At 61.1% G+C, this 57671-nt stretch carries 52 protein-coding genes (1 of these 52 running past the window's edge); 39 read left to right on the top strand and 13 right to left on the bottom strand.

Features of this window, described 5'->3' with window-relative positions:
* On the bottom strand, positions 1–476 hold the start of the coding sequence (locus tag ABAC460_RS28175) for a helix-turn-helix domain-containing protein (protein WP_023451942.1). 934 nt of this gene lie to the left of the window's left edge; 476 of the gene's 1410 nt are visible here — the first part of the coding sequence; it begins with the start codon at positions 474–476; its stop codon lies beyond the left edge, outside the window.
* A 148-nt stretch (positions 477–624) separates the two neighbouring features.
* Between ABAC460_RS28175 and ABAC460_RS49525 the strand changes: the two genes are divergently transcribed.
* From ABAC460_RS49525 to ABAC460_RS28165, 3 genes are read left to right on the top strand one after another with little or no spacing between them, the layout of a single operon-like run.
* Complete coding sequence (locus ABAC460_RS49525; RefSeq protein ID WP_023451941.1) at positions 625–765, top strand: hypothetical protein; 141 nt, start codon at positions 625–627, stop codon at positions 763–765.
* Between the two features lie 5 nt (positions 766–770).
* Complete coding sequence (gene aceA / locus ABAC460_RS28170; RefSeq protein WP_023451940.1) at positions 771–2051, top strand: isocitrate lyase; 1281 nt, start codon at positions 771–773, stop codon at positions 2049–2051.
* A 26-nt stretch (positions 2052–2077) separates the two neighbouring features.
* A complete protein-coding gene (locus tag ABAC460_RS28165; RefSeq protein ID WP_023451939.1) occupies positions 2078–2287 on the top strand; it encodes a hypothetical protein in 210 nt (69 codons plus the stop codon).
* Positions 2288–2455: 168 nt separating this feature from the next.
* Here the strand turns inward: ABAC460_RS28165 and ABAC460_RS28160 are convergent, their stop codons facing one another.
* Positions 2456–3727, bottom strand: coding sequence for an MFS transporter (locus ABAC460_RS28160; protein ID WP_023451938.1), 1272 nt, complete (start codon positions 3725–3727; stop codon positions 2456–2458).
* Positions 3728–3830: 103 nt separating this feature from the next.
* Here ABAC460_RS28160 and ABAC460_RS28155 point away from each other — a divergent pair, with 103 nt between their 5' ends.
* The 9 genes from ABAC460_RS28155 to ABAC460_RS28115 all read left to right on the top strand — a co-directional run bounded on the left by ABAC460_RS28155 (position 3831) and on the right by ABAC460_RS28115 (position 13893).
* Positions 3831–4046: a zinc-finger domain-containing protein gene (locus ABAC460_RS28155; protein ID WP_023451937.1), complete on the top strand. Its 216-nt coding sequence runs from the start codon at positions 3831–3833 to the stop codon at positions 4044–4046.
* Between the two features lie 3 nt (positions 4047–4049).
* Positions 4050–4514, top strand: coding sequence for a lactoylglutathione lyase (locus ABAC460_RS28150; RefSeq protein WP_023451936.1), 465 nt, complete (start codon positions 4050–4052; stop codon positions 4512–4514).
* A gap of 81 nt (positions 4515–4595) precedes the next feature.
* The gene (locus tag ABAC460_RS28145) at positions 4596–4961 is read left to right on the top strand and encodes an endonuclease domain-containing protein (RefSeq protein WP_023451935.1); all 366 of its coding nucleotides are present in this window, start codon (positions 4596–4598) and stop codon (positions 4959–4961) included.
* A gap of 161 nt (positions 4962–5122) precedes the next feature.
* Positions 5123–8005, top strand: coding sequence for a DNA polymerase I (polA, locus tag ABAC460_RS28140; protein WP_023451934.1), 2883 nt, complete (start codon positions 5123–5125; stop codon positions 8003–8005).
* 188 nt (positions 8006–8193) lie between these two features.
* Entirely contained in the window at positions 8194–8589 is a 396-nt protein-coding gene (locus ABAC460_RS28135) for a VOC family protein (RefSeq protein ID WP_023451933.1), read from the top strand.
* A 37-nt stretch (positions 8590–8626) separates the two neighbouring features.
* Positions 8627–9145 (top strand): RNA polymerase sigma factor, encoded by a 519-nt coding sequence (locus ABAC460_RS28130; protein WP_023451932.1) that lies wholly within the window; start codon positions 8627–8629, stop codon positions 9143–9145.
* Positions 9142–9714: a hypothetical protein gene (locus tag ABAC460_RS48070; RefSeq protein ID WP_023451931.1), complete on the top strand. Its 573-nt coding sequence runs from the start codon at positions 9142–9144 to the stop codon at positions 9712–9714. The genes ABAC460_RS28130 and ABAC460_RS48070 overlap by 4 nt, the downstream gene beginning before the upstream one ends.
* Positions 9715–9928: 214 nt before the next feature.
* Positions 9929–12640 carry a TonB-dependent receptor gene (locus tag ABAC460_RS28120; protein WP_023451930.1) on the top strand — a complete coding sequence of 904 codons (2712 nt, stop codon included), beginning with the start codon at positions 9929–9931 and terminating at the stop codon, positions 12638–12640.
* 356 nt (positions 12641–12996) lie between these two features.
* Positions 12997–13893, top strand: a complete 897-nt coding sequence (locus tag ABAC460_RS28115) for a LysR substrate-binding domain-containing protein (RefSeq protein ID WP_023451929.1) — start codon at positions 12997–12999, stop codon at positions 13891–13893.
* Here ABAC460_RS28115 and ABAC460_RS28110 read toward each other — a convergent pair.
* A complete protein-coding gene (locus ABAC460_RS28110) occupies positions 13890–14246 on the bottom strand; it encodes a nuclear transport factor 2 family protein (RefSeq protein ID WP_023451928.1) in 357 nt (118 codons plus the stop codon). The genes ABAC460_RS28115 and ABAC460_RS28110 overlap by 4 nt on opposite strands.
* A gap of 313 nt (positions 14247–14559) precedes the next feature.
* Here ABAC460_RS28110 and bchE point away from each other — a divergent pair, with 313 nt between their 5' ends.
* The gene (bchE, locus tag ABAC460_RS28105; protein WP_023451927.1) at positions 14560–16113 is read left to right on the top strand and encodes a magnesium-protoporphyrin IX monomethyl ester anaerobic oxidative cyclase; all 1554 of its coding nucleotides are present in this window, start codon (positions 14560–14562) and stop codon (positions 16111–16113) included.
* On the opposite strand, the gene ABAC460_RS28100 is transcribed toward bchE, so the two are convergent.
* From ABAC460_RS28100 to ABAC460_RS28090, 3 genes are all read right to left on the bottom strand, one after another.
* Positions 16067–16483: a hypothetical protein gene (locus ABAC460_RS28100; RefSeq protein ID WP_023451926.1), complete on the bottom strand. Its 417-nt coding sequence runs from the start codon at positions 16481–16483 to the stop codon at positions 16067–16069. The two genes, bchE and ABAC460_RS28100, sit on opposite strands and share 47 nt — an antisense overlap.
* Positions 16484–16587: 104 nt before the next feature.
* Positions 16588–17616 carry a CBASS cGAMP-activated phospholipase gene (locus ABAC460_RS28095; protein WP_023451925.1) on the bottom strand — a complete coding sequence of 343 codons (1029 nt, stop codon included), beginning with the start codon at positions 17614–17616 and terminating at the stop codon, positions 16588–16590.
* Between the two features lie 417 nt (positions 17617–18033).
* Entirely contained in the window at positions 18034–19272 is a 1239-nt protein-coding gene (locus tag ABAC460_RS28090) for a nucleotidyltransferase domain-containing protein (protein ID WP_023451924.1), read from the bottom strand.
* Positions 19273–19453: 181 nt separating this feature from the next.
* On the opposite strand from ABAC460_RS28090, the gene ABAC460_RS28085 reads away from it, so the two are divergent.
* The 10 genes from ABAC460_RS28085 to ABAC460_RS28045 all read left to right on the top strand — a co-directional run bounded on the left by ABAC460_RS28085 (position 19454) and on the right by ABAC460_RS28045 (position 31683).
* Positions 19454–19786 (top strand): helix-turn-helix domain-containing protein, encoded by a 333-nt coding sequence (locus ABAC460_RS28085; RefSeq protein WP_235075751.1) that lies wholly within the window; start codon positions 19454–19456, stop codon positions 19784–19786.
* The gene (locus ABAC460_RS48815) at positions 19770–20618 is read left to right on the top strand and encodes an ImmA/IrrE family metallo-endopeptidase (RefSeq protein WP_081716425.1); all 849 of its coding nucleotides are present in this window, start codon (positions 19770–19772) and stop codon (positions 20616–20618) included. Before ABAC460_RS28085 ends, ABAC460_RS48815 begins: the two co-directional genes overlap by 17 nt.
* Before the next feature lie 295 nt (positions 20619–20913).
* Positions 20914–23214, top strand: a complete 2301-nt coding sequence (locus ABAC460_RS28080; RefSeq protein WP_031236348.1) for a TonB-dependent receptor — start codon at positions 20914–20916, stop codon at positions 23212–23214.
* A 2-nt stretch (positions 23215–23216) separates the two neighbouring features.
* Positions 23217–24509: a spinster family MFS transporter gene (locus ABAC460_RS28075; protein ID WP_023451920.1), complete on the top strand. Its 1293-nt coding sequence runs from the start codon at positions 23217–23219 to the stop codon at positions 24507–24509.
* The gene (locus ABAC460_RS28070) at positions 24506–26137 is read left to right on the top strand and encodes a carboxylesterase/lipase family protein (RefSeq protein WP_023451919.1); all 1632 of its coding nucleotides are present in this window, start codon (positions 24506–24508) and stop codon (positions 26135–26137) included. The genes ABAC460_RS28075 and ABAC460_RS28070 overlap by 4 nt, the downstream gene beginning before the upstream one ends.
* Complete coding sequence (locus tag ABAC460_RS28065) at positions 26137–27708, top strand: AMP-binding protein (protein ID WP_031236347.1); 1572 nt, start codon at positions 26137–26139, stop codon at positions 27706–27708. Before ABAC460_RS28070 ends, ABAC460_RS28065 begins: the two co-directional genes overlap by 1 nt.
* Positions 27709–27957: 249 nt before the next feature.
* Positions 27958–28578, top strand: a complete 621-nt coding sequence (locus ABAC460_RS28060) for a TetR/AcrR family transcriptional regulator (protein WP_369794071.1) — start codon at positions 27958–27960, stop codon at positions 28576–28578.
* Positions 28579–28853: 275 nt separating this feature from the next.
* Positions 28854–29747 (top strand): SDR family NAD(P)-dependent oxidoreductase, encoded by an 894-nt coding sequence (locus ABAC460_RS28055; RefSeq protein WP_023451916.1) that lies wholly within the window; start codon positions 28854–28856, stop codon positions 29745–29747.
* Positions 29744–30922, top strand: coding sequence for an acetyl-CoA C-acyltransferase (locus tag ABAC460_RS28050; RefSeq protein WP_023451915.1), 1179 nt, complete (start codon positions 29744–29746; stop codon positions 30920–30922). The genes ABAC460_RS28055 and ABAC460_RS28050 overlap by 4 nt, the downstream gene beginning before the upstream one ends.
* Complete coding sequence (locus ABAC460_RS28045; protein ID WP_023451914.1) at positions 30919–31683, top strand: SDR family NAD(P)-dependent oxidoreductase; 765 nt, start codon at positions 30919–30921, stop codon at positions 31681–31683. Before ABAC460_RS28050 ends, ABAC460_RS28045 begins: the two co-directional genes overlap by 4 nt.
* A 98-nt stretch (positions 31684–31781) precedes the next feature.
* Here the strand turns inward: ABAC460_RS28045 and ABAC460_RS28040 are convergent, their stop codons facing one another.
* A complete protein-coding gene (locus tag ABAC460_RS28040) occupies positions 31782–32999 on the bottom strand; it encodes a citrate/2-methylcitrate synthase (protein WP_023451913.1) in 1218 nt (405 codons plus the stop codon).
* A gap of 209 nt (positions 33000–33208) precedes the next feature.
* On the opposite strand from ABAC460_RS28040, the gene ABAC460_RS28035 reads away from it, so the two are divergent.
* The 10 genes from ABAC460_RS28035 to ABAC460_RS27990 all read left to right on the top strand — a co-directional run bounded on the left by ABAC460_RS28035 (position 33209) and on the right by ABAC460_RS27990 (position 45539).
* A complete protein-coding gene (locus tag ABAC460_RS28035; protein WP_235075750.1) occupies positions 33209–34141 on the top strand; it encodes a cation diffusion facilitator family transporter in 933 nt (310 codons plus the stop codon).
* Complete coding sequence (gene fzlA / locus ABAC460_RS28030) at positions 34138–34839, top strand: FtsZ-binding protein FzlA (RefSeq protein ID WP_023451911.1); 702 nt, start codon at positions 34138–34140, stop codon at positions 34837–34839. The genes ABAC460_RS28035 and fzlA overlap by 4 nt, the downstream gene beginning before the upstream one ends.
* Before the next feature lie 5 nt (positions 34840–34844).
* Positions 34845–35969: a tRNA epoxyqueuosine(34) reductase QueG gene (gene queG / locus ABAC460_RS28025; RefSeq protein WP_023451910.1), complete on the top strand. Its 1125-nt coding sequence runs from the start codon at positions 34845–34847 to the stop codon at positions 35967–35969.
* Positions 35929–36933, top strand: a complete 1005-nt coding sequence (locus tag ABAC460_RS28020) for a glycosyltransferase family 2 protein (RefSeq protein ID WP_369794070.1) — start codon at positions 35929–35931, stop codon at positions 36931–36933. Before queG ends, ABAC460_RS28020 begins: the two co-directional genes overlap by 41 nt.
* Positions 36930–38540 (top strand): glucose-6-phosphate isomerase, encoded by a 1611-nt coding sequence (pgi, locus tag ABAC460_RS28015; protein ID WP_023451908.1) that lies wholly within the window; start codon positions 36930–36932, stop codon positions 38538–38540. Before ABAC460_RS28020 ends, pgi begins: the two co-directional genes overlap by 4 nt.
* A 210-nt stretch (positions 38541–38750) precedes the next feature.
* Positions 38751–40157: a serine hydrolase domain-containing protein gene (locus tag ABAC460_RS28010; RefSeq protein ID WP_023451907.1), complete on the top strand. Its 1407-nt coding sequence runs from the start codon at positions 38751–38753 to the stop codon at positions 40155–40157.
* Between the two features lie 34 nt (positions 40158–40191).
* Positions 40192–41109, top strand: a complete 918-nt coding sequence (locus tag ABAC460_RS28005) for an alpha/beta hydrolase (RefSeq protein ID WP_023451906.1) — start codon at positions 40192–40194, stop codon at positions 41107–41109.
* Positions 41110–41291: 182 nt separating this feature from the next.
* Positions 41292–43454, top strand: coding sequence for an FdhF/YdeP family oxidoreductase (locus ABAC460_RS28000; RefSeq protein ID WP_023451905.1), 2163 nt, complete (start codon positions 41292–41294; stop codon positions 43452–43454).
* A 5-nt stretch (positions 43455–43459) separates the two neighbouring features.
* Complete coding sequence (locus ABAC460_RS27995) at positions 43460–44410, top strand: alpha/beta hydrolase (protein ID WP_031236343.1); 951 nt, start codon at positions 43460–43462, stop codon at positions 44408–44410.
* A gap of 106 nt (positions 44411–44516) precedes the next feature.
* Entirely contained in the window at positions 44517–45539 is a 1023-nt protein-coding gene (locus ABAC460_RS27990) for a nucleotidyltransferase family protein (RefSeq protein ID WP_023451903.1), read from the top strand.
* Positions 45540–45756: 217 nt separating this feature from the next.
* Here the strand turns inward: ABAC460_RS27990 and ABAC460_RS51010 are convergent, their stop codons facing one another.
* Positions 45757–45891, bottom strand: a complete 135-nt coding sequence (locus tag ABAC460_RS51010; RefSeq protein WP_023451902.1) for a hypothetical protein — start codon at positions 45889–45891, stop codon at positions 45757–45759.
* A 502-nt stretch (positions 45892–46393) separates the two neighbouring features.
* Here ABAC460_RS51010 and ABAC460_RS49520 point away from each other — a divergent pair.
* From ABAC460_RS49520 to ABAC460_RS27980, 4 genes are all read left to right on the top strand, one after another.
* Positions 46394–47140 (top strand): hypothetical protein, encoded by a 747-nt coding sequence (locus ABAC460_RS49520; protein ID WP_155914562.1) that lies wholly within the window; start codon positions 46394–46396, stop codon positions 47138–47140.
* 37 nt (positions 47141–47177) lie between these two features.
* Complete coding sequence (locus tag ABAC460_RS49515) at positions 47178–48692, top strand: ApeA N-terminal domain 1-containing protein (RefSeq protein ID WP_155914561.1); 1515 nt, start codon at positions 47178–47180, stop codon at positions 48690–48692.
* 158 nt (positions 48693–48850) lie between these two features.
* On the top strand, positions 48851–50479 hold the full coding sequence (gene abc-f, locus ABAC460_RS27985; protein WP_023451900.1) for a ribosomal protection-like ABC-F family protein: 1629 nt from the start codon (positions 48851–48853) through the stop codon (positions 50477–50479).
* 164 nt (positions 50480–50643) lie between these two features.
* Complete coding sequence (locus tag ABAC460_RS27980; RefSeq protein WP_023451899.1) at positions 50644–51072, top strand: SRPBCC family protein; 429 nt, start codon at positions 50644–50646, stop codon at positions 51070–51072.
* On the opposite strand, the gene ABAC460_RS27975 is transcribed toward ABAC460_RS27980, so the two are convergent.
* From ABAC460_RS27975 to ABAC460_RS27965, 3 genes are read right to left on the bottom strand one after another with little or no spacing between them, the layout of a single operon-like run.
* Positions 51038–51646, bottom strand: a complete 609-nt coding sequence (locus ABAC460_RS27975) for an FKBP-type peptidyl-prolyl cis-trans isomerase (protein ID WP_369794069.1) — start codon at positions 51644–51646, stop codon at positions 51038–51040. The two genes, ABAC460_RS27980 and ABAC460_RS27975, sit on opposite strands and share 35 nt — an antisense overlap.
* A gap of 44 nt (positions 51647–51690) precedes the next feature.
* Positions 51691–52170: an FKBP-type peptidyl-prolyl cis-trans isomerase gene (locus ABAC460_RS27970; protein ID WP_023451897.1), complete on the bottom strand. Its 480-nt coding sequence runs from the start codon at positions 52168–52170 to the stop codon at positions 51691–51693.
* Positions 52151–53353: a threonine ammonia-lyase gene (locus ABAC460_RS27965; protein ID WP_023451896.1), complete on the bottom strand. Its 1203-nt coding sequence runs from the start codon at positions 53351–53353 to the stop codon at positions 52151–52153. Before ABAC460_RS27965 ends, ABAC460_RS27970 begins: the two co-directional genes overlap by 20 nt.
* 285 nt (positions 53354–53638) lie before the next feature.
* Here ABAC460_RS27965 and ABAC460_RS27960 point away from each other — a divergent pair, with 285 nt between their 5' ends.
* Complete coding sequence (locus tag ABAC460_RS27960) at positions 53639–55603, top strand: NAD(+) synthase (protein ID WP_023451895.1); 1965 nt, start codon at positions 53639–53641, stop codon at positions 55601–55603.
* A gap of 108 nt (positions 55604–55711) precedes the next feature.
* Here ABAC460_RS27960 and ABAC460_RS27955 read toward each other — a convergent pair whose 3' ends face one another.
* Both ABAC460_RS27955 and ABAC460_RS27950 read right to left on the bottom strand, forming a co-directional pair.
* Entirely contained in the window at positions 55712–56116 is a 405-nt protein-coding gene (locus ABAC460_RS27955) for a hypothetical protein (RefSeq protein WP_023451894.1), read from the bottom strand.
* On the bottom strand, positions 56113–57024 hold the full coding sequence (locus tag ABAC460_RS27950; RefSeq protein WP_031236341.1) for a hydrogen peroxide-inducible genes activator: 912 nt from the start codon (positions 57022–57024) through the stop codon (positions 56113–56115). The genes ABAC460_RS27955 and ABAC460_RS27950 overlap by 4 nt, the downstream gene beginning before the upstream one ends.
* Before the next feature lie 92 nt (positions 57025–57116).
* Here ABAC460_RS27950 and ABAC460_RS27945 point away from each other — a divergent pair, with 92 nt between their 5' ends.
* On the top strand, positions 57117–57635 hold the full coding sequence (locus tag ABAC460_RS27945; protein ID WP_023451892.1) for a carboxymuconolactone decarboxylase family protein: 519 nt from the start codon (positions 57117–57119) through the stop codon (positions 57633–57635).
* Positions 57636–57671 lie beyond the last annotated feature (36 nt).

Below are 57671 nucleotides of genomic sequence, written 5' to 3'. Positions count from 1 at the left end.
AGTTCCGGAAAGAAGTTGTGATGGCTCTGGATCTGGTCGCGCACCCAGTCGGATGGCGACTGGTCGACGGAATCTTCCTCTGCGATGGCAACGACATCGCGCTTCTTGCGTTCGGTATAGGCGCGATAGAGCCGCGTCACCGCTTCGGCGGCCATGGGGGAAGAGGCCACCAGTTCGGAGATTTCCCGCCGCGGCAGGCGCAGGTCCTTGAATAACGGATCGGCGAAGATCTCGACCAGGTCGGCCTCGCCGGAGGGTTCCGAGTCGTCGGTAAAGGTGCGCAGGTCCAGATCGTAGGCCGTGGCCAGCTTCAGCAGTACTTGCGCGGTCACCGGGCGTTGGTTGCGTTCCAGGTGGTTGAGATAGGACGGTGACACGCCCAGGTCCTCGGCCATCTGCGTCTGGCTGAGGTTCAGGTCATAGCGCAGCCGCTTCAGCCGGCCGCCCAGGAAGAGTTTACGTTCGATGTTGGCCATTTTGTAGGTCACAAATTTACAAAGTATAGTCTGTCATAAATTTCCAAATGACGCAAATGGCAGGCTTCGTGATCTTCTCTTCCTTTTAAATGTGGGTTTCTATGCTGTCATGACGCGGCGGAAAACCCGCCCCGAAAGGAGACAGATTATGACACCGCAATTCCCCATTCCCAACCCCTTCGATATGGCCGCGGTCTACGCCGCCTCCCTCGGATTGTTCGCCTCGGGCACCCTGATGGCCGCGCGCCTGAGTGCCCAAACCGCCGCCTCCCCCAAGACCAAGGACTGAAGAAGATGACCACGTTTAAGGATCTGGTTCCCAATGCCCCGCCGGGCCGTTTCGACGGCATCGAGCGGCCCTATACCCCCGAAGAAGTCCTGCGCCTGCGCGGCTCCTTCCCGATCGCCAACACCCTGGCTGAACGCGGCGCCAACCGCCTGTGGGACCTGCTGCACACCGAGCCCTTCATCAACAGCCTGGGCGCCATGACCGGCAACCAGGCCATGCAGATGGTCCGCGCCGGGCTGAAGGCCATTTATCTTTCGGGCTGGCAGGTCGCCGCCGACAGCAACACGGCCTCCAGCATGTATCCGGACCAGTCGTTGTATCCGGCCAATGCGGCGCCGGAACTGTGCCGGCGCATCAACCGCACGCTTCAGCGCGCCGACCAGATCGAGCATTCCGAAGGCGGCGCCAAGCGCGACTGGTTCGCTCCGATCGTCGCCGATGCCGAGGCCGGCTTCGGCGGCCCACTGAACAGTTTCGAGATCATGAAGGCGTTTATCGAGGCGGGCGCCGCCGGCGTCCACTTCGAGGACCAGCTGGCCAGCGAGAAGAAGTGCGGTCACCTGGGCGGCAAGGTGCTGATACCGACCCAGGCGCATGAACGTAACCTGATCGCGGCGCGCCTGGCGGCCGATGTCATGGGCGTTCCGACCCTGACGGTCGCCCGCACCGACGCCGAGTCGGCGCAGCTGATCACTTCGGATGTCGACGAGCGCGACCATCCGTTTATCGAGCGCGACGACCGCACGGTCGAAGGCTTTTATCGCCTGAAGCCAGGTTCGGGCCTGGACCACTGCATCGCCCGCGGCCTGTCCTATGCCAAGTACGCCGATCTGTTGTGGTGGGAGACTTCGCATCCGGATCTCGACGACGCCCGCCGCTTTGCCGAGGCCGTCCACAAGGAGCATCCGGGCAAGCTGCTGGCCTATAACTGCTCGCCGTCCTTCAACTGGAAGGCCAAGCTGGACGACGTCACCATTGCGCGGTTCCAGCGTGAGCTGGGCGCCATGGGCTACAAGTACCAGTTCGTGACCCTGGCCGGGTTCCACGCCTTGAACAATTCCATGTTCGAGCTGGCCGACGGCTATCGCGACCACGGCATGGCGGCGTATTCGGAGCTGCAACAGCGCGAATTCGCCAACGAGTCGCGTGGCTATACGGCGACGCGTCACCAGCGCGAGGTCGGCACGGGCTACTTCGACCGCGTGGCCGAAACCATCACCTCCGGCCGGTCATCGACGACGGCCATGAAGGAATCGACTGAGACGGCGCAATTCGCCGCCGAGTAACTGGGGCGCTGAAAAGGAGTAAGACTATGGAACCCATGATCCGGCCTCAGGCCATTATCGACTACTGCCTGGCCCCGTTGGACCTCAATCCGATGAACGCGGCGGCCGAGGAAACCCGCCGCCGTCTGGAACACGTCATCAAGACCTTCCAGATGCGTCTGCCGCAACCGGTGGCGGTCGACTTTTCTGCCATGCCGACCCTGGTCATCAACGAGGCGGCGCACGGCTACGAATAGGCCTTCACAATAAGAGAAAAAGGGAAGGTTTATGAACCCTCTCCGCGATCACCCCCCGCGGAGAGGGTTTTGTTTTTGACCACGAACCACACGAACCGACACGAACTTCAGGGAGCAGGCAAACCCACAGAGTTCGTGTCGGTTCGTGTGGTTCGTGGTCAAAAATCCTTACTTTTCTTCATGGAAGCTGGACGTTTTCTTCGTATCGGCCGTGAACAGATAGACCAGCAGCGACACCGCGATACAGCCGGTGATGTACCAGAAGAACAGCGACTCATAGCCGATCTTCTTCAGCCACTGCGCCACCAGTTCCACCGAACCGCCGAACAGCGACACCGTGATCGCATAGGGAAGGGCGACACCCAACGCCCGGACATGGGGCGGGAACAGCTCGGCCTTCACCACGGCATTGATCGATGTGTAGCCGCTGACGATGACCAACGCCATCATCACCAAAACAAAGGCCGGCCAGAAGCTGTTAGTCTGGGTCAGGGCCGTCATGATCGGCACCGTTCCCAGCAGGCCCAGCACGCCGAACCCGATCAGCAGGGGGCGGCGCCCGATCCGGTCAGATAGCGCGCCGAACACCGGCTGCAACAGCATGTAGATAAACAGGGTCGCCGCCGACAGAAGCGTGGCCGATTCCTTGGTCCAGCCGGCCGAACCGACCATGAACTTCTGCATATAGGTGGTGTAGGTATAAAACGCAGCCGTCCCGCCCAGGGTCAGGCCGACCACCTGCAGCGCCTGCCACGGGTGGTTCTTCAACAGGGTCATGGTGCGGTTGGCGGCGAACTTGGCCGAGGTTTCGAACGACTCCGTTTCGGCGATATGGCGGCGGATGAACAGCGCCACCACGGCCAGCAGCGCGCCGATAACGAACGGAATGCGCCAACCCCAGTCCGCCAATTCCTTCGCCGTCAGGACATTCTGCAGCAGGATCAGCACGCCCAGGGCTGTCAGTTGCCCCATGATCAGGGTGACGTACTGAAAGCTGGACCAGAAGCCGCGGTCGTGGTTGCCGGCCATTTCCGATAGATAGGTCGCCGAGGCGCCGTATTCGCCGCCGACGCTCAGGCCTTGGAGCATGCGGGCGAACAACAGCAGGATGGGGGCCAGCAGCCCGATGGTCTCATAGGTCGGAATCAGCGCGATGATCAGCGATCCGGCGCACATCAGCAGGATGGAGGCGGTGAGGGCCGTCTTGCGCCCGTAGCGGTCGGCGTACCAGCCCAGGACCCAGCCGCCGATGGGCCGCATCAGGAAGCCGAGCGCGAAGATCGCAGCGGCATTGAGCTGTTGCGTGAGTGGGTCGTCCTTGGGGAAGAAGGCATTGGAGAAATAGAGGGTGAAGGCCGCATAGGCGTACCAATCGTACCATTCAACCAGATTGCCGACCGATCCGCCCAGGATGGAGCCGAGTTTGCTGTGTTTGGCCATGGGGTTCCCTGTTTCTGACGGCGAGGCTTTCACAGTTCAATTGACGAAGCAAGGCGGTTTGTTTTAAGGCTGGCTTGGTTTTCCCGATAAGGTTTCCGGCGTCATGAACGACACTGTCCCGCCCCCCGAAGTCATCTATGTCGACACGCACAAGGTCGCCTGCAACGGCGGCGGCGGTGCGCTGGGCCATCCGCTGGTCTATATTGAGCTGGGTGCGGAAGGCACAGCCGAGTGCGGCTATTGCGACCGCAAGTTCGTCCATCAGGACCACGCCCACGAGTATCACGATCCGTCGCCGCGTCCCGAAGGCGAGCACTAAGCCGTGCGCTTCCTGCACACCATGGTGCGGGTGAAGGACCTGGACGCCGCGCTGTATTTCTTTTGCGACGGCTTGGGGCTGCGTCAGGTCCGCCGCATGGATCACGAAAAGGGCCGGTTCAGCCTGATTTTCCTGTCGGCCGATGAAGATTCGCATATGGGTCCAGCCGATGGTCTGCGCGGCCAGGCCGAGGTCGAGCTGACCTATAACTGGCCGGACGAGAACGGCGAGGTCGAGACCTATACCGGCGGACGCAATTTCGGTCACCTGGCCTATGAGGTCGACGATGTCTATGCCGTCTGCGCCCATTTGCAGGGGATGGGTGTGCTGATCAACCGTCCGCCGCGCGATGGGGTCATGGCGTTTGTGCGTTCACCGGACGGCATCTCGGTCGAACTGCTGCAAAAAGGCGATGCCCTGCCGCCGGCCGAGCCGTGGCACAGCATGCCGAATACGGGCAGTTGGTAGAAAAGCCAAAACGAGCTTATCTTCCTTCTCCCGCCCCGTTCTTCACGGGGAGGGGGGACCGCGAAGCGGTGGGAGGGGCAAATGCGGAATGACGCCAAGATCGAGACAGCGAGGCGATTTCGCAGGAACCTCACGAAATCGGAACTTTGGCTATGGGCGCGGTTAAAAGCCAGGAGCCCGGACGCGCCTGTGTTTCGTCGTCAGCATCCGATTGGCCCCTACATCCTCGATTTTTACTGCGCAAAAGCCCGGCTTTGCGTCGAAGTCGACGGTGAGGTGCATGAATATCACGACAAGATGCGTAGGGATCAAATTCGTGATGCTTGGCTGATAGAGCGCGATATCCAGGTTCACCGGATCGTTGCAGCCGACCTTATGGCCGATCCTGATGACGCTGCTGCAGCCGCAATTCTCTTGGCGCGTCAGCGAATGGCCAAACCCACCTAAAGCCCCTCCCACCGCTTCGCGGTCCCCCCTCCCCGTGAAGAACGGGGCGGGAGAAGAAAATGACCCCGTCCTACAACTGCCATCCCCTGTCGCTTTTGTTTGGCAGAACCGACATATGGCCGTAAGAAGAGGCCAACACTCCGACCAGGCGAATCCCCGACATGGACGACACTTCCAACGCTCCCGAAACCACGGCAGACGCTTCCGGCAAGGGCAAACGCCTGGTCCTGATCGACGGGTCGGGCTATATTTTTCGGGCCTATCACGGCCTGCCGCCCCTGACGCGCAAGTCCGACGGCCTGCCGGTCGGCGCCGTCTCCGGCTTCTGCAACATGCTGGTCAAGCTGATCAAGGAGAACCGCGGCGACGATGCGCCGTCGCACCTGGCCGTTATCTTCGACGCCGGGCCCAAGACCTTCCGCAACGACCTCTATGACGGCTACAAGGCCAACCGGCCGCCTCCGCCCGAAGACCTGATCCCGCAGTTCCCGCTGATCCGCGACGCCACCCGTGCCTTCGGCCTGCCCGCCGTCGAGCTGGACGGCTTCGAAGCCGACGACCTGATCTGCACCTACGCCCATATGGCGGTGGCGCAAGGCTTCGAGGTCACCGTCGTCTCGTCCGACAAGGATCTGATGCAGCTGGTGAACGACAAGGTCTCGATGCTGGACCCGGTCAAGGGCACCCCGGTCGGCCGCGAACAGGTCATCGAAAAGTTCGGCGTGCCGCCTGAACTGGTCATCGATGCCCAATCCCTGATCGGCGATTCCGTCGACAACGTCCCCGGCGCCCCCGGCATCGGTGTGAAAACCGCCGCCCAGCTTCTGCTCGAATATGGCAGCCTGGATGCCGTCCTGGAACGCGCCGGCGAGATCAAACAGGAAAAGCGCCGCCAGACCCTGATCGACTTCAAGGACCAGATCCTGATGTCGCGCGACCTGGTCCGCCTGCGCTGCGACTCACCGGTTACCGTCGAGATCGACACCTTCGTGCTGAAACAGCCGCAGCCCGAGGTCCTGGCGGCGTTTCTCGGTGTGATGGAGTTCAACAGTCTGGCCCGCCGCATCGGCGGCTCGCTGAGCGCGCTGGAGTCCTCGACGGCGCTGTCGCAACTGCCGACCGCGCCGATTTCGCGGCCGCTGTATGGCGCCAAGACCGAACTGGGCGAAAAGCAGCCCTTCGACCTGGATGCCTATGAATGCGTCCAGACGATCGAGCAGCTTCAGACCTGGGTGCGCCGCTGCGAACAGGCTCAGGTGATCGCCGTCGACACCGAAACCGACGACCTGTCGGCCACCCACGCCAAGCTGTGCGGCATCTCGCTGAGCACCGATACCAACTGCGCCTGTTACATTCCGCTGGGTCACCTGGCCAGCGACGGGCTGGACTTCGGCGGTGGAGACGACCTGAAACAGATCCCGCTGGATCAGGCGATTGCCATCCTGAAACCGGTGCTGGAAAACCGCAACATCCTGAAGGTCGGCCAGAACATCAAGTACGACCTCAGCGTCCTCAAGCGTTACGGCATTGAGGTCGCGCCGTATGACGACACTATGCTGATGTCCTATGTCGTCGAAGGCGGGCTGCACGGGCACGGCATGGACGAGCTGTCGGAACTGCACCTCGGCCATACGCCGATCCCGTTCAAACAGGTCGCCGGCAGCGGCAAAAACCTGAAATCTTTCAAGTTCGTCGCTTTGAAGGAAGCGACACAATACGCTGCCGAAGACGCCGATGTCACCCTGCGGCTGTGGCATGTCCTCAAGCCACGCCTGGTCCGCGATCGGCTGAACACGGTCTATGAGACCCTGGAACGCGGCATGCCCAAGGCGCTGTCCGACATGGAGTTGAACGGCATCCGCGTCGACCCGCAGGTCCTGCGCAATCTCAGCCAGGACTTCGGCACGCGGATGAACGCCATCGAGCAGGAGGCCCATGCCCATCTCGGCCGGCCGTTCAATCTCAACTCGCCGCAGCAACTGGGTGTCGTCTTCTTCGACGAGATGAAACTGCCGGGCGGCAAGCGCACCGCCTCTGGCCAATGGGCGACCGACGTCAAGGTGCTGGAAGACATTGCCGAGGGCAAGAACGGCATGGGCGCCGGCCAGACCCTGGCCAGACTGCTGCTCGACTACCGCCAGATGTCGAAGTTGAAGGGCACCTATACCGACGCCCTGGTCGAATATGCCGATCCGGAAACCCAGCGCATCCATACCTCTTTCCACCTGGCCTCGACTACGACCGGGCGTCTGGCGTCGAACGAGCCTAATCTGCAGAACATCCCGATCCGTACCGGTGAAGGCCGCAAGATCCGCACCGCCTTCATCGCCAAGCCGGGCTATAAGCTGATCTCGGCCGACTATTCGCAGATCGAGCTTCGGCTGCTGGCCCATATCGGCGACATCGAGCAGTTGAAGAACGCGTTTTCGAACGGGCTGGACATCCACGCCATGACGGCGTCGGAAATGTTCTCCGTGCCGATGGCCGACATGACGTCCGAAATCCGCCGCCGCGCCAAGGCGATCAATTTCGGTATCATCTACGGCATATCGGGCTTCGGCCTAGCCAACCAGCTTGGCATCGATCAGGGCGAGGCCTCGCGCTACATCAAGACCTATTTCGAGCGCTTCCCCGGCATCAAGGACTATATGGACGAAACCAAGCAGTTCCTGCGCGACAACGGTTTCGTGCAGACCCTGATGGGCCGCAAGATTCATATTCCGGAAATCAACGGCAAGGGCGGGGCCATCAAGGCCTTCGCCGAGCGGGCCGCGATCAATGCCCCGATCCAGGGCACGGCGGCCGACATCATCCGCCGCGCCATGATGCGCATGCAGCCCAGGCTGGACGCTGCCGGGTTTACGACCAGGATGCTGCTTCAGGTCCACGACGAACTGATCTTCGAGGCGCCGGAAGCTGAGGTCGCGGCGGTGATTCCGGTGATCCAGGAGATCATGCAGAACGCGGCCTTGCCGGCAGTGCAGATCAGCGTGCCTTTGGTGGTCGAAGCCAAGGCCGCCAACAACTGGGACGAGGCGCACTGAGTAAGTAAGAGCGCATGTTCTTCTTCCCTCTCCCCGCCTGCGGGGAGAGGACGAGAGCCGAGCGAAGCGTGGGCGATCGGGTGAGGGGCCATCCGAAGCCGATTGTGCACTGGAACGTGAGTATGCCCCTCACCCTTACCCTCTCCCCGTGAAGAACGGGGAGAGGGGATGACCGTTGAGCCATTGCCATGATCGTCAAGAACCTGAACCATATCAACATCCAGACCCGAGACATGGCCGGGACCATCGCCTTCTACGAAGAGCTGCTCGGCCTGGAGGCCCGCATCGCCCCAGAACGCGATCCGTCCCTGCGCCAGTGGCTCTACGACAGCCGCGACATGGCGGTGATCCATCTCAATCTGTGGGGCACCGATAACACCATCGCGCGCGACGTCGTTCCGGGCGGTCACACCGGCGCCATCCACCATGTCGCCTTCGAATGCGATGGCTTCGACGAAATGGTCCGCCGCCTGAAAGCGCGCAATCTCGACTACGGTTTCGCTGAAATTCCCTCGATCAAGCTACGACAGTTGTTCGTCACCGACCCCAACAATGTCCTGCTCGAACTGAATTTTCGCGGCTAGGCTGTAAGAAACCCCGAACCGCGGCGACTATCTGTTCATGACCGCAACCGCTGAACAGGATCGACGCTACCAGGAGGCCGCCGCCGAATACGGCCCGGCCCTGGAACGCCTCGCCCGCGGTTACGAAGCCCATCCCGAACGCTGCCGCGACCTGATCCAGGACATCCACGTCGCCGTGTGGAAGAGCCTGGCCCTGTTCGACGGCCGTTGTTCCACCCGCACCTGGGTCTATCGCGTCGCCCACAACACCGCCACGTCGCATGTGCTGAAGGAACGCCGCCGCGGCGCCTGGGTGACGCTCGACGCCGCCGCCGAAATCAACGACGGCAGCGATATCGAAGCCGACACCAGCCAGGCCCGGGCGCTGCAGAAACTGATGGCCCTGATCCAGAGCCTTGAACCGTCTGATCGCCAAATCATGCTGCTCTATCTCGAAGGCCTGGACGCCGCCGCCATGGCCGAGATCACCGGGCTCAAATCCGGCCACGTCGCCACCCGTATCCACCGTATCAAGGCGCTGCTCAGCCGCCGTTTTCACGCAGGAGGGCCGTCATGAGCGAAGCCCCCGACGATATGACCAACCCCGACTTCCAGAACCTCTGGCAATCGCAACCCAAGGAGATGACCGCCATGTCCCTCGACCAAGTGCATGCCCGCGCCCGCCAGTTCCATACCCATATCAACTGGCGCAACCGTCTCGAACACGTCGCCAGCGCTTTGGTGGTCGTGGTGTTTACCGGCTACGCTATTTTCCTGGACCCTCCGCTGATGAAGCTGGGCTCGGTGCTGATCGTCGCCGCCACCCTGCTGGTCAGCCTGATCCTTGTCGTGCGTGGCCGGGCGGCACCGGTCAGCGACGGCGCCGAGGATTGTCTCGACTTCCATCGTCGTGCCCTGGTGCGGCAACGCAACCTGCTGAGCAGCGCCTGGCTGTGGTACGTGATGCCGTTCGTGCCGGGGTTTGTCATGTTCATGATTCCGACAATCCAGAATTCCGCCGGCGACAAGGGGACGACGGTATGGATTTATCTGGCCATCGCCGTAGTTTTCTTCGGCGGGGTGATCGCGGTCAACCTGCTGGGCGCCCGCGGCCTGCAGAAGGAAATCGACCGGCTGGGGGGGTGAGTCCGCTCACCCTTTCATTCCACTTTGCGCATCGATTCATGCCCGATTGGAATTCGCGGGCGTCTTAAAAAGCTGCGTACTATTCCGCCATAACAAGGCGGCAGGGATGCGCAAACGGCATCGAAGACCCTGCCCGAACAGGCAAGGAAAGCAGATGTCAAGAAAAAGGGTTTCGGCTCGCAGGAGCCTCGCGTGCGGAGCGTCGCTGATCGCTTTGCTCACTATCGCCAGCCAAGCCTCCGCCCAGGATGCGCCGGCTGAAGACAATGTCGTCGTCGTCCAGGGCTTTCGCGGCAGCATCCAGAGCGCCATCTCCGCCAAGCGCAACGAAAGCGGCATTGTCGACGTCATCAAGGCCGAGGACATCGCCGACTTCCCCGACCTGAACCTGGCCGAATCCCTGCAACGCGTTCCGGGCGTCGCCATCACACGCGCCAACGGCGAAGGCCGCCAGATCAGCGTCCGCGGCCTGGGCTCGGAATATACCCGCGTCCGCATCAACGGCATGGAAGCCATCGCCACCACGGGCGGCACGGTCAATTCCGGCGGCACCAACCGCACCCGCGGCTTCGATTTCAACATGTTCGCCTCGGAACTGTTCAATTCCTTAAGCGTCCGCAAATCCGCCTCGGCCGATGTCGAGGAAGGCTCGCTTGGCGCCACGGTCGACCTGCAGACCGCCCGGCCGTTCGATTTCAAGAGCGGCCAATTGGTGGTGTCGGCCCAGGCCAGCTACAACGACCTGGCCCGCGACGTCACCCCGCGCTTCACCATGCTGGCTTCACAACGCTGGGCCGACGGCAAGCTGGGCGCCCTGGCCTCGGTGGCCTACGAAAAGCGCCACATCAAGGAAGAAGGCGCCAACATCACGCGCTGGACCTATGGCGGCGCCAATGGCGGTTTCAACACTGCCTCGACCCTGCCGAACTATACGATCGCCCAGATCAACGACACCAACACGGCGACCGCGCTGTATCACCCGCGCATCCCGTCCTATGTCAGCTACGACATCGAATCCGAGCGCCTGGGCTTGACCGGATCGTTCCAGATGCGGCCGACCGAACATACCCTGGTCACCATCGATGCCCTCTATTCCGACGTCAAGACGACCCGCGACGAAGCCCAGATCCAGGCCATCGGCCTCAGCCGTGCCGGAACGGGCAAGCCGCAAACCATCATCCGCGACGGCGTCGTCGACGGTCGCAACCTGGTCTATGCCGACCTCGACAATGTCGATGTCCGCACGCAATCGGCGTGGGACGAGCTGGAAACCGAGTTCAGCCAGATCAGCCTGTCGGTCCGTCACGACTTCAGCGACCGCCTGCGCGGCACCTTGCTGCTGGGAACGGCTGTGTCGAAGTTCAGCAACCCGGTTTCGACCATCGTCACCTTTGACCGCGCCAACACCCAGGACTTCCGCTACGACTTCCGTTCGCGCATGCCGCTGATCGACTGGGGTTTCGACGTCAAGGATCCGGCTGCCTGGTCGATGAACACCGGCACATCGGAGGTCCGCATCCGCCCCAGCGCGGTGACCAACCGCTTTGACTCGCTCCAGGCCGGCGCCGAATACACGGTCAATGACGGGCTGAAGATCAAGGCCGGCATCGACTATCGCAAGTTCGGACTCGACTCCGAAGGCTATTACCGGACCAGCGAGACGGTGGTGAACACCCTAAGCCCCGCCGACCTGGCCAATGTTTCGACGCAATATACCGGTTTCGGCCGCGGCCTGGACGGGCCCGACGGTGTGGTCACCGGCTGGCTGCGACCCGACCTGCAAAAGTTCGCCGACCTCTACGACATCTACTGCAACTGCGGCATCTATGCCCTGACCGGCACCGGCAATTCGTCGGCGCGCGGCCAGTTCATCACCGTCGACGAAGCCGATCTCGGCCTTTACCTAATGGCCGAATTCCGCACCTCCCTGTTCGGCAAATCCGTGCGCGGCGACGCCGGCCTGCGCCACGTCCAGACCGAGCAGCACTCCGGCGGTTATGCCGCGGTCGGGTCGTCCATCCAGTGGGTCGAGGCCGAACGGACCTACGACATGACCCTGCCGTCGGCCAACCTGGCCATGGACCTGAGCGACGACGTCCTGCTGCGGGTCAGCGCCGCCCAGACCATCGCCCGGCCGTCGATTTCGGCCCTGACGCCGGGCGGCGACGTCGCCATCCAGGGCGCCAACCGGTCGTTTTCGTCGGGCAATCCGTTCATCGAGCCGACCAAGTCGAACAATCTCGACCTGTCGCTGGAATGGTATCCGACGCGCAGCTCGATCTACGCGGTGGGCGTCTTCTACAAGGAGATCAACACCTTCGTTCAGACCCTGCGCCAGGACATCCCGTTCAACCAACTGGGCCTGCCGGACTCGCTGCTGACCGGGACGACGGCGACGACCAGCGATATCTTCGCGGTCAGCCAGCCGATCAATTCTCCGGGCGGCGAGCTGAAGGGTGTGGAGGTGAACATCCAGCGCGACCTCGACTTCCTGCCGGGTTGGGCCAGCCATTTCGGCGTGCTGTTCAACTACACCTTCGTGGATTCGAACATCGAATACCTGACCTCGACCACGCCAGGGGCTGCGACCATCAACGAGACCCTGATCGGCCTGTCGAAGAACGCCGCCAATTTTACGCTGTACTATGAGACGGAAAAGTTCTCGGTGCGCGGTTCGGTGGCCTATCGCGAAGGCTACCTGACGGCGGTGCCGTCCAACGACGGCAACTCGGTCGCCGGGACGAACGCGACGACCAATTTCGACGTCAGCGCGTCGTATAACCTGACCCCGAAGTTCAAGCTGTCGATCGAAGGCATCAACCTGACCGATGAGTTCAACGATCAGTATGTCGACGCGTCCAACCGTCTGCACGTGCGCACCCACACCGGCCGCCAGTTCTTCCTGAGCGGACGGTATAGTTTCTAGTTACGAAGAGGACCCCTCCGCCTCGACGCGTTTCGGCCCATAGGGGGCCTCACTTGCTCGCCACCTCCCCATTGCCATGGGGAGGAGAAGAAAAGGCAGGTGAACTTCTACTTACTTCTCCTCCCTATCGAAGATGGGGAGGTGGCGAGCGAGCGAAGCCGAAGGCGTAGCAAGTCGAGACGGAGGGGTCCTCTTAAAATCCTCCCTGCGACCTGCCGGGCTCTCCCCCGTACCCGGCAGACCTCCCAAAGCACGGCTGTCTCCCGCAGCCGTGCTTCTTTTTGTTTTGCTTCGAAAGGACAGCCTTGTTAGCCTTCACGCCGGATACAAAAAAGCCGCTAAGCGTCCAGGGAAACATGTTCGAGCTCAGCCAGATTCGATGCTTCGTCATCGCCGCCGAAGAGCTGCATTTCGGCCGGGCGGCGGCGCGGCTGAACATGACCCAGCCGCCACTCAGCCGTCAGATCCAGGTGCTGGAACGGATTCTCGGCGTGCCGCTATTCGAACGCACCAGCCGCAGTGTCAAACTGACCCCGGCCGGGCGGGTCTTCCTGCCGGAGGCGCGGCGCATCGTCTGGCTGGCCGAAAGCGCCACCCTGGCCGCGCGCAAGGTGGCCCAGGGCGACGCCGGCCGCATCGGCATCGGCTTTACCGCCGTTTCGGGCTACAGCTTCCTGCCCCAGGTGGTGGCCCAGGCCCGGGCGCGCCTGCCCAATATCGAGCTGGAACTGCGCGAAATGGTGTCGAACCAGCAAGCCGAGGCGCTGCAGACCGGCCTGATCGATATCGGCTTCGTGCGTCAGCCGATGGAACGTCAGGATTTCGAAAGCGAACGTGTGGTCAGCGAAGGCCTGGTGGCGGCCCTGCCGGCGGGCGACCCGCGGCTGAGCCAGGCCGACCTTACCATGCGCGATTTCGATGGCTCACCGCTGATCATGTATTCGCGCGAAGGGGCCGGCTATTTCCATTCCATGCTGGTCGGGCTGTTCGCCGAAGCCCAGGCGCGGCCGGACTATATCCAGCAGGTGACGCAGATCCATTCCATGTTGGGCCTGGTCAGCGCGGGCCTAGGGGTAGCGATCGTACCGCGTACGGCGACCAGCCTGCACCTGGCGGGGGTACAGTATCGCGACATTGCCACCGTGCCGGAAAAACCGGTCGAGCTGTACATGTGCTGGCGCCGCGACAATGCCAACCCGGCCCTGGCCGCTATGCGCGACCTGTGCCGCGACGTCGCCCCGCGGATCGTCTAGGTCTGACCGGTTTCGATGACGAAGGCCTTCAGCTCGACCATCTTGCCGTCGCGAAAGCGCCAGACATCGCTGTAGGCATTGTGCGTCACCCGGCCATAGTCGGACTCGCCTTCGATCTCACCGACCGCCACCAGATAATCGCCATCGGCAATCAGGCGCGTGACCGTAAATTTCGGTGGCATCGCATAGGCCTTGGCTATCCATGCCCGCAGCGCCGCCTTGCCCGTGATCGTCATGTCGCCGACCGCCGTCCATTCGATGTCGTCAGAGCAGAAGGACAGGAAGCCTTCGATGTCGCCTTGGGTAACGGCGGCATTGGCGCTTTGCAGGATCGTCTTGTTCGCTTCGGACATGCCGGCCTCCTTAAGGGTTGGCAGACCATGGCGATGTGTGCCGGCAAAATGCAATGAGGATCTGGTCGCATCCGAGGCGTTGCGTTTTCAGCAAAACCTCACAACGCCCTCATGCCGTTCACGGGCGCGGCATGTACCCTAAAAGACTGTTTGGAAAGCCGTCGGGCTGAGCCGAAAAGGGCTGGTTTCGAGAACCGGAGCGGAGCGTACGTTTGTACGTGAGCACCGGAAGCGCAGAAAACGGCACTTTGCAGGCCAGCTGGACGGAGTTTCCAAACAGTCTTTTAGGCTCTGACAACCTTATGGGGAAGACATGCGTATCCTGATCGTGAACCCGCCGCATCCGGCGATCGGCAGCCGTATCCCCGACGATCATCTGCCGCCGCTGGGGCTGCTGTCGATCGGCGGGCCGCTGATCGATGACGGCCACGACGTCACCCTGCTGGATGCCGAATTCGGCCCCATGCCGCTGGACGAAATCTGCCGCAACATCGCCGACCACGCGCCGGACCTGCTGCTGCTGGGCCATTCCGGCTCGACCTCGGCCCACCCGATCGCAGGCCTTATCGCCGCCGGCGCCAAAGCCCGCCTGCCCAGCCTCAAAGTCATCTATGGCGGCGTCTTTCCGACCTATCACTGGCAAGACATCCTGCGCGACGAAGCGCAGTTCGACTACATCGTCTGCGGCGAAGGCGAGGAAACCTGCCGCGATCTGATCCGCGCCCTGACCCGCAACACCGACCTCGCCGCCGTCAAAGGCATTGCCTTCCGCCGCAGCGACGCCCCGCATAAGACCCCGTCGCGTGAGATGCTGGCTGACCTCGACGCCTGGCGCATCGGCTGGGAGCTGATCGACTTCGCCCGCTATTCCTACTGGGGCCGCAAACGCGCGGTGGTGGTCCAGTTCTCGCGCGGCTGTCCCCATCCGTGCAACTACTGCGGCCAGCGCGGCTTCTGGACGCAATGGCGCCACCGCAACCCGGAACGCTTCGCCGCCGAAATCGCCCGGCTGCACCGCGACCACGGCGTCGAAGTGTTCAACTTCGCCGACGAAAACCCGACCTCGTCGAAGAAGATGTGGAAGCGATTCCTCGAAGCCCTGATCGCCGAAAACGTGTCGGTCACCCTGGTCGGCTCGACACGGGCCGACGACATCGTGCGCGACCGCGACCACCTGCACCTCTACAAACAGGCCGGGGTCGAACGCTTCCTGATGGGCATGGAAAACACTGACGAAGCCGTCCTCAGCAAGATCCGCAAGGGCGGCTCGACCACCACGGACCGCGAAGCCATCCGGCTGATGCGGCTACACGGCATGCTGTCCATGGCGACCTGGGTGGTGGGCTTCGAGGAGGAAACCGACGCCGACTACTGGCGTCAGCTGCGCCAGCTCCTGGCCTATGATCCGGACCAGATCCAGAGCGTCTATGTCACGCCCCACCGCTGGACGCCGTTTTTCGGCCTGGCCAAGGGGCGTGAGGTCATCCAGACCGACCAGAGCAAGTGGGACTATAAGCACCAGGTCCTGGCCACGCGCCATGTGCCGCCCTGGCGCGTCTTTGTGTGGGTCAAGGCCATCGAGGTCATCATGCAGACGCGGCCGAAAGCCTTGTGGCGACTGCTCACCCTGGGCGATCCGAAGCTGCGCCATGCCCAACGCTGGTACTACCAGATGGGCCGTCGGGTGTGGTTCCACGAACTGTTCGGCTTCCTGTTCCGCGATAAGCGGTTAAAGAAGGGCCCGAGCGTCGAAACCTTCTGGGGCGAGAGCCTGGAGGCGCATGAGGAAGCCCTGGCGCGGCCGGTGCGGATGACGCGGCTTATCGCGGAAGGCCGCCGCTCAGCACCACAAGTCCCAGCACAATAAGCCCGGCGCCGAAAAGAGCGAGCGCAACGACGACCGCCAGCCGCGAGCCGAACCGACCGGAGACGGCGGGCCGCTGGATGCCGCCTTCACCATTGGCGATCCAGTGATCTTCGATGGCGCGCAGATGGAGCTCGTACTGGACTTCCAGCCGTTGCAGCCGCCAGGCTATAAAGGCCATCAGTACGGTCGCCGTGCCCAACGCCATGCCGGCGGTACCAAGCAGCGGCGTGCTCAGACCCAGGCCGCGCAGCAGAAACGCCACGGCAATCAGGCAGAAGATATGAAAGGCGATGCTCTGCCAGAAGGCCCGGCCGAAATGGAGCCATCGTTCGTTCAAGGCGGCATATTGGGTATGAAGGAGTTTTGTCATAATGGTTTTGGGCTTTCTCTAAGGCTTGCTTAGTTTTGCAAGACCCAAAGGGTTAAATGCCCCTTCCCAGAGCGTCTATTAGTTAAAGGTGGGGTGCAGAAAACTTACGTCATACTGCATTTTATGAAGATGTCTGCTTTGTCTCCTAAAAATTTTTCAAGCACTAAATGTCCAGAACTTTCCGCCAGACTACGTGCAACCGGAGGCAACTCAAGACGCGCTCTGGAAAAATCATCTAGGGGAATTGGCTGACTGCTTTCGGGCGGCTCAATTCGTAAGACATTATTCTTTCCGATTAAGAGATAAGCTTGACCAAGTGCATTCTTTGATTGCGCTCTAGAGGCGGCAGAAAACGCGGTCTTTACCCAGTGAAGCAATCCTCCCCGCCTCTGTGACTCCTTCACCGTAAAGGCGTCGTCGCCGGTTCCAATGGTCAGAATGCGGATATTTTCTCGGGGTACGTCGTAGCAAGATAGTGCGTCAACTAAGGCGTTCATGATAGGATTGTTAGCCCACAGCCCGCCGTCAATCATGATGTAGCCATCGTTTAGGACGCCCGGATAATATGTTGGAGCGGCCGAAGTATGAAGCGCGACATCGGAAAACTTTTTATGCCGATCTTTCTGATAGTCTGGGTGATGGGGTGTCTTGTAAATAAAAGGTTCGCCACGCAACCCGTCGAAGCTGGGCACCACAAGCCTTACTTTAGCACTGTCAATCACCTGCTCACCAAAGACCTTCAGCAATTCATTATGCAACTGGCTCTGGTCATGTTTAGGAGCAAACGCATGTTGCAGGCCACGCCAAAAGCCCAAACCCTTCGACGAAGGAAATATAAGCTTTCCTTGCTCGGTATAGATGTTTAAGGCCTCTTTGGCGGACATTCCTTTGCCTAGCGCTAGGGCAATTATTCCACCAGTCGAAGTGCCGGCGATGAGATCAAAATAGTTGGCAATCGACTCACCGTTCAAAAAACGATGCTCGATTTCCGCGAGATAGGAGGCGGGAAAAATGCCCTTAATGCCTCCACCGTCGATAGACAGAATGCGGAAGAGCCGATCTTTTGGCCAGGGTTGTTTGACCCGTGTTTGTTGAATGGTCCCCGCGGAGCGCAGTGGCGGCACATAATTCATGTTCGTTCTTTCAATTCGTGTTCACATGTCGTCCGCCACCGCGCCATTCGCCAGTTAGCGCCCAAAATTCGTAGCAGCAGAGCCAATCTATTGTGAATGGCACGACGGTTTCCGCAATTAACTTGTCGGGCGACCACTCATCGGTTTCTGGATCGAACAAACACAAGCGGAAGTTCTCTGGTGTACCGTAAATATGCGGAAGGGGACCTTCACTATTATCGGGTTGCACTATGAGTTGAGGCTTTAGAATTTTAACATAAGGAGAGCCATTATCGTATACTATTTCGATTTCGTAGGTAGAGAACTGAGGTGACATCCGACCCGTCCAACGTGCAGAAATCGCGGATCGATTGACCCGCGAAACTCTGAACATTGGCCATAACGCCGCCATCGTTTTAATCTGCTGATCTAATCCGATCATTTTGGCCAGTCGCCCATGAATGTATGGGGCGCCGCGCGGACGAGTGATGGCTGTGTAAGTGCTAGCCCCGCTGTTGGCAGGAGTAATCTGCCCGTTCGCGAATAGGCCGGCGTCGCCGCCTTAACGGCTGAACCAACAGTTGTTGCCAGACTGTCGATTGATCGCGTGACTACGCGTTGACCAAACATGCTGCGCAACCAGTCCTGAAGTTCAATGGGATTGAACGCCTTGCGCTTCGCCTTTTCGATGCCGTCAATGAATCGCAGCAGGAAGTTGGCGTAACGGTTCTGCTGTACGAGTGTTTCCGGCCAACGGTCAGTGAAGACGTCGGCAGAATATACAGGGTTCTCGATGTGGAGTTGCTTACCAAGCGCCGTTGCAGAACGGATATCGGCGACGATCCAACGAGCGATCCGCAGGATCATGTCAGTCAACGACGAGTTCGGCTGAGCAGCAACGGCAGCATAACGCGAGAGCATGACCGACGGCGGCATCCGTTCGTCGAGGTCGGCATACATAATGTTCCGATGACGCTTCAAGATTTGAAGCGCGAGAGTGGCCGTATTCTTCACGACAAATTGCGTTTGGTCGGGGACGTCGTCGACTTCGGCATCGGCCTTTTCAAGCCTATTCATTTCGAGCCAACGGTTACGGAACGCTTCCATGACTTGTTGTTCTTCGGGCGTCTTAGACTTGTACCATTCATTGAAGCCGTAGGCGTTCATTTCCACCAGCTTGTCTAAGGCGGAAGTTGTCGGTCCCTTTGCGTGCATGATCCGGCTTTGCCGATCAGGAGTATAGTCGTCGCGTATCGACGGGGTAATGTCGATGTGCATATGGTCGTTGTATTGAAGCGTTACGCATCGTGTTTGCCTGGTGACCTTCTCGACTGGGTACGAAGCCAAGGCTTTTCCAAGCTCTGTTAGGACATACAGCGGCGATTTTCCGCGGAACGCTGTGCCCAACTGTGCAACAATATCGATGTCATATTCGTCGTCAGTGCCGCGCGACGAAATCGTAGCGTCAATTGCCATGGACCCTTGCGGGTAAAAGTGCTCGATCTGGTCCTTAAACGCACAGGTTTCAGCGGATAGGAAGTTTCGCACAGCTTCATATCGTTTCACAGCCTTTGCATGGAGCGAGGGCGGCAACTGGATGCTAAACGCAATTTCCGCAAAGATACGGTCGATAGGATCTTCGAAGGGATTGATCCCGGTAGGATTTGGTGTCGTCACGTGTATTCTCTCGGTTTATCTAGATGTTCATGATGGCGCCCTTTAAACGATATTCGGCATGAGGTTCTGAAAAATATCGCTACTCCGAACATAGATACGCTCTTGCTGGTCAGAGTCAAGGGGGTTATGATCAAGCTACTCTGAACGGCTTCAAATGGTACGTTCACGGGAGGAAATGCGTGTGACGGAAATAAAATTTGGCCACAGGATCAAAGAGTTAAGAACGAAGAAGGGCCTTACTCTAGATCAGTTGGCGGAGGCTACGGCGTCGTCAAAGAGCTATATCTGGGAATTGGAAAACAAGAACCCTCCTCGACCGTCTGCAGAAAAGTTGTCGATCATTGCCGAATCGCTTGGCGTGACAGTGGACTACCTTTTCGGGCGCCTTGATCAGTCGCTCGCAGAAGCTGAAGACAAGGCTTTTTTCAGAGAGTACAGTGCTTTGCCTGTTGAAACGAAACAGGCGATACGCCAACTCGCGAAAAACCTTAGTACTAATGACAAGAAGCGCTGAAGAAACTCCCTTTAAGGCTGCGGCAAGGCTGACAAAAATCCTTGATACGTTCGATGGCGTTGACCGCTTTGACCGTAATCCAGTCGATGTAGAGTCTCTCGCACTTGATTATTCAAGGCAGATTTGTCCTGAAGAGCCTATAGACAGGGTCCACGGGCAGCCATTGGATGGATGCGAGGGAGCGCTTGTGCCAAGCGAAAGCGGGCCAACACGGTGGGGTATTCTGTACAATTCGAGGCAGAACAAGGGACGAAAAAATTTCACTATCGCCCATGAACTTGGACATTATTTACTTCATAGGCAACTTGCCGCTGAGGGCATTTACTGTGACGAAGAAAGTATTATTCGTCGCGATGGCAAAGGCATCGAAAAGGAAGCAGACGAGTTTGCAGCAAATCTGCTCATGCCTCTGAATGATTTCCGAATGCAAATTCCTCCAAAGAACTACGCGGCCGCAGACGACTTGTCGTCTGCGGCGAGCCGATATGGTGTGTCTCTGACTGCGGCAGCGTTGCGATGGCTCCAATATACAGAACGCCGTGCGATGGTGATTGTATCGAACGAGGGATTCGTTCACTGGGCGCGCGCAAGTGATGCCGCATTTAAGACCGGCATTTTTATGCGCACACGCAATACGATGAATGAAATGCCGGCATCGTCGTTAGCTGTTTCAGCGGATTTTTCCGAGCAGCAGACTCATACGGTTGATCAACTAGAATCTGTTTGGTTCTCGGAAGCTTGCCGTGAAATTTGCATTCGCTCGCGCGTTTACGACCAGGAAATTACCGTCTTACAGTTTGAAGGCGCTTCTTATCGACCTTTTGGGCGATAACTGTAACCGAGAATGCAAAGGCCTTGTTTAATTGCGCGGCTAATGCCGCCTAGATGCTGGAGTAATCTGCCGGTTCTTGTGCCGGTTTTCAGCAAAAAATACTTATTTAAATCAAATATATGTGGAGATATTTCGTTTGAAGGGGCCGACTTCCGTGCCGGTTCCCTAGCCAAAATTATAGATAAACCTCAAAACATTCACGCGCGTGAGAGTGAGTGTTGACAAGCTCCCAATTCCGGCGCATGTTGACCCTAACAGCCCGGCGTGAATGATCGGTGCTGATGGGAGATAACGCATGAAGGGACTTCTTTTGCGGACGGCCTGCGCCGCCGCCCTGGCCGCCAGCGTGGCCATCGCTTCACCCGCCTTAAGCCAGGACGCGCCGGCCCAGGACGACGCCACCGCCTCCAATGACGACAATACCGTCGTCATCACCTCGACCCGCCGCGCCGTAAAGGCCCAGGACGTGCCGATCTCGGTCACCAGCTTCTCGCAGAAAGACCTGACCGCCAAGGGCATTGTCGGCTTCGAAGGCCTGGGCCGCGAGACCCCCGGCGTGGTGCTGAACCGCCCCAGCGCCAACTTCAACTATTTCACCGCCCGCGGCGTGGCGACCAATTCCGGCTATGGCGCCGGCCTGCAAAGCGCCGTCGCCATCTATATCGACGAACAGCCGATCAACGCCAACGGCAACACCACCAATATCGACCCCAACCTGTTCGACGTCGAGCGCGTCGAGTTCCTGCGCGGACCGCAAGGCACCCTGTTCGGCTCGGGCTCGCTGGCCGGCGCGCTGCGCATCATCACCCGGGCGCCCGACCTGAGCGAATTCCACGCTTCGGTGCTGGGCGACGTCGCCGTGCGCGGCAACGGTTCGTGGCGCCAGCGTTACAACGCCATGGTCAATGTCCCTCTGGTCGACGGCAAGCTGGCCCTGCGCGCCGTGCTGTTCCATCGCGATGAGGACGGCTACATCACCAATGTCGGCACCGGCACTAAAAAGGCCAATTCGCTGATCGACACCGGCGGCCGCGTCACCCTGATGTGGAAGCCGACCGAGCGCCTGTCGATCCGCGCCACCGCGTCGCACGAGAACAGCGACCCGCAGGATTCCGGCATGACCAGCCCGAACCTGGGCAAGTACGTCAAGATCTCGGACAAGCCCGACCTGTTCACCGGCAAGTTCACCTCGTACAATGTCACCGTCGACTATCAGTTCGACGGCGCCAAGTTCATGAGTTCCAGCAACTATTCCAACTTCGACCAGAAGTTCGTGGTCGACCTGGCCGGCACGTTTGGCGGCGCCATTCCGTTCGGGCTGGACGCCTATGCCTATCGCCGCACCGTCGTCCAGGAAGCGCGCCTGGTCTCCGATCCCGGCGGCAAGTTCGACTGGGTGCTGGGCGGTTTCTACCTGGAGCGCCGGCAATATCTCGAATATTTCCTGCGCTCGCGCCAGAACTTCCTGACCACCTACAATATCCGTAATACCGAGGGTGAATATTACCTGATGGATTACAGCCATGCCGATTCCAAGGAAACGGCCATCTATGGCGACCTGACCTATCGGTTTTCGGATAAACTGTGGGTCTCGGGCGGCCTGCGCTACGGCAGCCTGTCGGCCCAGGGCTTCACCGATGCCGGCGGCTTCTCCGAGCCCAACTACTACACCTACGCGTTTTATGGCGCGGCCGGCTATGTCTTCCCGGGCAATACCGGCTACCTCAACCGCGTCGCAACCCCGACCGCGACGGGCCGCGAAGCCAAGGGCGACAAGCCGTCCTACCGCCTCAGCCTGTCCTATAAGCCCAACGCCAACCTGACCACCTATGCGGCGGTGTCGACCGGCTTCCGTACCCCGGTGGTCAACTCCTTGGCCGGGCGCGCCAGCCTGACCGATCCCAACGACATCATCATCCCGTCCGGCGCCGATTCCGACGACCTGACCAACTATGAGCTGGGGGTCAAGGGCCGCTGGTTCGGCGGAAAACTGGCCGGCAGCCTGGCGCTCTACCGCATCGACTGGCGCAACATCCAGGTCCAGGCCAACCGCGTTTCGGACGGCGTCCAGTTCGCCACCAATATCGGCGGCGCCCGCAGCCAGGGCCTGGAATGGGAGTTGCACGCCTATCCCCGGCGCGGCCTCACGATCGGCCTGAACGGCTCGGTCAATTCTTCCGAGGTTGACAGGTTGACCGCCCAGGAAGCCGCCTATTCCGGCGCCGTGCTGGGGACGCCGCTGTCCAGCCCGGAATTCCAGGGCACGGCCTATGTCAACTATGCCTGGGACCTGACGCCCAAGGCCCGCGCCAACTGGTCGCTGGCTGTGTCGCATGTCGGTGAATTCCCCAACACCTTCCCCAACACCCCGGGCAAGCCAACCGTGCCCATGCCGACCTTCGACTATACAGACGCCTACACCCTGGTGAACACCACGCTGGCCATCGCCATGGATAACTATACCGTCGGCTTCTATGTCGAAAACCTGACCAACAGCGACTCCGTGGTCTATGTCCACCCGGAAACCTTCTTCACCAGCCGTTATGCCCGCCTGACGCCGCGGACGGTGGGTGTGCGCCTGGTGGCGGACTTCTGATCATGGAGCCCAGTCCCCAAACGGCGAAACCGGCCGGCTATGCCTGGTTCGTGCTGTTCGTCCTGTTCCTGGTCTATGTCCTGAACTTCCTGGATCGTCAGCTTCTGTCCATCCTGGCCAAGCCGATCCAGGACGAGCTGGGCGTGACCGACGGGCAGTTGGGGATGATTTCCGGTCTCTATTTCGCGGTCTTCTACTGCTTTATCTCGATCCCGGTCGGCTGGCTGGCCGACCGGACCAACCGCACCAAGGTCGTGGCCTTTGCCTGCGCCCTGTGGAGCGCCGCCACCGTCGCCTGCGGGTTGTCGGCCAGCTATCCGCAGCTGGTCGCCGCCCGCATGTCGGTGGGGGTAGGGGAGGCCGGCGGGGTGCCGCCGTCCTACGCCATCATCTCGGACTATTTCCATTCGCGCAGCCGCGGCATCGCCTTTGGCCTGTTCAACCTGGGCCCACCGGTCGGCCAGGCCCTGGGCGTGGCCTTCGGCGCCTCGATCGCGGCGGCCTATAGCTGGCGCTATGCCTTTATCGTGCTGGGCGTGGTCGGTGTCGTCATGGCGTTGGTCGTCTTCTTCACGGTGCGCGAACCCAAGCGCGGCGGCCTTGACAAGGTAGCGGTCGCCCCCACGCAAAAAGCCGGCTTCTGGTCGACCCTGCGCATGTTCTTCTCGCGTCCGGTTCTGGTGCTGACGGCCCTGGCCTGTGGCGCGGTGCAGTTCGTCACCTATGCCTCGCTGAACTTCACGACCCTGCTGCTGATGCGCGAAAAGGCCATGGCCCTGCAGGAGGTCGCCGTCTGGTATGCCCTGGTTGTCGGCATCGGCATGAGCGCCGGCATGCTGATCTCCGGCCGCCTGGTCGACGCTTTTGCTCCGCGCGCCAAGTCGGCCTATGCCTGGATCCCGGCCATCGGCCTGCTGTGCGCCATCCCGCCCTTCATCGGCTTTGTCCATGCCGCCGACTGGCAAACCGCCGTCCTGTTCCTGATCGGGCCAATGTTCTTCAACTACTTCTACCTGTCGCCGGCCGTCGCCCTGGTCCAGGAAGCCGTCGCCCCGCACGAAAGAGTCATGTCCGGCGCCCTGCTGCTGCTGGTCATGAACCTGATCGGCTTAGGGTTAGGGCCGACCTACCTCGGCGCCGCCTCCGACTGGCTGCGCAGCGTCTCGCCCGACCATTCGCTGCAGCTGGCTTTTTACAGCCTGGTGCCGTTTTATGTTCTGGCCGCTGTCCTGTTCATGGTCTTGGCCGGTAAGCTGCGCAAACACGGCCTGACTCCTTCCGGTGAACCGTCATGATGAAGTTCCTCCTCCCCGCGCTTGCCCTGTTTCTGGCCCCGGCCGCCTTTGCCGAGCCGGTCGTCAAAGCCCCCGCCGGGCCCGTCAAGGGCGTCACCGAAGACGGCCTGAACATCTATCGCGGCCTGCCCTATGCCCAGGCGCCGGTCGGCTGGCGCCGCTGGAAGGCCCCGGTCGCGCTCAAGCCGTGGAAACAGGTCCGCGACGCCTCGCAGTTCGGGCCGGCCTGCTATCAGCCCAAGCCGCGCGTCGCCAGCATCTACGCCAACCCGCCGGCGGCCATGAGCGAGGACTGCCTGAGCCTGAACGTCTGGGCGCCGGAAAACGCCAAAAACGCGCCCGTCATGGTGTGGATTCACGGAGGTTCACTGACCGGCGGCTACAGCCACGAAGGCATGTACGACGGCGCCGCCCTGGCCAAACAGGGCATTGTGGTGGTGTCGATCAACTACCGCCTCGGCGTCCTGGGCTACCTGGCCCATCCGCAACTGAGCTCGGAATCGCCCTACAACATCTCCGGCAATTACGGCCTGATGGACCAGGTCGAGGCCCTGCGCTGGGTCCAGCGCAATATCGCGGCCTTCGGCGGCGATGCCGGCAATGTCACCATCGCCGGGGAATCGGCTGGTGGTCTCAGCGTCATGTACCTGCTGGCCTCGCCGCCGGCGCGCGGCCTGTTCCACAAGGCGATCCTGCAAAGCGCCTACATGATCTCGACGCCCGAACTGAAGGCCAAGCGCTATGGTTCGGAACCGGCCGAAGCCATCGGCGTATGGCTGCAATCGCAACTGGGCGCCAAGGATCTGGCGGGCTTACGCGGTATGGACGCCGAAACCCTGACCAACGAAGCGCCGACAAAGGGCTACCTGCCGTTCGGCACGGTCGACGGCCGCGTCCTGCCGCGGCAACTGGTCGAGGTCTTCGATCGCGGCGAACAGGCGCCGGTGCCGATCCTGGTCGGCTTCAACAGCGGCGAGATCCGCTCGCTGCGCTTCCTGGCGCCGCCGGCCCCGGCGACCGAAGCCGACTATATCGCCGCCGTGAAGGAACGCTACGGCGACCTGGCCGACGCCTTCCTCGCGCAATATCCGTCGTCCAATATCCCGGAAAGCCTGCTCGCCACCACCCGCGACGCCCTATACGGCTGGACCGCCGAGCGTCTGGCGATCAAGACGACCAAAGCCGGTCAATCCGCCTTCCTCTACTATTTCGACCACGGCTACCCCGCCGCCGAAGCGGCTGGTCTGCACGCCTTCCATGCCAGTGAAATCCCTTATGTCTTCGGCACCCATGCCACGACGCCGGCCCTCTGGCCCAAGGTCGTCCTGACGCCGGAAGAAGCCGTCTTTTCCGATGCCATGATGGGCTATTGGGCGTCATTCGTCCGCGACGGCGCACCCTCCGCCGCCAACCAACCGGCCTGGGCCGCCTACGGCGCCGACAAGGCCTATATGGCCTTCGAAACAACCCCGGTCGCCAGGACCCATCTTCTGCCCGGCATGTACGAACTGAATGAAGAGGTGGTCTGCCGCCGCCGCGCCCGTGGCGACACGGCGTGGAACTGGAATGTCGGTATCGTCTCGCCGCCCCTACCTGACTTAAAACCCTCCGAAAAGGCGGGATGCTGATGCTCGACGGTTCCATGCAGGCGTACCCGCTGACGCTCGATCAGTTCCTGACGCACGCCGCCAAGTGGCATCCCCGCGCCGAAGTCGTCACCGCCCGCGACGGCGGCCGCACCGACCGGATCGGCTATGCCGGGCTGCACGACCGGAGCCGGCGCATATCGACCGTCCTGGCCGGGCTGGGCGTGAGCCAAGGGGATAAGGTCGCCACCCTGGCCTGGAATAGCCAGGCCCATGTCGAGGTATGGTACGCCATCATGGGCATGGGCGCGGTGTGTCACACCCTGAACCCGCGTCTAACCGCGACGCAACTGGCCGCCATGGTCGAACAGTCCGGCGCGAAGATCGCGATCGTCAGCGCCGACCTGATGCCGCTGGCCCGCCAGGTGGCAGCCCGCGTGCCGGGCCTGCAACGCCTTCTGATCATCGATGGTCCGGCCGAAGCCGGCCATTCGGTCGAAGCCATGATCACCGCCACACCCGATCACCATCCGTGGGGCGGGTTCGACGAAACCGCGCCGTCGGGCCTGTGCTTTACCTCGGGCACGACCGGTGCGCCCAAGGGCGTCACCTACACCCATCGTTCCAGCTTCCTGCACACCCTGCGCCTGCTGCAGGCCGATGTCATGGCCTTGTCCGGCCGCGACAACGTCCTGGCCGTGGTGCCGATGTTCCACGCCAGCGCCTGGGGCCTGCCGTTTGCCGTCCCGGCCGTAGGTGGGAAACTGGTCCTGCCCGGTCGCCAAGCCGATGGCGCCAGCCTGGCGCGGCTGATCCGCGACGAAGACGTCACCGTCGCCGTCGGCGTGCCGACCGTCTGGCTGGGCTTGGTCGAACATCTCGAAGCCGAAGGCGGCGATCTGCCCAGCCTGAAGCGCATCATCATGGGCGGCGCGCCCCTGGCTCCGGCCCTGATGGGGCGCGTGCAGGAACGCCTGGGCGTGACGGTCCAGACCAGCTGGGGCATGACCGAACTGTCGCCATCCGGCACCGTGGCCGCACCCGGTGATCCGGGTCAGGCCGCCTTGTCCGGTCGTCCCGCCATCGGGGTCGACCTGCTGATCACCGATGCCGAAGGTCGCGCCTTGCCGCAGCAACGCGGCGTCGACGGCCATCTGCGGGTGCGCGGTGCCGCCGTGATCGAACGCTATTTCGGCCACGACCAATGCGCCACCGATGCTGACGGCTGGTTCGCCACCGGCGACCTGGCGCGCATCGACGACGACGGCCACCTGATGATCACCGGCCGCGCCAAGGACCTGATCAAGTCGGGCGGCGAATGGATCAACCCGGCCGAAATCGAAGCCGTTGTTGGCGCCCTGCCCGAGGTCTCGCTGGCGGCGGTGATCGGCCGCTCCGATCCGAAGTGGGGCGAACGCCCGGTCCTGCTGGTCGAGATGCGCGACGACCAGGCCCTGACCGACGAAGCGCTTCTGGCGCCGCTGAAAGGCCGTGTGGCGACCTGGTGGATCCCCGACGAAGTCGTCCGGGTACCGAACATGCCTCTGGCGTCTACCGGCAAGATCGATAAGATACGCCTGCGAAGCGAATACGGTCGAGTGGAGCGAATTTGACGTTTGAATCGGACTCGCCGCAACGCTTGTTCAAACGTCAAATTCAAAGCTCCACTCCAGTCATAAAGTGGCTAGTGGTCTTTCGATTCCAACATTTGCCCGGCGTAAGCGGAAAGCGCGAAGCAAATGTTGGAATCGGACCACTAGCGGTCATGACTTGACGCTGGCCCTTCAAAGGCGGAAAAGTAACGCGTGCCAGAAGATTTAAAACCGAAACGCAAGTCGACCAAGGCCGAACAGCGCGCCGATATGATCGAACAGATCCTCGACGCGGCCGAACACCTGTTTTCGAAACACGGCCTGTATGGCGTGACGCTCAAGGATGTCGCGCAGCGGGTCGGGGTGCACCACACCCTGCTGAACTACTATTTCGAGGACAAGAAGAAGCTGTTCGACGCCGTGTTTGCGCGCCGGGCTTCGGTGACCAGCGAACGGCGCATGACGGCGCTGGACGAATACGACGCCGCCACCAAAGGCAACCCGACCATCGAAGGCGCGCTGCACGCCTTCCTGGACACCGACCTCGACCTCTATATCGAAGGCGGGGAAAGCTGGAAGAACTACGCCGCCCTGGGCGCCCAGGTCGCCAACACCCCGGAATGGGGCGCCGAACTGATGGACAAGCATTTCGACCCGGTGGTGCTGCGCCTGATCGGGTTGCTGAAAAAAGCCCTGCCGGACTGCGCCGAAGAGGATATCTTCTGGGGCTATCATTTTGTGACGGGGGCGTTGCTGCTGACCCTGGCACGGACGGGCCGCATCGACAAGCTGTCGGGCGGGCTGTGTAAGTCGGATGACTTCGTGGCGGTGAAAAAGCGCATGGCGGCCTTTATGGCGGCGGGCTTCCTGGCCATCTGCCAGAAGCGGTAGACGCTTCAGTGAATTGGCACAAATGTGAAAAAGATATTCGCTATCTTGTGAGTGAATAAAAAATACACTACACTTTCGCCAACAGGATGAGGTTCTTATCCTTCGCCCGCCCCATTTATGGGGAGGGGGGACCGCGAAGCGGTGGGAGGGGCTTACCGTCAGTGGAATAGCTCCTTCCGTCTCAGTGCTTCGCACTGATCCACCTCCCCCATAAATGGGGGAGGCGAAGTGGTTCAAGTGGCCTTCTCCGCGCTAAGAAAATGGGAGAATTCTGAATGTTGCTTCAAGGACGCGTGGCCATTGTGACCGGCTCGGGCGGGGGATTGGGCCGGGCCCATGCCCTGTACCTGGCCGGACAGGGCGCCAAGGTGATCGTCAACGACCTGGCCCAGGCGGCCGCCGACTCAGTCGCCGCGGAGATCACCGCGGCCGGCGGTGAAGCCATCGCCATCGCCGCCTCGGTCACCGACGAAGCCGCCATCGCGTCCCTGGTCGACCAAACCATGGATCGCTGGGGCCGCATCGACATCCTCATCAACAATGCCGGCATCCTGCGCGACAAGAGCTTCGCCAAGATGACTCTGGATGATTTCCGCTTGGTGCTGGACGTCCATGTCATGGGCGCCGTCATCTGCACCAAGGCCGTCTGGGATATCATGCGTGAGCAGCGCTACGGCCGCATCGTCATGACCACATCGTCGTCCGGTCTGTACGGCAATTTCGGCCAGGCCAACTATGCCGCGGCCAAGATGGGCGTGGTCGGCTTGATGCAGACACTGGCCATCGAAGGCGAAAAGTACAATATCCGGGTCAATGCCCTGGCGCCGTCGGCCGCCACCCAGATGACGCGCGACGTCCTGTCCAATGCCAGCCTGGACCTGCTCGATCCGTCGCGCGTCAGCCCAGCCCTGCTGCCCCTGGTGCGTGACGAAGCCCCCAGCCGTGCCATTGTCTGCGCCGGTGCCGGTCACTTTGCCCGCGCCGAAATCACCCTGTCGCAAGGCCGCTTTATCGGCGCGGCCAACGATGCCGGCGAACAGGCGATCGCGCAATGGGATGGCATTTCCGACCGTACCGGCGACTTCGTCCCGGCCTATGGGTTCTTCCAGGCCGAACGCGAAGTCCTGAGCGCCGGCCTGACCTCCGCCGAAGAGGTGATGGCGAAATGAGCCGCGATGCCGTTATCGTCGCCACAGCCCGCACCCCGATCGGGCGGGCCTATCGCGGCGCCTTCAACCTGACCCCGGCGCCGACCCTGGCGGCCCACGCCCTGACCGCGGCCGTACAGCGCGCGGGTATCGACGCGGCCGAAATCGAGGACTGCATCCTGGGCTGCTCCCTGCCGCAGGGTTCTCAACAGACCATCGGCCGGATGGCGGCGCTGCGGGCCGGTTTCCCGGTCGAAGTGCCCGGCATGACCCTGGATCGGCAATGCTCGTCGGGCCTGATGACCATCGCCACCGCCGCCAAGCAGGTCATTGTCGACCGCATGGATATCGTGGTCGCCGGCGGGGTCGAATCCATCTCCCAGGTCCAGACGCCGGCCCTGCGCATCGATGCCGACCCGGCTCTGGCCGCGCTGCATCCCGACGCCTACATGCCGATGCTGGAAACGGCCGAAATCGTGGCCGCCCGCTACGGCATCAGCCGCGAGGCCTGCGACGCCTATGGCCTGGAATCACAGCGACGCACCGCCGCCGCCCAAACCGCCGGCCGCTTCGACGCCGAGATCGTGCCGATGACCGCCACTATGCAGGTCACCGACAAGACGACCGGCGAAACCAGCCAGCGCGACATCACCCTGAGCCGCGACGAAGGTGCGCGCGCCGACACGACCGCCGAAGGCATGGCGGCTTTGAAAACCGCCATCCCCGGCGGCACGGTCACCGCTGGCAATGCCAGCCAGTTGTCGGACGGTGCCTCGGCCTGCGTGGTTATGGAAGCCGGCCTGGCCGAACGCCGAGGGCTCCAACCGCTAGGCCGCTACGTCGGCATGGCGGTGGCGGGTACCAAGCCCGACGAAATGGGCATTGGTCCGGTCTTCGCCATCCCGCGCCTGTTGCAAAAGTTCGGCGTGTCGATGGAGGATATCGGCCTGTGGGAGCTGAACGAAGCCTTTGCCTGTCAGCTCATCTATTGCCGCGACCGCTTGGGCATCCCCGGTGAAAAGCTGAACGTCAATGGCGGTGCCATCTCGATCGGCCATCCCTACGGTATGTCCGGCGCACGCATGGTCGGCCATGCCCTGATCGAAGGCAAACGCCGCGGTGTCCGCTATGTCGTCGTGACCATGTGCGTCGGCGGTGGCATGGGCGCGGCCGGCCTGTTCGAGGTCTTCTCGTGAGCCTGCCGCCTCTGCCGTCGTTCCGGCTGGACGGCAAGACGACATTAGTCACAGGGGCGGGCCGCGGTATCGGCGCTTCGGCGGCGGCGATCTTCGCCCAGGCCGGCGCGAAGGTGACCCTGTGCGCCCGTTCGTCGGATGAGGTCGAAGCCGTGGCCGCCGAGATCCGCACCGCCGGCTTCGAAGCCGAAGCCTTTGCGCTGGATGTCGGCGATATTGCGCGCATGCAGGCCGAAATCGCGGCGCGCGGACCGTTCGACATCCTGCTGAACAATGCCGGCACCAACCGCATTCGTCCGATCACGGACATTACCGAAGGCGACTACGACGCCGTGCTGGACCTGAACCTGAAGGCGGCCTTGTTTGTCGCCCAGGCCGTGGCGAAAGGCCTGATCGCGGCCGGCCGTCCGGGCTCGATCATCAATGTGTCGTCCCAGATGGGCCATGTCGGCGGTGGTGGCCGCTGTCTCTACAGTGCTTCGAAATGGGGGCTGGAAGGTCTGACGCGGTGCATGGCGATCGACCTGGCAACCCAGGGCATCCGGGTCAACACGATCTGCCCGACCTTTATCGATACAGCTTTGACGCGGCCGATCCTGGATACGCCGGGCACACGCGACTTTGTGCTGAGCCGGATCAAGCTCGGGCGTCTCGGCCAGATGGCCGAACTGAGCGGCGCGTTGTTGCTGCTGGCGTCGGACGCTTCGACCCTCATGACGGGCAGCTCGGTCATGGTCGACGGCGGCTGGACTGCGGGGTAATAAGCCTTAGCTCAAGTTACCCATTTTTGCTGCTCCCCGCTTGTCATGGGATTGCACGAACCAGCCGTGCCGCCAGCCGGAGCTTAGAGCGCAATCGTCTAACCCACGATCTGCGGGTGCGGCCCAATATAGCGGAGACGGGCCCGGGGCGAACTGCCGGCCTGCATCTGCTCGATGGCATGGGCCAGCCAGCCGGCGCTGCGGCCAATGCCGTACAAGGTCACCGGCGCCTCGCGCGGCAGGTCCAGATGCCGCCCGACCAGGGCCAGCGCCAGGGACATACCGGCGGGCTGACCGGTCAGGTCTTCACCCACCCGCAACACCGTTTTCAGGTCCTCGCCCATCTGCGGGGCTGCCTCGATCAAAGCCTTGGCACGCAAGGGTTCGGACGGCGAGTAGTCCCGCTCGAAACCCGGTAGTTCCAGCCCGCGCTCCAGCAAGGACTTGGCCAGGGCCAGCGGGTTGCCCGTCCGGCGCACCTGGGTGACATAGCTTTCGGCGCGCGAAATCCGTCCACCCAGCTTCGGCGAGGTCATGGTGCCGAAACCGGCAATTAACGGAATGGCCAGAGGCCCCATCGTCGCCGCCGACACCCGCACGGCCAGGGTGGCTTCGTCCAGGCTGGTGTCCGCCGACAACACCAGGGCCCGGCGCAACAGGTCGGTGTCCTTATTGTCATAGACCTTCCAGGCCCGCGCCAGGCGCTGATGGAAGAACAGGCGCGGACCGCCATTGGTCACGGCGTCGACCATTTCGTTCAGCAGACTGGCGGCCTCGTTGCCCAGGTCCCGTTCTGGCTGGATTTCGGTCATCGCCTCTTCTTCCAGGCGCCGGCTCAGCATCGACAGAACCCGCGTGCGCGGCCCACCCGGGAAGTTGACGTCGGGGCGGGGTTTCAAAGGCCCGAAGGGATTGGGGTTGCGGCTCTGCCACAGCAGGGCGGCCACGGTTTCGAAATTCTCGGTCGCCGCCAAGGAAATGCTGTCGCGGCCGCGATAATAATGATGACCCTCGACCGTGATCGAAATCTCGGTATCGATCGCTGCTTCACCGCGGGTGACAGTGCCGCCGGTCAGGCCGGGCGGCAGGGCGTCATAAACCGGCGCCGGACCCATCGGGCCGGCACGCATCGGCACCCGACCGGGCGCGCGGCGCGACAGCCGCTCGATGTCGTCCAGGGCATAGAGGCTTTTTCGAGGGTGGGCCGGGTCGCTCTTGGCCGCGATTCGCTGGCGGCTCACATAGGCATAGAGGGTTTGAGGCTTAACCTCGAGACGCTTCAGGGCTTCAGCCCGGCTAATCCAAACACGTGACATTTACGCAACCTAAAGTAACTTTTCTACGCCTCATGTTTTTCCAAAAAGCGGCAACCACTTTTTGGCATGAGGCTATAATCAAGAATTGATTCGAATCTGATAATATAACGTTTAGAAAAAGAATCCATCATGGATTCACCATTTGTTAACAGTTTTCCCCCGCACGATATCGTGACGGAGAATTATCCGGGTAAAGCCGAAATATGGCCATGATGTTCACCCCCGAATCGACGCCCGACCAAAGGGTACGCCTCGCTTCCGCCCTGTCGGTGGCTGTGGCGTTCGTGCTGGTAGGGCTCAAGGGGTTTGTCCTGATTCAATCCAGTTCGATGGCCATACTGGCGTCCCTGGCCGATTCGGGCCTGGACCTGCTGGCATCGCTGGTGACCTTCTTCGCTGTCCGCTATGCGCGCAAACAGCCCGACAAGGAATTTCCCTTCGGCCACGGCAAGGCGGAAGCCTTCAGCGCCCTGTTCCAGGCCGGTCTGGTTTTCGCTTCGGCGGCCCTGGTCATGCGGGCTTGCTACGACAGTCTGCTCCATCCACAACCGGTTGCACAGTCGGGCCTGGCCATAGGTGTTCTTGTGGTCTCGATACTTCTGACCCTGGGACTGGTCTGGTTCCAGACCGCCGCCTTGAAGGCCAGCGGCTCGGTCGCCGTTGCCGCCGACCGGATGCACTATCTTGGCGACTTGGCCACCAACCTGATTGCTATTGCGGGCATTGCCGTGGCGGCGTTGGGCTTACCGCTGTTCGATACCCTGGCCGGATTCGCCATGGCGCTGCTGCTGGTCTGGGGCGCGGTTCAGGTCCTGCGCGAAGCCGCCGACCAGTTGATGGACAGGAGTCTGAGCGACGACGACGTCGCGCGCATCAAGACCCTGGCAGGGAATGATTCGCAGATTCTCGACGTCCATGCGATTCGGACGCGTCAGGCTGGGCCCTATGTCGCCATCCAGATGCACATCGTGCTCGACGCGGCCTTGACGCTGGAAGCTGCCCACATGCTTTTGCTGGAAGCGGAAAAGCGCGTGCTTGAGGCATTCCCGAATGCTGATATCATCATCCACCCGGATCCGCGCGGCGCGAACATACCGCATGGCGGCGTTTTCGCCGCCGGGCCGGCCAAAGGACACGCATGATCAGTTATTCCCGCCAGTTGTATCACTTCGCCTTCGATCCCCATTCGCGGATCGCCCGCCTGGCGCTGGGCGAAAAGAAGCTGGCCTTTGAGGAAATTCCGGTCAAGTACTGGCAGCCTGACGACACCATACTGCGGCTGAACCCGTCGGGCCTGCTGCCGATTCTGATCGAAACCCCCGAAGGCGATGCCGGCGGCAAGACGCGGCGGTTGTGCGAGAGCCGCGCCGTCATGGAGCATCTGGAAGAGACCTATCCGGAGATCCGGCTGTGGTCAGAGGACCTCAATGAGCGCGGCGAGGCCAGGCGCCTGGTCGGATGGTTCGAGCGCAAGTTCGATTATGAGGTCAATGCCCTGCTCCTGCATGAGAAGATGGAGAAGCGGCTGATCGGCGGCGGACCGCCGGACATCGCCGCCATGCGCGCCGGCCGCGACGCGCTGAAGGACCACCTGCGCTATTTCGAAAGCCTGCTACAGTACCGCAACTGGCTGGCGGGGCAGGTCATGTCCTATGCCGATTTCGCCTGTGCGGCGCAGCTGTCGATCCTCGATTATTTCGACGAGATCAACTGGTCGCGCTATCCGGCGCTGAAGAACTGGTACATGGCGATCAAGAGCCGTCCGGCGTTCCGGCCTTTGCTGAACGACAAGCTGCCCGGCATGGCGCCTTCGGCGCATTACAAGGAACTGGACTTTTAGCCCCTATGGAGCTGGCTGATACCATCCGGCAGGAAGCGCAGAACCTCGGTTTTGCGGCGGCACGGTTTGCCGCCTTGCCGCAGGTGTGGGATGCCGCCGACCGTCTGACGGCGTTTGTCGAGGCCGGCTATCACGGCGATATGGCCTGGATGGAGGAGACGCTGGAACGCCGGCGCCATCCGCGCAACATGTGGTCCGGGGCGCTGTCGGCCTTGGTTTTGGCCTATAATTACGGCCCCGACAGCAATCCGCTGGAATTACTGGAGCAGCCCGAGGTTGCCAATATCAGCGTCTATGCCCGCGGTGATGATTATCACGACCTGATCAAGAAGAAGCTCAAACAACTGGCGACCTGGATCGTGACTCAGACCGGTTGTGAGCTGAAGGTGTTCGTCGATACGGCGCCGCTGATGGAGAAGCCTTTGGCGCAGTTGGCGGGGCTGGGCTGGCAGGGCAAGCATACCAACCTGGTGTCGCGTGAGCTGGGGTCGTGGTTCTTTCTGGGCGTTATCCTCTTCGATCGCGTGTTCGAAAATGGGGTGTCCGAGCGCGACCATTGCGGGTCGTGTTCGGCCTGTCTGAGCGCCTGTCCGACCGAGGCGTTTGTCGGGCCCTACCAACTGGATGCCCGGAAGTGTCTGTCCTACCTGACGATCGAATACCGCGGCGCGTGGTCTGAATCGTTCCGGCATGCAATGGGAAATCGCATCTATGGCTGCGATGATTGTCTGGCGGCGTGTCCGTGGAACAAGTTCGCCAGCGCGGCCGCGGACATCAAACTCCAGACGCGGCAAGGATTTGATAAGCTTTTGCTGACAGACTTGGCGGGGCTGGACGATGCCGCTTTCCGGGCATTGTTCAGCAAATCTCCGATCAAGCGTGTCGGACGTAACACACTTCTCAGAAACGTGCAGTATGCCCTCGGCAATGCCGTTAAAACATCGCAAAAACTGGAAGTGTTGGCGGCTATACGCACCGGTCTGACCGATCTTGACCCGGTCGTACGCGGTGCCGCTGTATGGGCTCTGCGGCAGGCCGGCGAGGACGTTTTCCGGGAGGAATACGAGCGGTATTACGAATCGGAGTCGGATGCCGGTGTCAAGCGCGAATGGGAGGGCCGGTATGACTGAGGTCACGCTCATCACCTTGAGCTACAATTCGGGTATTCACACGCAAAAGTGTCTCCAGGCGCTCAGCGGATTGGGATGTGAGGTTGTGCACGCCGATAATGGTTCGACCGATATCGACATGGATGCCCTGGCGGAAGAGTTTCCGCAGGTCCGCCAGATTCGCAACACGCAGAACCTCGGCTTCGCGAAGGGTATGAATCAGGCCGCCGCGACCGCGACGACGCAATGGATCGGATTCATCAATCCCGATGCCTTTGTCGACCGCGATTGGTTGTGGGCAATGCAACGTGCCATCGACGCGCATCCGCAGGTCAGTATTTTCACGTCGTTGCAGGTCGACGCCGAGCGGCCCGGGGTGATGGATGGGGCGGGGGATTCGGTGACCTTTTTTGGGTTTCCGTACCGGTCGGGGTTTGGGCATCCGGTTGTTCAGATGGAGATGGCGGAGGTTTTCGCGCCGTGCGGGGCGGCCATGCTGATCCGGCGTGAGGTGTTCGAGCGGTTGGGCGGGTTCGATGAGCGTTTCTTCTGTTATTGCGAGGACGCTGACCTGGGGTTTCGGGCGCGGTTGACCGGCGAGGTCACTGTGTTCGTTCCGGAGGCCAAGGTGGCGCATATCGGGTCGGCTTCGACCTCGGTCAGGTCGGATTTCGCGCTCTATCATGGCTATCGCAACCGGTTGTGGCTGTATGCGAAGTCGATGCCGCTGTGGTTGCTGGTTTTGAGCCTGCCGGTGCATGTTGGTCTTACGCTGGTGGGGGCCATCAAGGACACGCTCAAAGGCAAGGCCGGCATTGTCTGGACGGCGATTTTCGACGCGTTGGGCGGCATGGGACCAATTCTTCGCAGCCGCAAAAAAATTCAGCGTGCGCGGACAATAACCGCTTTACGCCTGGCCAAAAGCTTGACATGGAACCCGGTGAAAATCGCCACCCGCGCGATGGATCACCGGAGGCTGCCATGAACCCCGCTTTGGACGACCTGAGGACCCAGGCCTTTGTCGACGACACGGCCAAGATTGTCGATCAGTTCCGCAACGATCCCGAACGTCTGAGCCGGATGAGCCTGGAGGTCGCCGGCCTCTATATTGACGTGTCGAAGCAGAGCTGGACCAAGTCCAGTTTCGACCGCTCCATCGAGGTGTTCGAGCAGTCGGGCCTCAGCGAAGCGCGCGAAAAGATGTGGACCGGCCAGACGATCAATATCTCCGAAGGCCGCGCGGTGCTGCACGTCGCCCTGCGCGACTCGGATGCCGAGAACCTGCGTTTGCGGGGTGCCGAGATCACGTCCGACGTCAAGACCGCCCGCGATGCCATGAAAGCCTATGCCGACGGTATCCGGTCGGGCGCGATCACGGGTTCGTCGGGTAAGCCGTTCAAGACCATCATCCATATCGGTATCGGCGGTTCGGACCTGGGGCCGCGCCTGGTCTTCCAGGCGCTGACCCCGCTGCAGCCGCAGATCGATGTCCGCTTCGTCGCCAATGTCGACGGTTCGGAACTGGCCTTGGCTTTGGCGGGTCTGGATCCGGCCGAGACCCTGGTCATCGCGGTGTCCAAGACCTTCACGACGCAAGAGACCCTGGCCAACTTCCTGACGGCCCGCGACTGGCTGGTCGCCGGGTTGGGTGAAGAGGCAGCGAACAAGCATATGGCCGCTGTGTCGGCCGCGCCGGACAAGACCGGCGCCTATGGTATCGCTGCCGATCGCGTGTTCGGCTTCAAGGATTGGGTCGGGGGGCGGTATTCGCTGTGGTCGGCCGTGTCGTTGTCGCTGATCATCGCTTTAGGTTACGACGTTTATGAGCGCCTTTTGAAGGGCGCCCATGCGATGGATCAGCACTTCCTGACCGCGCCGTTCGATCGCAACGGTCCGGTCCTGTTGGCGGCGGCGCAGTTGTATAACCGCATCGGGTTGGGCCGGCCGTCGCGGGCTGTTATTCCCTATGTGCACCGGTTGCGCCGGTTGGCGGCCTTCCTGCAGCAGCTGGAGATGGAATCGAACGGTAAGCGGACCTCGCCGACGGGTGAAGTGTTACTGACGGCGACCTGTCCGGTGGTGTTCGGCGACGAAGGCACCAATGCTCAGCACGCCTTCTTCCAGATGCTGCATCAGTCGGAAGACGTGGTGCCGCTGGAATTGATTGCGGTTGAGAAGAATGCCGAGGCGTCCGACGATATGCAGAAGAAGTTGCTGTCGAACGTGATCGCCCAGGGTGAGGCCTTTATGGTCGGCAAGTCTTTGGAGACGTCCGTGGCGGAGTGCAAGGCGCTCGGGTTTGATGCTGCCAAGACGGCTCAGATCGCGCCGCAGAAGGTCTGTCCGGGGAATAAGCCGTCGACCCTGGTGCTGCTTGAAGAACTGACGCCGGAGACGCTGGGGGCGTTGTTGGCGCTGTATGAGCATAAGACGTTTGCCGAGGGGATTGTGTTGGGTTTGAACAGCTTCGATCAGTGGGGTGTGGAACTTGGCAAGACCTTGGCCAGTGCCGTGTTGAAGGATTTTGCGGCGGAAGTGCCGGCTGAGCATGATCCGTCGACGGCGGCTCTGATCGCGCGGGTGAAGGGGTAAGGGGAGATGTCCTGCAACTTTGGTAAAGGTTGACAGGACAGTAAGATACCCCTCCGCCGGCTTCGCCGGCACCTCCCCAGCCTCGCCGGCAGGCATCGTGGAGAGGAGGGAGCAAGTCAAACCTTCGCGGATATCCGACTTTACACAAAGTTCACTTGTGCCGCGAAGGGGGCGGTCCTACATCCTGTGAGGCAACAGAGGAGGGACCCCATGGCTCAGTCGCGGCGTACGCATATTCAGTATGTTTTGGCGGGGATGGCCACAGCCCTGGGGTTTGGGACTTCGGCGTATGCGGCTGAGGGGCCGTTCGACGGCACCTGGACGGGGCGGTTGACCGTAGGGTCGGCCAGTCTGCGCCTGCGCCTGGTTATCACCGGCAATGCCGTCAAGCTGATCAGCCTGGACCAAGGCAGTGCCGAAATTCCCGCCGACAGTGTCAAGATCGACGGCAAGGCGATAACGGTCGGCTTCAAGGCGATCGGCGCCGGGTATCAGGGCGAACTCAAGGACGCCGACCATATCACCGGCACCTTTACCCAGGGCGCGCCCATGCCGCTCGACTTCAATCGCGGTGAGGTCATTGAGGAAAGTTCGGCCAAGGTTGAGCCGTTGACGGCGGAAGGCCTGAAGGCGATCCGGGCTGGGGCCGGCACACCGGCGATCGGGGCGGCGTGGCAGGGCAAGTCTTCGGGTAAGCTGGTTGACGGGTTGCGCATGGCGGGTGGGACGACTGCGGTGACGCCGGACGATCAATGGCACTGGGGCTCGATCACCAAGTCGATGACCTCTACCCTGGTGGCGCGTTTGGTCGAAAGCGGCGCCGTGAAATGGGACACGACGGTTGGGGCGTTGCTGGGCGACAAGGCCGGCGCATATAAGGACGCCAATTTCCTGCATCTGCTGAGCCATCGTGCCGGGTTGCAGCCCAATATTCCCGACAGCCGGTTCAACGCCTATGCGCGGGACGGGTTGGCCGATGCCCGGGTTGAGCGGCTGGCCTATGCGGCGGAGGCTTTGGCCGGAGCGCCAGTCGGGCCTTTGGCGGGCCAGACGGCCTACAGCAATAACGGCTATATCGTTGCCGGCGCCATGATCGAGGTCGCGACCGGTAAGAGTTGGGAGACGCTGATCCAGGATCAGGTGTTCAAGCCGCTGGGGATCACCTCGGCCGGGTTTGGGGCTCCGGGCACGGCGGGTAAGGTCGACCAGCCTTTGGGGCACCTGGCCCAAGGCGCTAATCGTATGCCGGCGCCGGTCGGGCCGGGTTTATTGAATGACAATCCCGTGGCTTTGGGGCCTGCGGGTCGGGTGCATATGTCGATGGGCGATATGCTGGTCTATCTGGCGGCCCATCGTGACCGGACGGATCTGTTGAAGCCGGACTCATGGACGAAGCTGCATACCCCGCCGTTCGGTGGGGACTATGCTTTGGGCTGGGTTGTGCGGCCCGACGGCGCGATCTGGCATAACGGGTCGAATACCGTTTGGTACGGCGAAATCCTGGTCGATGCGGCCGCCGGGGTGGTTTGCACCGCCTGTGGCAATGACGCCGCGCCCCAGACCATGGCGGCGGTCGGTCAGGCCTTGATGGCGGCGCGGGCGGCGGCCCTGGTTTGATCCGCAGGCCGGTCTGCGGCGTATCAGGGAGATGATGCGCTCCCTGATCTGTTTCGTAGTGGTGATTTCGCTGACGGCCTGCGGTGGAGGCGGCGGTGGTGGTTCGTCCGCTTCGCCGTCGCCGCCTCCGGCCATCACGCCGCCCGCCGGCATTCCCAATGTCAATCCGCCGGGCGCGACACGGATCGCCTATGGTGCGGACGGCCTGCAGTTCGGGGATTTGCGGATCCCGGCGGCCAGTTTCGGTCCCGGGCCTTATCCGGTCGCCGTAGTCGTGCATGGCGGGTGCTGGACGTCGGGTGTCGGGACATTGGTTTCCAGTGCTTCGTTGGCCGATGCCTTGACCAAGCGGGGGATTGCGACCTGGAACATCGAATATCGCGCCATCGGTGATGCCGGCGGTGGTTATCCGGGTACCTTCCATGACTGGAGCGCGGCGACGGACTATGTCCGGACCCTGGCGGCGACCTATCCGCTGGATTTGAGCCGGGTGGTGCTGGTCGGGCATTCCGCCGGCGCTCATGGGGCGCTGTGGCTGGCGGCGCGGAAGCGGATTGCTGCGGGGAGTGAGTTGGCGGCGGTGGATCCTTTGCCGGTGAAGGCTGTGGTGGCTTTGGATGGTCCCGGTGAGTTGCGCCCGAGCCTGGGTTACAGCGGGTTGTGCAACAATGCGGCTGAGCGGTTGTTGGGCGGGACGCCTGAGGCTGTGCCGGATCGCTTTCGTCAGGCGTCGCCCAGTGAGCTTTTGCCGTTGGGGGTGCCGCAGTATCTGGTGTCGGCGACCTTTCTGACGCCGGGGCCTGCGGCGCGGTATCGCGATATGGCTGTGGCGAAGGGGGATATGGTTACGATCATCGACCAGAGCAGCAGTGGACATTTCGAAATGGTGACGCCAGGGCGGTCGCAGGAGCTGGAAGTCGAGAATACGGTGGTCGGGATTGTGGGGCCGTGAGATTTCCCACTGTCCGTAAGATACCCCTCCACCCCTTCGGGGTCCCCCTCCCCACTTCGTAGGGAGGAGGGAGCTTGGAACTCCCATATGCGGTAGTCCCGCACATGTGGGGGGGGAGAAGTAATGCGTGACTCTGGTTTGGGAGGCTGAGTTGCTGTAGTTTGGGCAAAAGAGGAAAGCTCATGTCCAGACCCGTGGTCGGTGGTGGCCCCAAGAAGGTGCTCTATGCCCTTCAGACGGCGACGAAAATCGGCCTGAATTCCACCGCCAAGGCGCTCACCGCCAAGAACACCTGCAAGGCGTGCGGGTTGGGTATGGGCGGGCAAAAGGGCGGCATGACCAATGAGCATGGCGACTTCCCGTCCGTGTGCAACAAGTCGATCCAGGCCCAGTCGACCGATATCCAGCCCGGAATCCCTATCGAGGTGCTGACCCATCCGTTGAGCGACCTGCGTGAGCTGGACGGGCATGAGCTGGAGCATCTCGGGCGGTTGGCTACACCGCTGTACAAGCCTGCCGGGGCTGATCGGTTCGAGGTCATCGGTTGGGACGCGGCTCTGGATCTGGCCGGGGCGCGGATGCGGGCCACCGCGCCGGATCGGAGCTTCTTCTACAGCTCCGGGCGGTCGTCGAACGAGGCCGGGTTTATCTTGCAACTGCTGGCGCGGGCGTGGGGCACCAACAATGTCAACAACTGCTCCTACTACTGCCATCAGGCGACGGGGGTCGGGCTGGGGACCACGATCGGCACAGGCACTTCGACCGTTGAGCTGGACGATCTCGACCGCTGCGATTTCATCTTCGTTATCGGCGCCAATCCGGCGTCGAACCACCCGCGCTTTATCCATAAGCTGAAAGGGATTCGCGACCGCGGCGGCCAGGTGGTGATCATCAATCCGGCGAAGGAAGCCGGGTTGGTGCGGTTTGCCCTGCCCAAGAATTTGAAGTCGATGGTGACCGGGGGCGACTGGATCGCTTCGGACTATTTGCAGCCGCGTATCGGTTCGGATCTGGCGGTGCTGAAAGGACTGGCCAAGGCGGTTCTGGTGGCGGCCGATGGTGCCTTCATCGCCGCCCATACGACGGGGTTCGGCGAGTTCCTGGCCGATATCGAGGCGACGCCGTGGGAGGAGATTGAAAGCCGGACGGGTCTGGCGCGGGCGGAACTGGAACGGGTGGCGGGGCTGTATGCCCAGGCCGGGTCGGCGGTGTTTGCCTGGGGGATGGGGATCACGCATCACCTCAATGGCTGCGACAATGTCGAATACATCGCCAATCTGGCATTGCTGCGCGGGCAGATCGGCCGGCCCGGGGCGGGGATGCTGCCGCTAAGGGGGCACTCCAATGTCCAGGGCATCGGCACGATCGGGGTCAAGCCGGTGCTGGCGCGCGAGGTGCTGGAGCGGATGGAAAGCGCGTTCGGCATCGTGCTGCCAAAGGGCGGGGGGATGGATACCATGGCCTGCATGCAGGCGGCGCAGCACGGTGAGATCGATGCCGCCGTGCTGATGGGTGGCAATCTGTATGAGGCCAATCCCGACAGCGCCTTTGCGTTGGAGGCGATGGGACGGATCGGGTTCAAGCTGTACCTGACCACGACGTTAAACCGCGGCCATGTCCACGGCATCGGCGAGGGCGAGGTGCTGATACTGCCGGTGACGGCGCGCGACGAGGAATGGCAGCCGACGACGCAGGAGTCGATGTTCAACTTCGTGCGGCTATCGGACGGCGGAATCCGGCGGTTGGATGGGGTGCGGCCGGAAAGCGATATCCTGTGCGACCTGGCGCAGCGGCTCATGCCGGGGTCAGCCGTGGATTTTGCGGCGTTCAAACAGCACCGGACGGTGCGTGAGACGATTGCGCGGATCGTGCCGGGGATGGAGGCCTTGGCCGATATCGATGTGGCGCGACAGGAGTTCCATGTCCGCGGGCGGTTGCTGCACACGCCGGTGTTCAATACAGCGGACGGCAAGGCGCGGTTTGTGGTGCGACCGCTGCCCGCGGTGGAGGAGGCGCCCTTGCTGCTGACCACGGTGCGGTCGGAAGGGCAGTTCAACACCATCATCTATGAGTACAAGGACAGCTATCGCGGCGGGATCGACCGAATGAGCGTGATGCTGAACGCCGACGATCTGGCGCAGCGGGGATTGGCGGACGGCGACGTGGTGACGGTGGAGTCCGATCACGGACGGATGGAGGCGGTTACGGTGCGGGCCTTCGATATCGCGAAGGGCTCGGTGATGGCCTATTATCCGGAAGCCAATGTGCTGGTCGGGACGGCGGTCGATCCGCGCAGCAAGACGCCGGCGTTCAAGGCGACACCGGTGAGGATTTTCAAGGGATGAAAGCTATGGGACTGAGGTTTGCGGGTGCGATGGTTGCGGCGATGCTGTTTGCCCTGCCGGCGGTGGCGGCCGAGCCGGATCGCGACGCGATGTTCCCGGCCAATATGCAAAGCTTCGCTTTGTATGGCGACGGCGCCATACCCAATTCCAAGCCGGGGCCGGACACCGAAAAAGGGACGGGTACGGGATGGGTGCAGCAGGTGTCGCGGCCGATGTTGCAGGTCTACCTACCGGCCAGGGCGAAGGCCACCGGCGCGAGCGTGCTGATCATTCCGGGCGGCGGCTATGCCGGCCTGACGTTTGAATATGAAGGCGTCGAACAGGCCAAATACTTCGTCGATCACGGTGTCGCGGCGATCGTGCTGAAGTACCGGCTCCCGAGTGCTGCGACCATGCCGGACCCGTCGATCGGGCCGATCCAGGATGCGCAAGCCGGGCTGCGGTTTGTCCGGCAACACGCCGCCGAATGGAACCTCGATCCGGCCCGTGTCGGTGTTGTCGGCTTTTCGGCAGGCGGGCATCTGGCCGCCACGCTGGCGACGCATTTCGACACGGCCTATGTCGCCAATCCGGACGCGGTCAGTCTGCGTCCCGACTTCCAGGTTTTGGTCTATCCGGTGATCAGCATGGACCCGAAGATCACGCACATGGGGTCGCGCGAAGGGCTTCTGGGGTTGTCGCCGTCGCCGGAAAAGGTCGCGGAATTTTCGAACGAAACACAGGTCACGGCCCAGACGCCGCCGGCCCTGATCCTTCATGCGGCCGACGACACTCTGGTCGATGTCGACAACGCCATCGTCTATTACCAGGCGCTGCGACATGCCGGCGTGCCCGTGGAGGCGCGATTGTTCGCAAAAGGCGAGCATGGCTTTCCGCTGTTGCCGCGGGATGAGTGGCAGCGGGCGATCATCGACTGGATGACGTCGGAGGGGTGGCTCAGTCCACGGGGGAAGTAGGGGCGGGACAGGAATTTTTTGTGTGCATCAAATAAAATTTTGATGCACACTTGAAAAATGTGTGCAGCAAAAACATAATCGCTGCACACAGGAATATTGATCCACTATGGCCGGACTGGTTTCCCATTCGCGCAGTGCGCAGGTCGCGTATCAGGATCTGTTGCGCTTGCACCTCGATGAGATGGCTTCCGGGGTTGTCGGCAGCATCGAAGAGCGCCATCGTGGAGGGCGCACCTACCTTTACGACAAGTTCCGCGTGGGTACGGAGATGAAGAGCCGTTATCTGGGAGAGGGCACGCCTGAGCTGCGCGCGCGTCTTGCCGATGCCGCCGCTCTTAAGGCGGATGCTGAGGCGCGCCGAGCGACGATGGCGCGGCTGACCCGTGTGTTACGGGCGGAGGGCTTGGTTGGGACGGACCGCGACACAGGATCGTTGTTGCTGGCCTTCGCCCGTGCGGGCGTTTTCAGGCTTGGTGGGACCCTGGTCGGGACGGGCGCCTATGGGTTCTATTCCGCGGAGTTGGGCGTGCGTTTCGACTCGCAGGAACTGGCGCAGACGGGGGATATCGATTTTGCGAGTTTCGAGCGCCTGTCGGTCGCTTTGGGGGATCGCGTCGAGGATACGCCCGATGAGATTTTACAGAAGATGAAGTTCGATCCCGTGCCCAGCCAGGACAAGAGCCAGGTCTGGCGTTGGCGGCAGTCCAAAGGCGAGGCCATGGTCGAATTTCTGACGCCGGCGTTCGGCGAGGAGCGGGTCAAGCCGCTGCCTGCTCTGGGGGTGAGCGCTCAGGCGCTGAATTACCTGAATTTCCTGATTGCCGAACCTATTCATGCCGTAGCGCTCTACCGGTCGGGGGTGTTGGTGCAGATACCGCGGCCGGAGCGCTTTGCCATCCACAAACTCATCGTCGCCGATCGTCGTAAGGGTGGTCCGGACCAGGCCAAGGCGCGCAAGGACCGGGGCCAGGCCGCGTTTCTGACCGAGATTTTGGCGGAAGATCGTCCGGATGATCTTCGGGAGGCTTACCAGGATGCCCTGTCGCGTGGTCCGAGGTGGCGTGAGCGGATCGAGGCCAGTCTGGCGCGCATGCCGCGTACGGCGGAGATTTTGCGGGATTTGGGGTAGTTGAGGTGGGAGAGCCGTGCGACCGTATGGGGCTGAATCGCTGTTAACGACTCTGACCCCTTTTGTTTCTGACGGAGCGCCGGATATTCTGGTCAAACCTGTTCTGCCCAACGGCTTACGGGCCTGCCGATATCGACTCTGACCCCTTTATGCCCCCCTTTTCTCTCACCCCTTTCTTCTCAGACCTTTCTGTATAGGCATAAGGTGTCATACGTCGTCAGCGCAGCCAATGAACGATGTGCGTCAAAATGGTGATCGCCGCTGCGGCCAAGCTGACGATAATGCCAGCGCGACGGAGCACACGAAACATGCGGGGGGAGATGGTGATAAAAGGCCAGACTAGCTTTTTCATTTGTTCCTCTGCGAGTGTTAGACGGAACTCGCGTTGAGGACAATTGGTGCTTTTAGATTTTGAATCTAAGGCGTGCCAAATCATTCCAACAACACGGGAACCGTGGTGGTGTTCAGATAAGACGACGCACTTAGATTGGCCTTTTGACTGTTCTCTATTGCAGAGAATATTACCCTCCAATTGCAGGAGGCAGTCTTTCCAAGTACTTTCGTATTGTTGCGGTAAGCTACATAAAGGTCATTTTCGTCAGCTTTAAATTGGACTCGGTCCAATTTGCCACCGACGGGGAGAGGGAAAAGCCTACCCGCCCCCGTGCGTGTGAAAATCCACCTTCAGTTCAACACTGTCAGCGAATAAAACGTAGCTAGGTGCCAACGAGGCGATTTTCAAGACGCACACTAATTATTTTGATGCTCCTCACGCGAACCGGATTAAGGTCTGCATGGTGGCACGCGCCGCGCGTTCGTCGTCCTTCGTGATATTTTCGTGAAATAACCAGGCAATGAGCAAACCGCCCCGCGCCCATGAAGTCGTGATCGACTGTCAAAAACTAAAGGCTTTGATTGAGCGTTGCGGCCGCACGACCAACGCCCTAGCCAAGGATTGGAATCTAGCCGCGTCCACATTGCATCGGATGGCGGGAGGGAGGGACGACACCCCAACGGCGACAGCATCCGTAACAAATGTCGGCGCCGTCATGAAAGGCGCTCGCAAAACAATGTTGGCAAAAGGTGAAACTGTTGGCCTCAACGATCTGACGGACGATTACCTACTTTGGACAAGCGGCCATGATCCTAATAACGCTGCGCCTATATATGTTGAAGGATCGGTGGGCGACCCAGAGGGGCGACTTAAACTTACGACCGGAACATGGCCCGATGACGGATTAGATTTGCGGATTGATTTTACTCCTGCGTCCCTACATGAGGCGATTTCGGCAGATGTTCGACTTCACTCTGACAATTACACCCTTTGGAACATACGGTTTGAGCATAGTGCTGGAACGTTGGGGGACGGCACCCATTTGCTCCGAAAATTGGACACTGTTTGCCTTGGATCGCGGGCCTTTATCCGGTTAAGGCGCTATTACAATGAATACTATCTGACAGGCTTTGCCGCTTTGCTTCGTGCTAAACCTTACGTACCGAGAATGATGACGGAATCAGCCAAAATTTCAGTGGTGATTATCTCGCATAGTGGCGAAGTTCTAGCCGATAAAATCACCTCGATTAGTTCGATTGACGGGTGATCAAGTTGGACAGAGAGAATTTTTGGGGGAGCCAAGAGTGAAAATAGAGAAAGGGAAAATCTTACCTGGGGAATTTAAAATAGGCGAATACGTCGTAGCCGGCGACCTAACAATAGCTGACGGAAAGTCGAATCTTTATGCGCATAGCCCAGAATTCTTTTTGGGCCGTGACATGGATCATAACAGTGTCTTAGGGATTCTGAGAGGTGGGAGCCATGTGTCCCTAATTAACTGCCTGATACCCCCAATACCAGGTACTCATTCCTCACCAGCAGGAAGAAGTTATTTTTCAGATATTTACCCGCATTACGTTTTGGTGGGGCGGCATCACCTAGATGAGGTGGAGCAAAAAGTCGTTGAAATCTGTTGGCGTCTTGAGGAGCTTCACAACGTTTTTTACGATTTTGATGCCTATGGAAGCAGCGATGTTCCGGAGAAGTATATTGGAGATTTGGTTGCGGACACTGCTTCTAAGTATAACCGCGAGATACCCGTTGGGGAGCATCCACAAATTCTTTACTACACGGGCAGGCACGAACTTTTTCGCTGTGATTTAGAGTTTGGAACGCTGCGGGTTACACACGGTTTGCATTCCTTCATGGGGCAATTCCATACATCCATGTCAAAACGCCTATACTTTAGGCTGGCGTTTGCGCAGCCTGCAGCTTTTTTTGATACCTGGGAAAAGGTTGGCATCCTTACGTCTCTTCTGGAGATCATTATCGGTCGATCCCAGGTCGAGAAAAAACTTTACATTGGCACCACGGACGAGCCACCAACATATTTGCGGGTTTATCCCAGCTTCAAAAGGAAAGTTCGCAAGTTTGGGCGCGACCGTCACGTTAGCCCTCACGATGTCATGATCGACGGGCTGAAAAAGCCGGAGATTTTGGCAAGCATCATCAAGCACTGGTTCGCAACCCAATCTGAGATGGGCGATGCCAGGGGGCGTTTTCAAAATTCATTTCGGAAGGAAAACTACTACAGTATCGATCGCGTAATCGCGGCGGCCAACTTGTTCGACTTGATACCGGATCGTCATTTTCCCAAAAAAGTTGAGTTGCCGGAATGTGTTGTCGAAGCCGTTAAGGCTTGTACTACGATATTCGAGGCGCTGCCCGAATCGTCGTTTCAAAAGACGATATTGGTCGAGCTTTCAAAGCTCGGGGCGTCGAAATTAAAGGAGAAGGTGAAAGTCTGGGCCAAGGATTTGATATCGCAATCAGCAGGCGTCCTTGACGAAATAGAGTACGTCATTGACCGCGCGATTAATTGCCGAAATTATTTTGTCCATGGCGGCAAGAGTGAATTTAAGTACCTGGAGAATACCCAACTTCTATCCTTCCTCGTTAGAACGCTGGAGTTTTGTTACGCGCTACCTGAACTGATGCGAGGCGGCTTAATTTGGGATTACTGGCTGCGGACCTATCGCGGCGGGAATCATCCATTCTCTTCATACGTTTATGAATACGCCGATTGTCTGAAGCTCCTGCAAAAGGAAGTCGCGGCGCACAAAGAGGCCGTCAAACTGGCAAAGAAGCCTAACCCCTAGCGGCGGAGAATAAGAAGGGGCAATCTGGCCGCTTTCGATGTGATTGACGGCCTTTGCAGATCAGTCCCACTCTTCCCTAAGCGGTCTCGCTCCTGTACAGGCCTGCGCAACGCCGCGTCAGGCGGACCTCCTCCCCTTTTCAGTCAGTTACGTACCGCATGATCCGTCTCGACAATATCAGCAAGCAGAACGGCCACCAGATCCTGTTTATCGACGCGTCCATGGGCGTCCTGAAAGGCGAAAAAGTCGGCCTGGTCGGGCCAAATGGCGCCGGCAAGACCACGCTGTTTCGGATGATCACCGGCCAGGAACTGCCCGATGACGGCCAGGTTGCCATCGATGCCGGGATGACCATTGGCTATTTCAGCCAGGATGTCGGCGAGATGTCCGGCCAGAGTGCAGTCGCCGCGGTGATGGATGGGGTCGGGCCGGTCAGCGCTTTGGCCAGCGAGATGGCGAAGCTGGAGGCCGCCATGGTCGATCCGGACCAGGCCGACGAGATGGACGCCATTATCGAGCGCTATGGCGAGGTGCAGGAGCGGTTCGAGGAGCTGGACGGCTATGCGTTGGAAGCGCGGGCGCGCGAGGTTTTGGCCGGGTTGAGCTTCAGCCAGGAACGCATGGACGGCGATGTCGGGTTGTTGTCCGGCGGGTGGAAGATGCGTGTGGCTTTGGCCCGTATTCTGTTGATGCGGCCCGACGGCATGTTGCTGGACGAACCCAGCAACCACCTGGATCTGGAAAGCCTGATCTGGCTGGAGGCGTTTCTCAAGGATTATGACGGCGCGTTGTTGATGACGTCGCACGACCGAGCCTTCATGAATCGCATCATCGGCAAGGTGGTGGAGATCGACGGCGGGTCGTTGATCACCTATTCGGGCGATCTCGATTTTTATGAGCAGCAGCGGGCGCTCAGCGAGAAGCAGCGCCAGGCGCAGTTCGAGCGCCAGCAGGCGATGCTGGCCAAGGAAATCAAGTTCATCGAGCGGTTCAAGGCGCGGGCTTCGCATGCCGCCCAGGTGCAGAGCCGGGTGAAGAAGCTCGACAAGATCGAACGGGTCGAGGCGCCGCGCCGGCGGCAGTCGGTGCAATTCGAGTTCCGCTCACCGCCGCGGTCGGGCGATGATGTGCTGAATTTGCGGGGCGTGCATAAGAGCTATGGCAGTCAGTCGATCTATGCCGGCTTGGATTTCCAGGTGCGGCGCAAGGAGCGGTGGTGTGTTTTGGGCGCCAATGGCGCCGGCAAGTCGACCCTGCTGAAGCTGGTGGCTGGGGCGACGGCGGCCGACAAGGGGACGGTGAGCGTCGGGGCCAGCGTCAAGATGGGCTATTTCGCCCAGCATTCGATGGATTTGCTGGACGGCGAGGAGACGATTTTCGAGTCGCTGGATGGATCGTTCCCGCAAGCGGGGCAGGGGGCTTTGCGGACTCTGGCCGGGTGTTTCGGGTTCTCAGGCGATGACGTCGAGAAGCCGTGCCGGGTGTTGTCGGGTGGTGAAAAAGCGCGCTTGGTCATGGCCAAGATGTTGTTCGATCCGCCCAACCTGTTAGTTTTGGATGAGCCGACCAACCACCTGGATATGGCGACCAAGGAGATGCTGGTGGCGGCTTTGGCGGATTTCGAGGGCACCATGTTGTTCGTGTCGCACGACCGGCATTTCCTCGGGGCTTTGTCGAACCGGGTGTTGGAGCTGACGCCGGACGGGGTGCATGTGTACGGTGGTGGGTATACGGAGTATGTCGAGCGGACCGGGCAAGAAGCGCCGGGGCTGCATCCGGGCGGGTAGGGGCGGTGAAGATCCGGTGAGTTCGGTGGGATCGGCATCTTACGTAATACCCCTCCACCGCTTCGCGGTCCCCCCTCCCCGGAAACGGGGCGGGAGAAGGAAGGGCGGACCGGAGCGCGCTTTCCGCGCTGAAAATTTATGCGGTTTGAATTTACCTGATCGCCATGTTGCCTCAGCACACCCTCAGCATCAGTATCAACCGGCCGCCCGAAGTCGTCTATGACTTCGCCTGGCAACCCGAAGCCTTTATGAAATGGGCCAGCGGGTTGGCCAAGACCCTGGTTCAGGCCAAGGGCAAGTGGATCGCTCATACGCCCAACGGGCCGGTGCAGGTGCGTTTCACGCCGCATAATCATTTCGGCATACTGGATCACTGGGTCGTGCCGCCGACTGGCGAAGAGACCTATATCGGGTTGCGCGTCATCCCCAACCAGGCCGGCAGCGAGGTCGTCTTTACCTTTTACCGGACGCCGGAGATGGATGACGCGACCTTCGAAGCCGACCGGGAGACGATCCGCGCCGATCTGGAGACGTTGAAGGGGATTGTCGAGGGTGGGGCTATTTCCCCTGGATATCCAGAAGCTCAACCTTGAAGACCAGGACGCTGTTGGCGGGAATTTGGTCACCCATGGCGCGTTCGCCATAGCCCAGCTCCGCCGGGACATACAGCATATAGCTGTCGCCCTTATGCATCAGCGGAATGCCCATCCGCCAGGCCGGGACGACCTGGTTCAAAGCGAAGCTGGCCGGCTGGCCGCGCTTGAACGACGAGTCGAAGATGCGGCCGTCGACCAGCTGGCCTTCGTAATTGACCAGGACGGCGTCGGTGTCCTTCGGCTTGGGCGCGTTGGGGTTGGGGCTGGAGAGGACCTTGTACATCAGGCCTGACGGCAGGGTGACGACGCCCGGTTCCTTGGCGGTTTTGGCCAGGAACTCCTGGCCGGCCTTCAGATTGAGCGCGGCTTCGGCGTCCTGGGACGCCTGATAGGCGGCCAGTTCCTGTTCCAGCGAGGCGTCGTCGCGGCTGCACGCCGTCAGGGTGGTCAGGATGGCCAGTGTGCCGGCGATGAGAAGGCGCATGGAGGGTACCTTTGAGGGTGATTTGAGCTGGCCGGCAGTGAAAGAAAGTAAGATACCCCTCCACCGCTTCGCGGTCCCCCTCCCCACTTCGTGGAGAGGAGGGCGTTTGCGAATTCCGGCTGTGGTGCCTTTTACTGCGCGCCGATGCCGTACAGGCGAACGCGGAAGATCAGGGTCGAGTTGGGCGGGATGTCGGGGCTCAGGTCACGCTCGCCATAGGCCTGGCTGGCCGGAGTGTAGAGCAGGATCTCGTCGCCGACATGCATCTTGGGGATGGCTTCCTTCCAGGCAGGGATCAGGCGGCTCAGCGGGAAGTTGGCCGGTTGGCCGCGCTCGAACGACGAGTCGAAGACGTTGCCGTTGATCAGGCGGCCTTCGTAATGGATGGTGACGTTGTCGGCCACGGTCGGTTGGGCGCCGGGCTTGGGGGACGACGAAATCACGCGGTACATGACGCCCGAGGGCAGGACGACGACGCCGGGTGTTTTGGCGACGCCGGCCAGGTAGTCCTGGCCGATCTTCAGGTTGTCTTCGGCCGGGGTGGCGGCGTGAACGGCGCCGGCCGACAGGGCCAGGGCGATGGCGGCGGCTTTAATCCATACGTAGGGCATAGCCCGTGCTCCTCAAGGCTTCTGAAATTTCAAAGGCGTGGCGTGCGTCCTGGGTTTCGACCATGATGTCGAACTCCGCCCCCTTGGCCGGCACATCGAGGACCAGGCGGTTGTGCGCCACGTCGACGATATTGCCCCCCTTGGCGGCGATGGTGTCCGCCATCAGCGACAACATGCCGGGGCGATCGTCGCCCAGGATGCGATAGGTGACAAGTCGTTTTTCGCGGACCAGCTCTCTTTGCAGCACGGAGGCCAGCAGGCGCAGGTCGATATTGCCGCCGCACAGGATGGTACCTACGTTCTGGTCCTTGAAGCGTTCCGGGAAGCGCATGATGGCGCCCAGGCCGGCGGCGCCAGCCCCTTCGGCCACGGTTTTCTCGACATTGGCGTAGGCCGCGATGCCGCGTTCGAAGTCGGCTTCGTCGATGACCACGACGTCGTCGACATGCGGATTGGCCAGTTCGAAGCTGAGGTCGCCGACTTCTTTCACCGCGATGCCTTCGGCAATGGTCGATCCGCCCATGGGGACCGGCATGCCGCGGCGGCGGGCGGTGAAGGACGGGAACATGGCGGCTTCGACGCCGATGACCTTGATCCAGGGTTTGATGGCCTTGGCGGCGATGGCGACGCCGGCGATCAGGCCGCCGCCGCCGATCGGCACCAGAAGGGTGTCGAGTTCCGGCGCCTGTTGCAGCATCTCGATGGCGATCGTGCCCTGGCCGATGATGACGTCCCGGTCGTTGAACGGGTGGACGTAGACGCCCTGGCGCTCTTCGCACAGGGTCTGGGCGGTGGCGGAGGCTTCGTCGTAGCTCTTGCCTTCGATGACGACATTTGCGCCGAAGCTCTGGGTCTTCTGGACCTTCACGAAGGGGGTGCCGACCGGCATGACGATGGTCGCGGGAATACCGAGGCGCTGGGCATGGTAGGCCAGGCCCTGGCCGTGGTTACCGGCTGAGGCCGCGAAGACGCCGCGGGCGCGTTCTGAATCGGAGAGGGTGAGGAGCTTGTTGAGCGCGCCGCGTTCCTTGAAGGCCGAGGTATATTGCTGGTTTTCGGACTTGACCCAGATCTTGCGGTGGGTGGAGGCCGACAGCCGCTGCGAGAAGGTGCACGGAGTCCGGACGATATGGCCTTCCAGCCGTTTTGCCGCCGCTTCGATGTCCTGGAATGTAACGCTCATGGGGCTGGGCCATAACGTGTTGAGGCGGGAAAGTCCAATGGTTGTAAGGAAGAAAGGAAGATACCCCTCCACCGCTTCGCGGTCCCCCTCCCCACTTCGTGGAGAGGAGAAGTAAGCAAGATCCGTAATTAGTTGCAAATGAAATTAATAGCGCAATATTTGGATGATGGACTAACCACTATGTTAGATTTTTCCACGCTTTTACAAAATTTGAAGGGCTGAAGTTGGATTTTTCCCTGAGAAGGGCCTATTGAGGCTGCGTCGATATGTGCCGGGAGGCCGAAAATGACGAAAAACTTCTATTCACCCGCTTCGCATGGCTTTGTGAGAGTCGCCTGTGTGACGCCCAAGGTGCATCTGGGTGATCCGCTCGCCAACCTGGCCGAGCATCTGGTGTTGGCGGAACGCGCCGATGCGGCGGGCGCCGATATCGTCGTTTATCCGGAGCTGAGCCTGTCAGCCTATTCGCTGGACGATCTGTTTACGCAGGAAGTTTTGCTGGATGCCGTTCAGCAGGCCCTGGCGGAGTTGATTGCGGCGTCGGTGAAGATCCGGCCCTTATTGGTCGTTGGGTTGCCGCTGCGGGTTGAGGGGGCGCTGTATAATTGCGCGGCGGTCGTGGCGAACGGCAAGGCTTTAGGCGTCGTGCCGAAGAGCTATCTGCCGAATTATCGTGAGTATTATGAGCGGCGCTATTTCGCTTCGGGCGTCGGGGTCGCGAACCGTATGGTCGATGGCGTTCTGTTCGGCACCAAGCAGGTGTTCGCGGCGGAAGGCTCGGCTTTTACGTTCGGGGTCGAGATCTGCGAGGATCTGTGGGTGCCGCAGACGCCGGCAACCGCCCTGGCTGTGGCGGGCGCCAATCTGATCGTCAATCTGTCGGCATCGCCCGTGGTCATCGGCAAGTCGCGGGCGCGCAAGCGGTTGTGCGCGGCGGCGTCGGAGCGGTTGTTCTGCGCTTATGCATACAGCGCAGCGGGACCGGGGGAGTCGACGACCGATCTGGCGTGGGACGGGCAGTCGCTGGTCTATGAGCTGGGTAATCTAGTGGCGGAAGGTGAACGGTTTACCTCGGATTCGTTGCTGTTGGCCGATGTCGATCTGGAACGGGTGGCGGCCGAGCGGTTAAAGACCGGGACGTTTCATGACTCGGGGCAGGGGTTCGCGGCGGATGTGGTGCGTACGGGCTTTGACTGGCGGCCGCATCAGTTGACGGATTTTCATCGCCAGGTGGCCCGGTTCCCTTATGTGCCCGACGATGCGTCGAAGCTGGACGAGGACTGCTACGAGGCGTTCAATATCCAGGTGCATGGTTTGATGCAGCGGCTGTCGTCAACCGGCGTGCACGATGTCGTCATCGGCGTGTCGGGTGGGCTGGATTCGACCCATGCGTTGATCGTGGCATGTAAGGCCTTCGACCGGCTGGGGATAGCGCGGGCGAATATTCACGGTTACACCATGCCGGGGTTCGGGACATCGACGGGTTCCAAGAACGATGCGCTGAAGCTGATGAAAGCCTTGGGAATTTCGGCCGAGGAGCTGGATATCCGGCCGGCGGCCAAGCGGATGCTTATGGATATCGGTCACCCCTATGCCCAAGGCGAAAAGGTCTACGACATCGTCTTTGAAAATGTTCAGGCGGGGTTGCGGACCGATTTCCTGTTCCGGCTGGCCGGGATCAAGAAGGGGTTTGTCGTCGGGACGGGGGATTTGTCGGAGATGGCCCTGGGGTGGTGCACCTACGGTGTCGGCGACCATATGAGCCACTACAATGTCAATTGCGGGGCGCCCAAGACCTTGATCCAGCACCTGATCCGTTGGGCGGCCAATCGCGAGTTCGACGCGAAAACCGGGCGGATATTGACGTCGGTGCTGACGCGCGAGATTTCGCCGGAGCTGATCCCGATCGAGGCCGGTCAGATCCAAAAGACCGAGGACAAGGTCGGGCCGTATGAGCTGCAGGACTTCAATCTGTATTACATCACGCGGTTCGGGTTGAAGCCGTCCAAGGTGGCGTTTTTGAGCTACCGGGCGTGGAAGGATAAGTACGAGCTGAAGGTCATCCGGAAGTGGCTGGAGGTGTTTTTGTACCGGTTCTTCACCATTTCGCAGTTCAAGCGGTCCGCTGTGCCCAATGGGCCGAAGCTGATTTCCGGTGGGGCTCTGTCGCCAAGGGGGGACTGGCGAGCGCCGTCGGATGGTAATGCGAAGATCTGGCTGGATGAGTTGAAAGCGAACGTGCCGGAGTGATAATTGGAGCTGAGTGGTGGCGGGACTGACCAAAGATACCCCTCCGCCGGCTTCGCCGGCACCTCCCCACTGCGTGGAGAGGAGGGAGTTTGTGAAGTCTCCGGCTCTCTATTTTACTCTTTTTGCGGTGCCGTTGAAGCTGCAGGTGGCGCCGTGGTAGGTCGCGCAGGTTTCCGTCTCGGTGACCGTTAATGTGTCGCCGTTCTTCCGTATACGGAAGACACAGGCGGCGACGCCTTCGGGCTGGAGCGTCAGTTCCAGTTCGTTGGCCGAAATGGGCTTCGAAGCCAGGCCGCCGTCGCCCAGGCCGACATCGCCCGTACAGCCGTCCGGCTGCCCTTCGACCAGGACGATTTTGCGCGAGGCGTCGATACGCACCATCAGGTCGCCTTCGTACTTGCCCGGCCAGGGATCTGTCACCGGCGGGGCGGCGGAGGCAATGGTGTCTTCGGGAGACTGTGGTTTGGGCGAGCAGGCCGCCAGAGCCAGCAGCAGGATCAAGGCGCGTTTCATGATTTCAGCTTCTCCGCCAGCAACCGGGCTTCGGGGGCGCGACTCGATCCCGACCGCCAGATGACGACAATATCGCGGAAAGCATGGTCCGATTTCAAGGGCCTGATCGTGACATCGTCCGCCGGTACCATGCCGGACTCGACCGCCATGGCCGGCAGCAGCGACACACCAAGACCCGAGCCGACCATCTGCACCAGGGTGTTCAGCGAGGTCGCCGCAAACCCGCCGCCGGCATAGGCCGACAGCGATTCGTTGGCGCCCGAAGCTCCGGTCCACGAGCAGGCGGCCATGGCGTGATCGCGCAGGCAATGGCCGTCTTCCAGCAGGATCAGTTCTTCGCCTTTCAGCGCTTCGGGGGTGATTTTGGCTTCGCGGGCCAGCAGGTGGTCGTGCGGCATGGCGGCGACGATCTCGTCACGCGCCACAAAGGCGTGGTCCAAGCCGGTCAGGTCGTAGGGCAGGGCGATGACCGCGGCGTCCAGCGCGCCGGTTTTCAAGGCGCCGATCAGGCGGGCCGTCTGGTCTTCGCGCAGGAACAAGCGCAAGTCGGGAAATTCGTGGCGTAGTTTGACGAGTGCCTTGGGCAAAAGGAAGGGCGCGATGGTCGGGATGACGCCCAGCCGGAAGCGGCCGGTCAGGGGTTTGTCGGCGCCGTGGGTGGCTTCGACCAGGTCTTCGGCGCGGGCGAGGATGTCTTCGGCGCGTTTCAGGGTCTCTTCGCCGATGGCGGTCAGGATGATCTGGCCGCGCGCGCGGTCGACCAGGCGGGCGCCCAGGATTTTCTCCAGTTCTGCAATACCCGAGGACAGGGCCGGTTGCGAGACATAGGCCTTTTCGGCCGCCGCCATGAAGCTTTTGTGTTCGGCCAGCAGTTTCAGGTATTGCAACTGGCGCAGGGTGGGCAGGATATGCAAAGGACTCTCCGTTGCCCTTGAATATGGATGGTTCGTCCATAAATTCAACTTATTCGGTGGCCGTATCTATCAAGTGGAGTTTATCGATGGCGCTCGAAGCCTTGTATGGGTTGATCCCTGCGTATGGGCAGGACCTGGTCCGCAACATGACGGTGCTGCTGGAAGAGACCATTCTGACCGAGCAGCAGCGGTGGGGCGCTTTCCTGTCGGGTGCCCATGCTGTGGGGGTCGGCGAGGTAATTCGTGGTATTGAGGCAGCCGCGCCTTTGTCGGTGGAGGCTGTGGCGGCGGCCAAGGCGGCTTCGGCCATAATGGGCATGAACAATGTTTATTATCGCGCGCTGCACCTCATGCATAACCGTGAATATGCCGATCTGCGGTCGGGTTTGCGGATGAATATCCTGATGAATCCCGGTGTCGACAAGGTCGATTTCGAGCTGTGGTGTCTGGGGGTGTCGGCGATCAATGGCTGTGGCTTGTGTTTGGATAGCCATGAGAAGGTGTTGCGCAGTCATGGTGTGACGGCCGAGCAGGTTCAGGCGGCTTTGCGGATTGCCGCGACGGTGAATGCCGTGAGTGCGGTGGTGCGGGCGGAAACGGCGTAATCTGGCGGTAAGAGGTGGAAAAAGTCGCGGGCCAAA

Source organism: Asticcacaulis sp. AC460 (assembly GCF_000495795.1).
Classification (GTDB): domain Bacteria; phylum Pseudomonadota; class Alphaproteobacteria; order Caulobacterales; family Caulobacteraceae; genus Asticcacaulis.
This window is presented reverse-complemented; position numbering and strand designations above follow the sequence as displayed.

Bases quoted from the DNA above. Each gene is read 5' to 3' on its own strand.
- ABAC460_RS49525 (WP_023451941.1), top strand. From the start codon at position 625: ATGACACCGCAATTCCCCATTCCCAACCCCTTCGATATGGCCGCGGTC.
- aceA (WP_023451940.1), top strand. From the start codon at position 771: ATGACCACGTTTAAGGATCTGGTTCCCAATGCCCCGCCGGGCCGTTTC.
- ABAC460_RS28165 (WP_023451939.1), top strand. From the start codon at position 2,078: ATGGAACCCATGATCCGGCCTCAGGCCATTATCGACTACTGCCTGGCC.
- ABAC460_RS28160 (WP_023451938.1), bottom strand. From the start codon at position 3,727: ATGGCCAAACACAGCAAACTCGGCTCCATCCTGGGCGGATCGGTCGGC.
- ABAC460_RS28155 (WP_023451937.1), top strand. From the start codon at position 3,831: ATGAACGACACTGTCCCGCCCCCCGAAGTCATCTATGTCGACACGCAC.
- ABAC460_RS28145 (WP_023451935.1), top strand. From the start codon at position 4,596: ATGCGGAATGACGCCAAGATCGAGACAGCGAGGCGATTTCGCAGGAAC.
- polA (WP_023451934.1), top strand. From the start codon at position 5,123: ATGGACGACACTTCCAACGCTCCCGAAACCACGGCAGACGCTTCCGGC.
- ABAC460_RS28135 (WP_023451933.1), top strand. From the start codon at position 8,194: ATGATCGTCAAGAACCTGAACCATATCAACATCCAGACCCGAGACATG.
- ABAC460_RS28130 (WP_023451932.1), top strand. From the start codon at position 8,627: ATGACCGCAACCGCTGAACAGGATCGACGCTACCAGGAGGCCGCCGCC.
- ABAC460_RS48070 (WP_023451931.1), top strand. From the start codon at position 9,142: ATGAGCGAAGCCCCCGACGATATGACCAACCCCGACTTCCAGAACCTC.
- ABAC460_RS28115 (WP_023451929.1), top strand. From the start codon at position 12,997: ATGTTCGAGCTCAGCCAGATTCGATGCTTCGTCATCGCCGCCGAAGAG.
- ABAC460_RS28110 (WP_023451928.1), bottom strand. From the start codon at position 14,246: ATGTCCGAAGCGAACAAGACGATCCTGCAAAGCGCCAATGCCGCCGTT.
- bchE (WP_023451927.1), top strand. From the start codon at position 14,560: ATGCGTATCCTGATCGTGAACCCGCCGCATCCGGCGATCGGCAGCCGT.
- ABAC460_RS28100 (WP_023451926.1), bottom strand. From the start codon at position 16,483: ATGACAAAACTCCTTCATACCCAATATGCCGCCTTGAACGAACGATGG.
- ABAC460_RS28095 (WP_023451925.1), bottom strand. From the start codon at position 17,616: ATGAATTATGTGCCGCCACTGCGCTCCGCGGGGACCATTCAACAAACA.
- ABAC460_RS48815 (WP_081716425.1), top strand. From the start codon at position 19,770: ATGACAAGAAGCGCTGAAGAAACTCCCTTTAAGGCTGCGGCAAGGCTG.
- ABAC460_RS28080 (WP_031236348.1), top strand. From the start codon at position 20,914: ATGAAGGGACTTCTTTTGCGGACGGCCTGCGCCGCCGCCCTGGCCGCC.
- ABAC460_RS28075 (WP_023451920.1), top strand. From the start codon at position 23,217: ATGGAGCCCAGTCCCCAAACGGCGAAACCGGCCGGCTATGCCTGGTTC.
- ABAC460_RS28070 (WP_023451919.1), top strand. From the start codon at position 24,506: ATGATGAAGTTCCTCCTCCCCGCGCTTGCCCTGTTTCTGGCCCCGGCC.
- ABAC460_RS28065 (WP_031236347.1), top strand. From the start codon at position 26,137: ATGCTCGACGGTTCCATGCAGGCGTACCCGCTGACGCTCGATCAGTTC.
- ABAC460_RS28060 (WP_369794071.1), top strand. From the start codon at position 27,958: ATGATCGAACAGATCCTCGACGCGGCCGAACACCTGTTTTCGAAACAC.
- ABAC460_RS28055 (WP_023451916.1), top strand. From the start codon at position 28,854: ATGTTGCTTCAAGGACGCGTGGCCATTGTGACCGGCTCGGGCGGGGGA.
- ABAC460_RS28050 (WP_023451915.1), top strand. From the start codon at position 29,744: ATGAGCCGCGATGCCGTTATCGTCGCCACAGCCCGCACCCCGATCGGG.
- ABAC460_RS28040 (WP_023451913.1), bottom strand. From the start codon at position 32,999: ATGTCACGTGTTTGGATTAGCCGGGCTGAAGCCCTGAAGCGTCTCGAG.
- ABAC460_RS28035 (WP_235075750.1), top strand. From the start codon at position 33,209: ATGATGTTCACCCCCGAATCGACGCCCGACCAAAGGGTACGCCTCGCT.
- fzlA (WP_023451911.1), top strand. From the start codon at position 34,138: ATGATCAGTTATTCCCGCCAGTTGTATCACTTCGCCTTCGATCCCCAT.
- queG (WP_023451910.1), top strand. From the start codon at position 34,845: ATGGAGCTGGCTGATACCATCCGGCAGGAAGCGCAGAACCTCGGTTTT.
- ABAC460_RS28020 (WP_369794070.1), top strand. From the start codon at position 35,929: ATGCCGGTGTCAAGCGCGAATGGGAGGGCCGGTATGACTGAGGTCACG.
- pgi (WP_023451908.1), top strand. From the start codon at position 36,930: ATGAACCCCGCTTTGGACGACCTGAGGACCCAGGCCTTTGTCGACGAC.
- ABAC460_RS28010 (WP_023451907.1), top strand. From the start codon at position 38,751: ATGGCTCAGTCGCGGCGTACGCATATTCAGTATGTTTTGGCGGGGATG.
- ABAC460_RS28005 (WP_023451906.1), top strand. From the start codon at position 40,192: ATGCGCTCCCTGATCTGTTTCGTAGTGGTGATTTCGCTGACGGCCTGC.
- ABAC460_RS28000 (WP_023451905.1), top strand. From the start codon at position 41,292: ATGTCCAGACCCGTGGTCGGTGGTGGCCCCAAGAAGGTGCTCTATGCC.
- ABAC460_RS27995 (WP_031236343.1), top strand. From the start codon at position 43,460: ATGGGACTGAGGTTTGCGGGTGCGATGGTTGCGGCGATGCTGTTTGCC.
- ABAC460_RS27990 (WP_023451903.1), top strand. From the start codon at position 44,517: ATGGCCGGACTGGTTTCCCATTCGCGCAGTGCGCAGGTCGCGTATCAG.
- ABAC460_RS51010 (WP_023451902.1), bottom strand. From the start codon at position 45,891: ATGAAAAAGCTAGTCTGGCCTTTTATCACCATCTCCCCCCGCATGTTT.
- ABAC460_RS49520 (WP_155914562.1), top strand. From the start codon at position 46,394: ATGAGCAAACCGCCCCGCGCCCATGAAGTCGTGATCGACTGTCAAAAA.
- abc-f (WP_023451900.1), top strand. From the start codon at position 48,851: ATGATCCGTCTCGACAATATCAGCAAGCAGAACGGCCACCAGATCCTG.
- ABAC460_RS27980 (WP_023451899.1), top strand. From the start codon at position 50,644: ATGTTGCCTCAGCACACCCTCAGCATCAGTATCAACCGGCCGCCCGAA.
- ABAC460_RS27970 (WP_023451897.1), bottom strand. From the start codon at position 52,170: ATGCCCTACGTATGGATTAAAGCCGCCGCCATCGCCCTGGCCCTGTCG.
- ABAC460_RS27965 (WP_023451896.1), bottom strand. From the start codon at position 53,353: ATGAGCGTTACATTCCAGGACATCGAAGCGGCGGCAAAACGGCTGGAA.
- ABAC460_RS27960 (WP_023451895.1), top strand. From the start codon at position 53,639: ATGACGAAAAACTTCTATTCACCCGCTTCGCATGGCTTTGTGAGAGTC.
- ABAC460_RS27955 (WP_023451894.1), bottom strand. From the start codon at position 56,116: ATGAAACGCGCCTTGATCCTGCTGCTGGCTCTGGCGGCCTGCTCGCCC.
- ABAC460_RS27945 (WP_023451892.1), top strand. From the start codon at position 57,117: ATGGCGCTCGAAGCCTTGTATGGGTTGATCCCTGCGTATGGGCAGGAC.